Annotated in this window: 49 protein-coding genes and 1 tRNA gene (2 of these 50 cut by a window edge); 37 read left to right on the top strand and 13 right to left on the bottom strand. The window is 64.7% G+C overall.

Annotation, left to right across the window (positions count from 1 at the left end; genetic code table 11):
• Together msrQ and ACEN9O_RS06545 are read left to right on the top strand one after the other, a co-directional pair.
• On the top strand, positions 1–65 hold the 3' portion of the coding sequence (gene msrQ / locus ACEN9O_RS06550; RefSeq protein WP_495616814.1) for a protein-methionine-sulfoxide reductase heme-binding subunit MsrQ. It extends 568 nt beyond the left edge of the window; 65 of the gene's 633 nt are visible here — the last part of the coding sequence; the start codon falls outside the window, past its left edge; it ends in the stop codon at positions 63–65.
• A gap of 182 nt (positions 66–247) precedes the next feature.
• Positions 248–478 carry a hypothetical protein gene (locus tag ACEN9O_RS06545; RefSeq protein WP_495616813.1) on the top strand — a complete coding sequence of 77 codons (231 nt, stop codon included), beginning with the start codon at positions 248–250 and terminating at the stop codon, positions 476–478.
• A gap of 51 nt (positions 479–529) precedes the next feature.
• Here the strand turns inward: ACEN9O_RS06545 and lysA are convergent, their stop codons facing one another.
• Both lysA and lptM read right to left on the bottom strand, forming a co-directional pair.
• Positions 530–1,807, bottom strand: coding sequence for a diaminopimelate decarboxylase (gene lysA, locus ACEN9O_RS06540; protein ID WP_495616812.1), 1,278 nt, complete (start codon positions 1,805–1,807; stop codon positions 530–532).
• Between the two features lie 5 nt (positions 1,808–1,812).
• Positions 1,813–1,995 carry an LPS translocon maturation chaperone LptM gene (gene lptM, locus ACEN9O_RS06535; protein WP_229213344.1) on the bottom strand — a complete coding sequence of 61 codons (183 nt, stop codon included), beginning with the start codon at positions 1,993–1,995 and terminating at the stop codon, positions 1,813–1,815.
• A gap of 39 nt (positions 1,996–2,034) precedes the next feature.
• Here lptM and cyaY point away from each other — a divergent pair, with 39 nt between their 5' ends.
• A complete protein-coding gene (gene cyaY, locus ACEN9O_RS06530) occupies positions 2,035–2,364 on the top strand; it encodes an iron donor protein CyaY (protein WP_495616811.1) in 330 nt (109 codons plus the stop codon).
• Between the two features lie 37 nt (positions 2,365–2,401).
• On the opposite strand, the gene ACEN9O_RS06525 is transcribed toward cyaY, so the two are convergent.
• Positions 2,402–4,756 carry a penicillin-binding protein 1A gene (locus ACEN9O_RS06525; RefSeq protein ID WP_495616810.1) on the bottom strand — a complete coding sequence of 785 codons (2,355 nt, stop codon included), beginning with the start codon at positions 4,754–4,756 and terminating at the stop codon, positions 2,402–2,404.
• A 339-nt stretch (positions 4,757–5,095) separates the two neighbouring features.
• Between ACEN9O_RS06525 and ACEN9O_RS06520 the strand changes: the two genes are divergently transcribed.
• The 9 genes from ACEN9O_RS06520 to ACEN9O_RS06480 all read left to right on the top strand — a co-directional run bounded on the left by ACEN9O_RS06520 (position 5,096) and on the right by ACEN9O_RS06480 (position 15,719).
• A complete protein-coding gene (locus ACEN9O_RS06520) occupies positions 5,096–6,172 on the top strand; it encodes a pilus assembly protein PilM (protein WP_495616809.1) in 1,077 nt (358 codons plus the stop codon).
• Positions 6,172–6,816, top strand: a complete 645-nt coding sequence (locus ACEN9O_RS06515) for a PilN domain-containing protein (RefSeq protein ID WP_495616808.1) — start codon at positions 6,172–6,174, stop codon at positions 6,814–6,816. Before ACEN9O_RS06520 ends, ACEN9O_RS06515 begins: the two co-directional genes overlap by 1 nt.
• A 2-nt stretch (positions 6,817–6,818) precedes the next feature.
• Positions 6,819–7,487 carry a type IV pilus inner membrane component PilO gene (locus ACEN9O_RS06510; protein WP_495616807.1) on the top strand — a complete coding sequence of 223 codons (669 nt, stop codon included), beginning with the start codon at positions 6,819–6,821 and terminating at the stop codon, positions 7,485–7,487.
• Entirely contained in the window at positions 7,484–8,029 is a 546-nt protein-coding gene (locus tag ACEN9O_RS06505; protein WP_495616806.1) for a pilus assembly protein PilP, read from the top strand. Before ACEN9O_RS06510 ends, ACEN9O_RS06505 begins: the two co-directional genes overlap by 4 nt.
• A complete protein-coding gene (locus ACEN9O_RS06500; RefSeq protein ID WP_495616805.1) occupies positions 8,026–10,212 on the top strand; it encodes a type IV pilus secretin PilQ in 2,187 nt (728 codons plus the stop codon). Before ACEN9O_RS06505 ends, ACEN9O_RS06500 begins: the two co-directional genes overlap by 4 nt.
• Before the next feature lie 74 nt (positions 10,213–10,286).
• A complete protein-coding gene (locus ACEN9O_RS06495; protein WP_495616804.1) occupies positions 10,287–12,476 on the top strand; it encodes a beta strand repeat-containing protein in 2,190 nt (729 codons plus the stop codon).
• Positions 12,477–12,481: 5 nt separating this feature from the next.
• A complete protein-coding gene (aroKB, locus tag ACEN9O_RS06490) occupies positions 12,482–14,125 on the top strand; it encodes a bifunctional shikimate kinase/3-dehydroquinate synthase AroKB (RefSeq protein WP_495616803.1) in 1,644 nt (547 codons plus the stop codon).
• Positions 14,126–14,137: 12 nt separating this feature from the next.
• Positions 14,138–15,274, top strand: coding sequence for a deoxyguanosinetriphosphate triphosphohydrolase (locus tag ACEN9O_RS06485; RefSeq protein ID WP_495616802.1), 1,137 nt, complete (start codon positions 14,138–14,140; stop codon positions 15,272–15,274).
• Positions 15,275–15,329: 55 nt separating this feature from the next.
• The gene (locus ACEN9O_RS06480; RefSeq protein ID WP_495616801.1) at positions 15,330–15,719 is read left to right on the top strand and encodes a hypothetical protein; all 390 of its coding nucleotides are present in this window, start codon (positions 15,330–15,332) and stop codon (positions 15,717–15,719) included.
• On the opposite strand, the gene mutY is transcribed toward ACEN9O_RS06480, so the two are convergent.
• Genes mutY through mutM form a run of 3 tightly spaced genes read right to left on the bottom strand, consistent with a single transcriptional unit; the run spans position 15,716 to position 19,634 of the window.
• A complete protein-coding gene (gene mutY, locus ACEN9O_RS06475; RefSeq protein WP_495616800.1) occupies positions 15,716–16,846 on the bottom strand; it encodes an A/G-specific adenine glycosylase in 1,131 nt (376 codons plus the stop codon). The two genes, ACEN9O_RS06480 and mutY, sit on opposite strands and share 4 nt — an antisense overlap.
• A 14-nt stretch (positions 16,847–16,860) precedes the next feature.
• Complete coding sequence (locus tag ACEN9O_RS06470) at positions 16,861–18,789, bottom strand: dynamin family protein (RefSeq protein WP_495618433.1); 1,929 nt, start codon at positions 18,787–18,789, stop codon at positions 16,861–16,863.
• 11 nt (positions 18,790–18,800) lie between these two features.
• A complete protein-coding gene (gene mutM / locus ACEN9O_RS06465) occupies positions 18,801–19,634 on the bottom strand; it encodes a bifunctional DNA-formamidopyrimidine glycosylase/DNA-(apurinic or apyrimidinic site) lyase (RefSeq protein ID WP_495616799.1) in 834 nt (277 codons plus the stop codon).
• 146 nt (positions 19,635–19,780) lie between these two features.
• Between mutM and ACEN9O_RS06460 the strand changes: the two genes are divergently transcribed.
• From ACEN9O_RS06460 to ACEN9O_RS06425, 8 genes are all read left to right on the top strand, one after another.
• Positions 19,781–21,562: a tetratricopeptide repeat protein gene (locus ACEN9O_RS06460; RefSeq protein ID WP_495616798.1), complete on the top strand. Its 1,782-nt coding sequence runs from the start codon at positions 19,781–19,783 to the stop codon at positions 21,560–21,562.
• 10 nt (positions 21,563–21,572) lie between these two features.
• On the top strand, positions 21,573–22,196 hold the full coding sequence (locus ACEN9O_RS06455) for an outer membrane lipoprotein LolB (protein WP_495616797.1): 624 nt from the start codon (positions 21,573–21,575) through the stop codon (positions 22,194–22,196).
• Between the two features lie 8 nt (positions 22,197–22,204).
• Positions 22,205–23,083, top strand: coding sequence for a 4-(cytidine 5'-diphospho)-2-C-methyl-D-erythritol kinase (gene ispE, locus ACEN9O_RS06450; protein WP_495616796.1), 879 nt, complete (start codon positions 22,205–22,207; stop codon positions 23,081–23,083).
• Positions 23,084–23,159: 76 nt separating this feature from the next.
• Positions 23,160–23,236 (top strand) — tRNA-Gln (locus tag ACEN9O_RS06445).
• Positions 23,237–23,400: 164 nt separating this feature from the next.
• A complete protein-coding gene (locus ACEN9O_RS06440) occupies positions 23,401–24,351 on the top strand; it encodes a ribose-phosphate pyrophosphokinase (RefSeq protein WP_026334886.1) in 951 nt (316 codons plus the stop codon).
• A 162-nt stretch (positions 24,352–24,513) separates the two neighbouring features.
• Positions 24,514–25,149 (top strand): 50S ribosomal protein L25/general stress protein Ctc, encoded by a 636-nt coding sequence (locus ACEN9O_RS06435; RefSeq protein ID WP_495616795.1) that lies wholly within the window; start codon positions 24,514–24,516, stop codon positions 25,147–25,149.
• 189 nt (positions 25,150–25,338) lie between these two features.
• Positions 25,339–25,920 carry an aminoacyl-tRNA hydrolase gene (gene pth, locus ACEN9O_RS06430; RefSeq protein ID WP_495616794.1) on the top strand — a complete coding sequence of 194 codons (582 nt, stop codon included), beginning with the start codon at positions 25,339–25,341 and terminating at the stop codon, positions 25,918–25,920.
• 50 nt (positions 25,921–25,970) lie between these two features.
• The gene (locus tag ACEN9O_RS06425; protein WP_495616793.1) at positions 25,971–27,281 is read left to right on the top strand and encodes an amidohydrolase; all 1,311 of its coding nucleotides are present in this window, start codon (positions 25,971–25,973) and stop codon (positions 27,279–27,281) included.
• On the opposite strand, the gene ACEN9O_RS06420 is transcribed toward ACEN9O_RS06425, so the two are convergent.
• The 3 genes from ACEN9O_RS06420 to ACEN9O_RS06410 all read right to left on the bottom strand — a co-directional run bounded on the left by ACEN9O_RS06420 (position 27,244) and on the right by ACEN9O_RS06410 (position 33,926).
• Positions 27,244–28,644 (bottom strand): DUF3999 family protein, encoded by a 1,401-nt coding sequence (locus tag ACEN9O_RS06420; RefSeq protein ID WP_495616792.1) that lies wholly within the window; start codon positions 28,642–28,644, stop codon positions 27,244–27,246. The genes ACEN9O_RS06425 and ACEN9O_RS06420 overlap by 38 nt on opposite strands.
• Complete coding sequence (locus ACEN9O_RS06415; protein WP_495616791.1) at positions 28,641–31,943, bottom strand: DUF2339 domain-containing protein; 3,303 nt, start codon at positions 31,941–31,943, stop codon at positions 28,641–28,643. Before ACEN9O_RS06415 ends, ACEN9O_RS06420 begins: the two co-directional genes overlap by 4 nt.
• Positions 31,944–32,102: 159 nt before the next feature.
• A complete protein-coding gene (locus ACEN9O_RS06410) occupies positions 32,103–33,926 on the bottom strand; it encodes a DUF885 domain-containing protein (RefSeq protein WP_495616790.1) in 1,824 nt (607 codons plus the stop codon).
• Positions 33,927–34,114: 188 nt separating this feature from the next.
• Between ACEN9O_RS06410 and ACEN9O_RS06405 the strand changes: the two genes are divergently transcribed.
• Positions 34,115–35,386, top strand: a complete 1,272-nt coding sequence (locus tag ACEN9O_RS06405; protein WP_495618432.1) for an MFS transporter — start codon at positions 34,115–34,117, stop codon at positions 35,384–35,386.
• Between the two features lies 1 nt (position 35,387).
• Here ACEN9O_RS06405 and ACEN9O_RS06400 read toward each other — a convergent pair whose 3' ends face one another.
• On the bottom strand, positions 35,388–36,512 hold the full coding sequence (locus ACEN9O_RS06400) for an acyltransferase family protein (RefSeq protein ID WP_495616789.1): 1,125 nt from the start codon (positions 36,510–36,512) through the stop codon (positions 35,388–35,390).
• Positions 36,512–37,549: a hypothetical protein gene (locus ACEN9O_RS06395; RefSeq protein WP_495616788.1), complete on the bottom strand. Its 1,038-nt coding sequence runs from the start codon at positions 37,547–37,549 to the stop codon at positions 36,512–36,514. Before ACEN9O_RS06395 ends, ACEN9O_RS06400 begins: the two co-directional genes overlap by 1 nt.
• A 214-nt stretch (positions 37,550–37,763) precedes the next feature.
• Between ACEN9O_RS06395 and ychF the strand changes: the two genes are divergently transcribed.
• The 5 genes from ychF (at position 37,764) to ACEN9O_RS06370 (ending at position 42,903) form a co-directional block, all read left to right on the top strand.
• A complete protein-coding gene (gene ychF, locus ACEN9O_RS06390; protein ID WP_495616787.1) occupies positions 37,764–38,855 on the top strand; it encodes a redox-regulated ATPase YchF in 1,092 nt (363 codons plus the stop codon).
• A gap of 142 nt (positions 38,856–38,997) precedes the next feature.
• Positions 38,998–39,507 carry a YybH family protein gene (locus ACEN9O_RS06385; protein ID WP_495616786.1) on the top strand — a complete coding sequence of 170 codons (510 nt, stop codon included), beginning with the start codon at positions 38,998–39,000 and terminating at the stop codon, positions 39,505–39,507.
• 140 nt (positions 39,508–39,647) lie between these two features.
• Positions 39,648–40,376 carry a Crp/Fnr family transcriptional regulator gene (locus tag ACEN9O_RS06380; protein WP_495616785.1) on the top strand — a complete coding sequence of 243 codons (729 nt, stop codon included), beginning with the start codon at positions 39,648–39,650 and terminating at the stop codon, positions 40,374–40,376.
• Entirely contained in the window at positions 40,373–42,094 is a 1,722-nt protein-coding gene (locus ACEN9O_RS06375) for a hybrid sensor histidine kinase/response regulator (RefSeq protein WP_495616784.1), read from the top strand. Before ACEN9O_RS06380 ends, ACEN9O_RS06375 begins: the two co-directional genes overlap by 4 nt.
• Positions 42,091–42,903, top strand: coding sequence for a response regulator (locus tag ACEN9O_RS06370; protein ID WP_495616783.1), 813 nt, complete (start codon positions 42,091–42,093; stop codon positions 42,901–42,903). The genes ACEN9O_RS06375 and ACEN9O_RS06370 overlap by 4 nt, the downstream gene beginning before the upstream one ends.
• Before the next feature lie 3 nt (positions 42,904–42,906).
• On the opposite strand, the gene ACEN9O_RS06365 is transcribed toward ACEN9O_RS06370, so the two are convergent.
• The gene (locus ACEN9O_RS06365; protein WP_495616782.1) at positions 42,907–44,727 is read right to left on the bottom strand and encodes a M48 family metalloprotease; all 1,821 of its coding nucleotides are present in this window, start codon (positions 44,725–44,727) and stop codon (positions 42,907–42,909) included.
• 221 nt (positions 44,728–44,948) lie between these two features.
• Between ACEN9O_RS06365 and ACEN9O_RS06360 the strand changes: the two genes are divergently transcribed.
• The 3 genes from ACEN9O_RS06360 to ACEN9O_RS06350 all read left to right on the top strand — a co-directional run bounded on the left by ACEN9O_RS06360 (position 44,949) and on the right by ACEN9O_RS06350 (position 48,752).
• Positions 44,949–46,550 carry an NYN domain-containing protein gene (locus ACEN9O_RS06360; RefSeq protein WP_495616781.1) on the top strand — a complete coding sequence of 534 codons (1,602 nt, stop codon included), beginning with the start codon at positions 44,949–44,951 and terminating at the stop codon, positions 46,548–46,550.
• 91 nt (positions 46,551–46,641) lie between these two features.
• The gene (locus ACEN9O_RS06355; protein ID WP_495616780.1) at positions 46,642–47,493 is read left to right on the top strand and encodes an MOSC domain-containing protein; all 852 of its coding nucleotides are present in this window, start codon (positions 46,642–46,644) and stop codon (positions 47,491–47,493) included.
• Between the two features lie 80 nt (positions 47,494–47,573).
• On the top strand, positions 47,574–48,752 hold the full coding sequence (locus ACEN9O_RS06350) for a GGDEF domain-containing protein (protein ID WP_495616779.1): 1,179 nt from the start codon (positions 47,574–47,576) through the stop codon (positions 48,750–48,752).
• A gap of 117 nt (positions 48,753–48,869) precedes the next feature.
• On the opposite strand, the gene ACEN9O_RS06345 is transcribed toward ACEN9O_RS06350, so the two are convergent.
• The gene (locus tag ACEN9O_RS06345) at positions 48,870–50,852 is read right to left on the bottom strand and encodes a monovalent cation:proton antiporter family protein (RefSeq protein WP_495616778.1); all 1,983 of its coding nucleotides are present in this window, start codon (positions 50,850–50,852) and stop codon (positions 48,870–48,872) included.
• 127 nt (positions 50,853–50,979) lie between these two features.
• Here ACEN9O_RS06345 and ACEN9O_RS06340 point away from each other — a divergent pair, with 127 nt between their 5' ends.
• The 8 genes from ACEN9O_RS06340 to ACEN9O_RS06305 form a co-directional block, all read left to right on the top strand.
• Complete coding sequence (locus tag ACEN9O_RS06340) at positions 50,980–51,978, top strand: KpsF/GutQ family sugar-phosphate isomerase (RefSeq protein ID WP_495616777.1); 999 nt, start codon at positions 50,980–50,982, stop codon at positions 51,976–51,978.
• Positions 51,978–52,508: a KdsC family phosphatase gene (locus ACEN9O_RS06335; protein WP_495616776.1), complete on the top strand. Its 531-nt coding sequence runs from the start codon at positions 51,978–51,980 to the stop codon at positions 52,506–52,508. Before ACEN9O_RS06340 ends, ACEN9O_RS06335 begins: the two co-directional genes overlap by 1 nt.
• A 12-nt stretch (positions 52,509–52,520) precedes the next feature.
• Complete coding sequence (gene lptC, locus ACEN9O_RS06330) at positions 52,521–53,114, top strand: LPS export ABC transporter periplasmic protein LptC (RefSeq protein WP_495616775.1); 594 nt, start codon at positions 52,521–52,523, stop codon at positions 53,112–53,114.
• Between the two features lie 28 nt (positions 53,115–53,142).
• Complete coding sequence (gene lptA, locus ACEN9O_RS06325; protein ID WP_495616774.1) at positions 53,143–53,730, top strand: lipopolysaccharide transport periplasmic protein LptA; 588 nt, start codon at positions 53,143–53,145, stop codon at positions 53,728–53,730.
• A gap of 2 nt (positions 53,731–53,732) precedes the next feature.
• Entirely contained in the window at positions 53,733–54,485 is a 753-nt protein-coding gene (lptB, locus tag ACEN9O_RS06320; RefSeq protein ID WP_332853315.1) for an LPS export ABC transporter ATP-binding protein, read from the top strand.
• A gap of 5 nt (positions 54,486–54,490) precedes the next feature.
• Positions 54,491–55,969 (top strand): RNA polymerase factor sigma-54, encoded by a 1,479-nt coding sequence (locus tag ACEN9O_RS06315; protein ID WP_495616773.1) that lies wholly within the window; start codon positions 54,491–54,493, stop codon positions 55,967–55,969.
• A 77-nt stretch (positions 55,970–56,046) separates the two neighbouring features.
• On the top strand, positions 56,047–56,406 hold the full coding sequence (gene hpf / locus ACEN9O_RS06310; RefSeq protein ID WP_026334892.1) for a ribosome hibernation-promoting factor, HPF/YfiA family: 360 nt from the start codon (positions 56,047–56,049) through the stop codon (positions 56,404–56,406).
• Between the two features lie 92 nt (positions 56,407–56,498).
• A protein-coding gene (locus ACEN9O_RS06305) for an enoyl-CoA hydratase/isomerase family protein (protein ID WP_495616772.1) crosses the window boundary here: on the top strand, positions 56,499–56,706 show its 5' portion. The gene runs 878 nt beyond the window's last position; 208 of the gene's 1,086 nt are visible here — the first part of the coding sequence; it begins with the start codon at positions 56,499–56,501; the stop codon falls past the right edge of the window.

Here is a 56,706-nt window from a genome sequence, read left to right as displayed (position 1 = left end):
TGCTGGTGCGGGTCTACTGGGCGCGCGCCAAGGCGATGACGGCGACGGCCGCGACGGCACGCTAGCGCCCCTTTGAGCGCGCCCAACAGCGGCGCGCTCCGCCTCGCTACACTGGACCGATGGCCAGCGAGGACGACACCGCATACAAATTTTGCCGCTGTTAAGTCGCTGGGGTGCGCGTCGTTTGCAGTGCCTTGCGCGTAAGCGTATTATCGAATTTGATCGCATAGTCATGGAGGGGCAGGCTATGGCTGTTCCTGATATCAAGAGCTTTGCCGATGCATGGCGATATGAAGCCGAACTCTATATGCGTCGCGAACTGTTGAAGAAGCTGCTGGTTAAGCGCTTTGGCACGCTGTCGCGGAAACTGAATAAGCGCATTGAATGGGCTGAAATGGACGATCTGGACCGTTGGTTCGATCGCATTTTCGACGCCAGAAGTATTCAGGAAATATTTGCCGAAACCCAGCCCGCATGAAAAAAGCCGCCGGCGGTGAGGCGGGCGGCTTTTGCTTGCAGGCTGTTCGGCTTACTTGATCAGCGATTCCAGCGCGTACAGGTCGGCCGGGTTCTCGCGCTTGCGCACCACATGGCACACCTCGCCGTCGACGATGATCTCCGCCGCGCGGCCGCGCGTGTTGTAGTTGGACGCCATCGTCATGCCGTAGGCGCCCGCGCTGTGCATCACCAGCAGGTCACCGGCTTCCACCGCCAGCTCGCGGTCGCGCGCCAGCCAGTCGCCCGATTCGCAGATCGGCCCCACCACGTCATAGGTCAGCGCGCCGGCCTTGCCCTGCACCACAGGCTGCATGTCCATCCACGCCTGGTACAGCGCCGGACGCGCCATGTCGTTCATCGCCGCATCGACCACGCAGAAATTCTTCTCCTCGCCGTGCTTGATGAACTCCACCTTGGTCAGCAGCACGCCGGTGTCGCCGACGATGGAGCGGCCCGGCTCGAAGATCACCTTGATCGGCTTGCCGTCGTAGCGCGCCGCGCGCCAGGCGTCGATCCTGGCGAACAGACGGCCCAGGTAGTCGCCCACCGGCACCGGCGCCGCCTCACCCGCCTCGCCGTAGTTGATGCCGATGCCGCCGCCGATGTCCAGATGATGCAGCACGATGCCTTCGTCGCCCAGCTTGTCGATCAGCTCGATCAGGCGGTCCAGCGCCTCCAGCAGCGGCGCGTCGTCCAGCAGCTGCGAGCCGATGTGGCAGTCGATGCCGGCCACTTCCAGGTGCGGCAGCCTGGCTGCCGCGCGGTAGGTGTCGAGCGCGTCGTCGAAGGCCACGCCGAACTTGTTGGCCTTCAGGCCGGTGGCGATGTAGGGGTGGGTCTTGGCGTCGACGTTGGGGTTGACGCGCAGCGATACGCGCGCGGTCTTGCCCATGGCGCCGGCCACTTCGTTCAGGCGGTGCAGCTCGGGAATCGATTCAACGTTGAAGCACAGGATGTCATGCGACAGCGCCAGGCGCATTTCGTCGACGCTCTTGCCGACGCCGGAGAAGATCACCTTGCGCGGATCGCCGCCGGCCGCCAGCACGCGCAGCAGCTCGCCGCCGGAGACGATGTCGAAGCCGGCGCCCTGGCGTGCCAGTAGGTCGAGGATGGCCAGGTTGGAATTGGCCTTCATGGCGTAGCAGACCAGCGCGTCGCGGCCGGCGCAGGCGTCGGCGTAGGAGGCGAAGTTGGCCAGCAGCTGCGCCTTGGAGTACACATAGGTCGGGGTGCCGAACTGCCTGGCGATGGCGGCAAGCGAGGCGCCCTCGGCGTGCAGCACGCCATTTACATAAGAAAATTGCGACATAAGAATTATTGTTGAGGTGCTGGAGTGGATGGAACCGGGGCAGCTTCAGTGCTCTTGGCAGGCTTGGCCGGTGGAGCCTTGGGCAGGTACAGCGGGCCGGGTTGGCCGCAGCCGCTCAACAAGACGGTCAGGCACAGGGCGGTTGTGCCGCAAACTGTGCCGATAAATAAACGGAAAGTGGACTTCACGATAAAATCACGGATTGACTATAGATACTGGAGTGTAGCATGGGCGAATCAGAATTCCTGGCACAGGCCGAGGCCACCCTTACCGCCATCGAGGCCGCGCTGGACCGTCTGAACGACGAGGACATGGTCGACGTCGAGTGCAGCCGCAGCGGCAATGTGCTGGAAATCGAGTTTATCGACAATGGTTCCAAGATCATCGTCAACAGCCAGGCCGCGATGCAGGAGCTGTGGGTGGCGTCCCGCTCGGGCGGCTACCACTACAAGCAGAAGGACGGCAAGTGGCTCAACACCCGCGACGGCTCCGAGCTGTTTTCCGCGCTGTCGGAGATGGTCAGCACGCAGGGTGGCAGTCCGGTCGTACTGGGCTGATAAGAAGATAAAAAAAGGGGCCGAGGCCCCTTTAACTTTAGAACAACTCGTTTTTCACTGCGTCCTTGGCTTTTTCCTCGGCCGGCGTGCCGTGCGAGGCGCCGTCGATGTTGTGCACGCCGGTGCCCGGCGGATTCTCCGCGTAGTAGTACTCGTCGCCCACCAGCATCACGCCTTCCGGCACGGCCCGTTCCTCGATCGGGATATTCTTCAGCGCCTTCTGCATGTAGCCGATCCAGATCGGCAGCGCCAGGCCGCCGCCGGTCTCCTTGTTGCCCAGGTTCTTGGGCTGGTCGTAGCCGATCCAGGCGATGCCCACCAGGTGCGGCTGGTAGCCGGCGAACCAGGCGTCGATCGAATCGTTGGTGGTGCCGGTCTTGCCCGACAGGTCGGGACGCTTGAGCACCAGCGCCTTGGTCGCCGTGCCGTAGCGCACCACGTCCTTCAGCATGCTGTCCATCAGGAAGGCGTTGCGCTCGTCGATGACGCGGTTCTTCTCGTCGCCGGCCTTGTCCGGATTGGCCTGCGACAGGATCTTGCCGTCCGCGTCCGTCACCTTGGAGATCAGGTAGGGGCTGACCTTGTAGCCGCCGTTGGCGAACACCGCGTAGGCGCCGGCCATCTGCAGCGGCGTGACGTTGCCCGCGCCCAGCGCCAGCGTCAGGTAGGGCGGGTTCTTGTCGGCGTCAAAGCCGAAGCGGGTGGTGTATTCCTGGCCGTACTTGGCGCCGATCTTGTGCAGAATGCGGATCGAGATCATGTTCTTGGACTTGGTCAGGCCGCGCCGCATCGTCATCGGGCCCTCGTATTTGCCGTCGTAGTTCTTCGGCTCCCAGGCCTGGCCGCCGGTCTGGCCGGCGTCGAACGAGATCGGGGCGTCGTTGATGATGGTGGCCGGCGACAGGCCGCGCTCCAGCGAGGCCGAATAGATGAAGGGCTTGAACGACGAGCCCGGCTGGCGCCAGGCCTGGGTCACGTGGTTGAACTTGCTGCGGTTGTAGTCGAAGCCGCCCACCATGGCCTTGATGGCGCCGTCGTGGGTGTCGGCCGCAACAAAGGCCGATTCGATCTCCGGCAGCTGCGTCACTTGCCAGTCCTTACCCTCCTGCATGACGCGGATCACCGCGCCGCGGCGGATGCGCTTGTTCGGCGCGGCCTTGTCGGACAGCCACGAGCGGCCCATCTCCAGCCCGGCGCCGGTGATCTTGATTTCCTCGCCGGTGGCGGTGACGGCGGTGATCAGCTGCGGCGTGGCGGACAGCACCATGGCGGCCACGATGTCGTCGCTGTCGGGATGGTCGGCCAGCTCGGTCTCGACGGCGTCTTCCGCCTCTTCCTTGTTCTGCGGGATGTCGATATACGCTTCCGGGCCGCGATAGGCGTGGCGCTTCTCGTAGTCCATCACGCCCTTGCGCAGCGCCAGGTAGGCGGCGTCCTGGTCGGCCTTGGTGATGGTGGTGAACACGTTCAGGCCGCGGGTGTAGGTGTCCTCCTTGAACTGCTCGTACACCAGCTGGCGCGCCATCTCGGCCACGTACTCGGCGTGCACGCCGAACTCGCTGCTGTCGGTCTTGACCTTCAGTTCCTCGGCCTTGGCGGCCTCGAACTGCTTGTCGGTGATGTAGCCGAGCTCATGCATGCGTTGCAGGATGTACTGCTGGCGGGTGCGCGCGCGCTTCGGGTTGACCACCGGGTTGTAGGCCGACGGCGCCTTCGGCAGGCCGGCCAGCATGGCCGCCTCGGCCACGCTAATGTCTTTCAGGTTTTTGCCGAAATAGATTTGTGCGGCCGACGAAAAACCGTAGGCGCGCTGGCCCAGGTAGATCTGGTTCATGTAGACCTCGAGGATCTGGTCCTTGCTGAGGTTTTTCTCGATCTTCCAGGCCAGCAGCACCTCGTAGGCCTTGCGCTTGAGCGTCTGTTCGCTCGACAGGAAGAAGTTGCGGGCGACCTGCTGGGTGATGGTGGAGGCGCCCTGCTTGGCGCCGCCGGTGGCGTTGTGCACGGCCGCGCGCAGGATGCCGGTGTAGTCGACGCCGCCGTGCTCGTAGAAGCGGTCGTCCTCGATGGCCAGCACGGCTTTCTTCATGACGTCGGGGATGTCCTTGATGCGCACCAGGTTGCGGCGCTCCTCGCCGAACTCGCCGATCAGCACGTTATCGGCCGAGAATATGCGCAGCGGCATTTTCGGCCGGTAGTCGGTCAGCGTGTCGAGCTCGGGCAGGTTGGGGTAGGCCATCGCCAGGCCGAACACCACCAGCAGCAGTCCGACCAGCCCCAGTCCAACGACGGACAGGCCGGCCAGCAGGAAGAAACGTGAGGCGGGTTTGCCTTTGGTGGAGGCGTTGGACGGAGTCGATGGTGGAGGTGCCGAATTGGAAGAAGAGGCCATGCAGTTCGATCTTTCTATGATGTATGCGGGCCATTATAAGCGAGGGGCCAGGGCCACGGCGCGCGCTGCCAGATGACAGGAATATTTCCCCGTAGGTAACAAAACAACTGAGTTGTTTTTGAGGCTACAGCAGGCAAAAAAAGTGTGGCGAAACCCTCACACCAAGCCAATTGTGCACAATAGAAATACCTTTACACTTATATAGGCAGGATTTAATGTACGGTCTTATATAAGCAGTCTAAACGCTGGTTTTCAAACGAGTTCCTAAATGCAAACTGTTCGAATGTTGATTCGGCGGCAAAGAAACGCAGGCGCCAGCCATGGCACCGGGGGGCTCGTATGATAGATCTCAAGGTCTTGCTGGGGCAGGGTAACGCGCCGCTGGTGGGCATCGACATCAGCACCTCCAGCGTGCGCCTGGTCGAGCTGGCGCAGGGCGGCAAGGGCGAATACCGGCTGGAGCGCTACGCCGCCGAACCGCTGCCGCGCGGCGCCGTGGTGGACGGCAATATCGAAAACCTGGACCAGGTGGTCGATGCCGTGCGCCGGGTCTGGAAGAAAAGCGGCACCCGCACCAAGCTGGTGGCGCTGGGCATGCCGCCAGCTTCCGTGATCACCAAGAAAATCATCCTGCCGGCCGGCATGTCGGAAGACCAGCTGGAAGTGCAGGTCGAATCCGAGGCCAGCCAGTACATCCCGTTCGCGCTTGACGAGGTCAGCCTGGACTTCGACGTCATCGGCCCGGCCGCCAATTCGCCGGAGGACATCGAGGTGATGCTGGCCGCCTCGCGCCGCGAAAAGGTCGAGGACCGCGTCGCCATCGCCGAGGCGTCCGGCCTCAAGGCCACCGTGATGGACATCGAATCCTACGCCGCCCGCGCCGCGCTGGACCGCGTGACGGCCCAGCTGCCCGAGGCGGGCGCCGGCCAGGTGGTGGCGCTGTTCCAGATCGGCGCCCAGGTCACCCACATCTCGGTGATGCTGGACGGCGTCACCGTGTACGAGCGCGAGCAGCCATTCGGCGGCAACGCCCTGACCCAGGACATCGTGCGCGCCTACGGCATGAGCTTTGACGAGGCCGAGACCCGCAAGAAATCCGGCGACCTGCCCGACAACTACCACGCCGAGCTGCTGTCGCCGTTCCTGGAAAGCGCGGCGCTGGAAGTGACTCGGGCGATCCAGTTCTTCTACACCTCCACGCCGTACACGCGGGTCGACCAGCTGTTCCTGGCCGGCGGCTGCGCGCTGCTGCCAGGCCTGCTGGAACTGGTGGCCAGCCGCACCAAGATCTCCAGCGCCGTGATCTCGCCGTTCAAGGGCATGCAGCTGGGCGCCTCGGTGCGCGAATCGCAGCTGCGCAGCGACGCCCCGGCCTACCTGGTCGCCTGCGGCCTGGCCCTGCGGAGGTTCGGCTGATGATTAAAATTAACCTGCTGCCGCACCGCGAGGAAAAGCGCAAACAGAAAAAGGCGGCCTTCTACGCGCTGCTGGCGCTGGGCGCCATCGTCGGCGTCGGCGTGGTGCTGCTGGTGGGCGGCTACAACGCCCGCGAAATCTCCATCCAGAACGAGCGCAACCACGTCATCAAGGAAGCCATTTCCGGCCTCGACAAGAAGATCGCCGAGATCGCCACACTGAAGCAGGAAATCGAAGCGCTGAAGGCGCGCCAGCAGGCCGTGGAGGATTTGCAGGGCGACCGCAACCAGCCGGTCTACCTGCTCGATGAACTGGTCAAGCAGATCCCGGCCGGCGTCTACCTCAAGGGCTTCAAGCAGGAAGGCCAGAAGATCTCGATCGGCGGTTACGCGCAGTCGCAGGAGCGGGTCTCCGAACTGCTGGGCAACCTGGCCGGCGTCTCGCCGTGGCTGGAGCGGCCGGAGCTGATCGATGTGAAGTCGACCGGACTGGGCCAGGGCAAGACCGCCAAGAAGGTGGTGGAATTCAACCTGTCGGTCAACATCAAGCGTCCGCGCGACAAGGACGCTGCCGCCACCGGCGCCAAGGGCAAGGGCGCGCAGCCCGGCGACGCCGCGCCGGCCAAGAGCCAGGAGCGGGGATAACCATGGCCAAGCTGAATCTCAATCTGATGGGCGCGCAACTGGCCGACCAGTTCCGCAACCTCGGCGGCCGCCATCCGGGCCAGTGGCCGCTGGCGCCGCGCGTGCTGTGCAGCGTCGGCGTGATGGCGGCGGTGGCGGTGGCCGGCTATTTCGGCTACTGGAGCTCGCAGTTCGACGAACAGGAGGCCGGCGCCCAGGCCGAGCTCAAGCTGCGCAGCGAGTACCAGGTCAAGACCGCGCAGGCGGTCAACCTGGAAGCGCTGCGGGCGCAGAAAATGCAGGTCGACCAGTACGTCGAGCGCCTGCAGAAGCAGCTGCCGAGCAAGGCCGAGATGGATGCGCTGCTCAAGGACATCGGCCGCGCCGGCACCGGCAGCGGCCTGCAGTTCGAGTCCTTCACGCCGGCGCCGGTGGTGGTCAAGGATTACTACGCCGAGCTGCCGATCAACATCAAGGTCACCGGCAGCTACCACGACATCGGCGCCTTTGCCGGCAACATGGCCAACCTGTCGCGCATCGTCACGCTCAACAACATGAGCCTGAACACCGGCAAGGACGGCGTGCTGACCCTGGAGGCGGTGGTCAAGACCTTCCGCTACCTCGACCCCGAGGAGGTCAGCGCCCAGCGCAAGGCCGCCGCCGACAAGAAAAAGGCGGCGAAAAAATCATGAGAACCCTGATACCCGCGATGCTGCTGGCTCCCGTGCTGGCGCTGCTGTCCGGCTGCGGCGACAGCGACGTGCAGGAAGTGCGCGCCTGGATGAAGCAGGTCGACTCCCAGGCCAAGGTGGCGGTGCCGCCGCTGGCCGAGCCCAAGACCTTCATTCCCTTCGCCTACGCCCAGGCCGATGCGATCGATCCCTTCAATCCCAACAAGCTGCTGGCCGAGCTGGCCAAGGCCTCGGCCAAGGGCAACAACGGCATCCGGCCGGATCTGGAACGGCGCAAGGAATTGCTGGAGAGCTTCCCGCTCGACACCGTCAAGATGGTCGGCACGGTGCAGCAGAAAGGCGTGCTGTACGGGTTGCTGCAGGTCGACCGCAATCTGCACCATGTCGTGGTGGGCCAGCATGTGGGGCAGAATTTCGGCCTGATCACCGCCATCAGCGACAACAGCGTGAGCGTCAAGGAAATCGTACAGGATGCGGGCGGCGATTGGGTCGAACGCATGTCCAAGTTGGAACTGCAGGAAAGCAAGGAGAACACCAAATGACCGCTCACATCACGCCCCGGCGCGCCCTGGCCGTCGCCAGCTGGATGCCGGTGCTCGCTTTTGCCTTCGCCATGCAACTGGCCGGCGTGGTCCGCGCCCAGGGCGCGCCGGAGGCGCCGCCGGCCAACGCCATCGAAGCGATCACCGCCAACCAGCAGGGTTCCAACGTGATCGTCAAGATCGCGCTCAAGCACGCGCCCGAGAAACTGCCGATCGGCTTTGCCATCACCAATCCGCCGCGCATCGCGCTGGACTTCGGTGCCACCTCCAACGCCACCGGCAAGACCGTGCAGGAGATGAGCCTGGGCGACCTGCGCGGCATCAACGTGGTGCAGGCCGGCGAACGCTCGCGCCTGGTGTTCAACCTGAAGCGCAGCCTGAACTACGCCACCGCCATCGACGGCAACGCCGTGATCCTGACCATCGACGGCTCCGGCGGCCTGGCCCAGGCGGTCGACGCCCGGGGCTTGCCGGTCGCCGCCGCGCAGCCGGCCGCGCCGGCCGGACGCCAGCTCCTGCGCGACATGGACTTCCGCCGCGGCGCCAACGGCGAAGGCCGGGTCGTGGTCGACCTGCCCAACAGCCAGGTGGCGGTCGACGTGCGCCAGACCCCGACCGGGGTGGTGGTCGACTTCCTCAAGACCGGCGTGCCGGAAAGCCTGCGGCGCCGGCTCGACGTCAGCGACTTCGGCACCCCGGTGGCGCTGGTCACCACCGTGCCGCAGGGCGACAACACGCGCATGACGATCGAGGCGCGCGGCCTGTGGGAACAGACCGTCTACCAGAGCGATACCCAGCTGGTGATCGACGTCAAGCCGATCAAGGAAGACCCGAACAAGCTGACCCAGGGCACCCAGGGCTACCGCGGCGAGAAGCTGTCCTTCAACTTCCAGAACGTCGAAGTGCGCGCGGCCCTGCAGGCGATCGCCGACATTTCCGGCCTGAACATCATCACCAGCGACAGCGTCAGCGGCAACCTGACCCTGCGCCTGAAGGAGGTGCCGTGGGACCAGGCGCTGGACGTGGTGTTGCAGGCCAAGGGCCTGGACATGCGCAAGAACGGCTCGGTGCTGTGGATCGCGCCCAAGGAGGAACTGCTGACCAAGGAAAAGCTGGAGCTGGAGCAGCGCGCCCAGATCGCCGACCTTGAGCCCTTGAAATCCGAGATCTTCCAGCTGAACTACCAGAAGGCCGACGCCTTCAAGACCGTGTTCGGGCTGGAGGGCGGCGACACCAAGAACCGCATCCTGTCCAAGCGCGGCAGCGCCATCATCGAGCCGCGCACCAACCAGCTGTTCGTCACCGACATCGCCTCCAAGCTGGACGACATCCGCAAGCTGATCGCCAAGACCGACATCGCCTCCAAGCAGGTGCTGATCGAGGCCCGCATCGTCGAGGCCAGCGACACCTTCACCCGCAACCTCGGCGCCAAGCTGGGCTTTGCCGACCTGCGCACCCAGCGCGGCGGCGACTCCGGCTACCAGATCGGCACCAGCAACACCCGGGTCGCGGTCGGCGGCAACATCAACGGCGTGGGCGAGGTGACCGGCCAGATCAAGGCCAGCGACGCCAGCTACAGCAACAGCCAGTTCATCAACCTGCCTGCCGGCGCCATCGGCGGCGCCCAGGCCGGCAACCTGGCGGTCAGCCTGTTCTCGTCGGCCGCCAACCGCTTCCTCAACCTGGAACTGTCCGCGATCGAGGCGGACGGCACCGGCAAGATCATCTCCAGCCCGCGCGTGATCACGGCCGACAAGGCGATCGCGCTGATCGAGCAGGGCATCGAGCTGCCCTACCAGGTGGCCACCAGCAGCGGCGCCACCTCGATCATGTTCCGCAAGGCCAACCTGCGGCTGGAGGTGACGCCACAGATCACGCCGGACGGCAACGTCGTCATCGACGTCGACGTCAACAAGGACAGCGTCGGCCAGGAAACCCGCGCCGGCTTCGCCATCGACACCAAGCACGTCAAGACCCAGGTCATGGTCGAGAACGGCGGCACAGTGGTGCTGGGCGGGATCTACCAGCAGACCGAGCGCAACACCACCGACAAGGTGCCGCTGCTGGGCGATGTGCCGGTGCTTGGCTATCTGTTCCGCAGCAACAGCCGCACCAACGACAAGACGGAATTGCTGGTCTTTATCACGCCGAAGATCGTCGCCGAGCGACTGTCGACGCGCTAGGCCGCGGCAACGCAAGCTCACGCATCAAGCTCACGCATCACGCTCCATTTTACGAACACTGAGGAATTCGCATCATGAAAAAAATCACCGGATGGCTGGCCCTGCTGGCATGCGCCAGTGTCTTGTCCGCCTGTGGCGGCGGCGGCGGTTCGGCCGGCGCCAACGGCAACGGCGTGACGCCGTCCAAGGCGGCCAGCGTGGTGCTGACCGCCAGCGCGAACACCATCGCCTCGTCCGGCCTGGACGGCACCGAGGTGACGCTGACGGCCATCGTCAAGGACGCCGGCGGCAATGCGCTGCAGGGTGAGACGGTCAACTTCACCGCCAGCTCCGGCACCATCAGCAGCACCAACCGCATCACCAGCAACTCCGGCCAGGTGGTGGAAAAGCTCAGCGTCAAGGGCGACTCCACTCCCCGCACCATCACCATCACCGCCAGCGCCAACGGCGGCGCGGTCAAGTCCGGCGAGATCAAGATCGACGTGGTCAGCGCCGTGCCCAGCCTGACGTTGACCACCTCGTCCGGCACGCTGGCCTCGGTCGGCACGCCCGGCAATGAAGTCGATGTGATCGTGCTGGTGCGCGACTCCAACAACGCCGCGATGGCCGGCGTGACGGTCGACCTCAAGGCCAACTCGGGCACCCTGTCGGTGACCAACCGGGTCTCCAACTCCCTGGGCGTGGTGACCGAGAAGCTCGGCACCGGCGGCGATCCCACCTCGCGCGAGATCAAGGTCACCGCCAGCGCGCCGGGCGCGACGCCAGTGACCACCGTGGTCAACGTGGCCGGCAACAAGCTGACCATCAACGCCCAGCCGACCATCAATGTCGGCTCCAGCGCCGACGTCACCCTCAAGCTGGTCGATTCGGCCGGCAACGGCCTGAGCGGCAAAGCCGTGACCTTTGGCTCCAACTCCAACTCGCTGACCGTCAAGGGCGGCGGCGCGGCCATCACCAATTCGGCCGGCCAGCTGGTGCTGACCTACGCGGCGTCCGGCGGCACGGCCGACCAGATCACCGTGCGCGCCGGCGGCGAAATGGCCACGGTCGGCATCGTCATCAATTCCTCGACCTTCGCGATCAAGGTGCTCGACCTCAGCGGCAAGGTGGAAACCGTGGCCGACATCGGTGGCTGCCAGCAGGTCGCCGTGACCGGCGGCCCGGATGGCAACGTCACGATCAACACCTCGCGCGGCGATGTGTACAGCGATTCCAAATGCACCACCAAGCTCGGCGGATCGCTGCCATTGAGTGGCGGCGCCGCCACCGCCTATGTCAACGCCAGCGGCCCTGGCGTGGCCACGCTGACGGCCACCTCCGGCCTGCTCAACACCCAGACCGACCTGGAGTTTGTCGCGCCGCTGACCGATGTCGCCACCATCTCGGTGCAGGCCGATCCGGCCGTGATCGGCGTCAACCCGCTCGGTATCACGTCCCAGCAGACCACACTGCGCGCCGTGGTGCGTGACGGCACCGCGCTCAACAACGTGGTCAAGAACGCCACCGTGGCCTTCACCATCGTGGCCGATCCGAGCGGCGGCACCCTGACCCAGCCCAACGTGGTGACCACCGGCGCCGATGGCGCGGCCACCGTCAGCTTCGTGGCCGGCAGCAACCCGTCCGCGCTCAATGGCGTGCAGGTGCAGGCCAAGCTGGTGGGCGGTTCCAGGGCCAGCGCCATCGCCAGCCTGACGGTAGCGCAGAAATCGCTGTTCATCAGCGCCGGCACGGGCAATACCGTGATCATTCCGCCCAACACCACCACGCTGTACCAGCTCGACTACTCCATCCTGGTGACCGACGCCGCCGGCAACGCGGTGCCGGGCGTGAAGCTGACCGCGTCGGTGCTGCCGTTGAGCTACTTCAAGGGCGCCATGTACTTCCCTGAGCCGCAGGGCCCATGGCAGCCGGCCACCCACCTGGGCTGCGCCAACGAGGATCTCAATGGCAACGGCATCCTGGACGCCGGCGAGGATGTCAACGGCGACAACGCGCTCACCCCGGGCATCCCCGTCACCGTCACGACCAACGTCACCACCGACGCCAAGGGCCAGGCCCTGGTCTCGCTGACCTACGCCAAGGACAACGCCTATTGGCTCGATCTGAACCTGACGGTGCGCGGCCAGGCAAACGGCACCGAGTCTTCCTACACGGCTCTGGTACACTTGCCGGGCGCCGGGCTCGATTACGCGACGAAAACAGTGCAGCCACCGGGTGTCACCAGCCCGTACGGCACCTCAACCTCGTGTAGCAACTCTAAATAACGTTCATGCCTAATGTGTTTCTAGTCGGCCTGATGGGGGCAGGAAAAACCACCATCGGCCGCATCCTGGCCCGCAAGCTGGGTTTGCGTTTCATCGATTCCGACCACGAGATCGAGGCCCGTACCGGCGCCTCGATCCCGTGGATTTTTGAAATTGAGGGCGAACAGAGCTTCCGCCGGCGGGAGGCGGACGTGATCCGCGAGCTGACCGCCCAGCCCGAGCTGGTGCTGGCCACCGGCGGCGGCGCCATCCTGAACCCGGACAACCGCGCCTACCTGAAGTCGCGCGGCACCGTGATCTACCTGCGCGCCACCGTCAACAGCATCCTGCAGCGCACCGCGCACGACAAGAACCGGCCGCTGCTGCAAACCGCCGATCCGCGCAAAAAGCTCGAGGAATTGATGGCGGTGCGTGATCCTTTGTACATGGAAATTGCCGATATCATCATCGATACCGGCCGACCTAACGTACAATCGATGGTTCAATCCATCCTGACCCAGCTGGAGACCCGGGCTTGCGAAGCCTCGCCCAACTGCGTCACACAAGCCGAACCAACGATGAACGAAGAATCCACCATCCTGTTAAACGTCGAGCTGGGCGAGCGCAGCTATCCCATCTCGATCGGCCCGGCGCTGCTGCAAGACAGCGCGCTGCTGGCCCGTCACGTGCACGGCGACAAGGTCGCCGTCGTCACCAACACCACCATCGCGCCGCTGTACCTGGAGCGCGTCGAGGCCGGCTTGCGCCAGGCCGGCAAGCAGGTCACGACCATCGTGCTGCCGGACGGCGAGGAGCACAAGAACTGGTCCAGCCTGATGCTGATCTTCGACGCGCTGCTGGCCGCCAAGGCCGACCGCAAGACCACGCTGGTCGCCCTGGGCGGCGGCGTCATCGGCGACCTGACCGGCTACGCGGCCGCCAGCTATATGCGCGGCGTCGACTTCATCCAGGTGCCGACCACCTTGCTGTCGCAGGTCGATTCCTCGGTGGGCGGCAAGACCGGCATCAACCACCCGCTGGGCAAGAACATGATAGGCGCCTTCCACCAGCCGCGCGCGGTGATCGCCGACACCTCGACCCTGGAAACCCTGCCGGCGCGCGAGCTGTCGGCCGGCCTGGCCGAGGTGATCAAGCACGGCGCCATCATCGACGCCGCCTTCTTTGACTGGATCGAGGCCAACATCGGCAAGCTGATGGCGCGCGACAAGGGCGCGCTGGCCTACGCCATCGCCCGTTCGTGCGAGATCAAGGCCGACGTGGTGCGCCAGGACGAACGCGAAGGCGGCCTGCGCGCCATCCTGAATTTCGGCCACACCTTCGGCCACGCCATCGAGAACGGCCTGGGCTACGGCGAATGGCTGCACGGCGAGGCCGTCGGCTGCGGCATGGTGATGGCGGCCGACCTGTCGCACCGCATGGGCCTGGTCGACGAGGCCACCGTGGCGCGCATGCGCGCGCTGGTGACGGCGGCCGGCCTGCCGGTCAAGGCGCCCGACCTGGGCGTCGAGCGCTGGCTGGAGCTGATGGAAGTGGACAAGAAGAACGAGGGCGGCGCCATCAAGTTCATCCTGATCAAACCGCTGGGCGCGCCAAGCATCACCAACGCGCCCCGGGAGCTGCTGCTGGCCACGCTGGCGGCCTGCGTTTAAGCGGAGGCCGCCATGCTGCCCGACGAATTCCTTGCCCCGTACGCGGCCCATTCGGCGGGCGGGGTGGGGCGCCGCTTTGAAGAGACGGCGCACGCCTCGCGCAGCCAGTTCCAGCGCGACCGCGACCGCATCATCCATTCCTCGGCCTTCCGCCGGCTGGAATACAAGACCCAGGTGTTCCTTAACCACGAGGGCGACCTGTTCCGCACCCGGCTGACGCACAGCCTGGAGGTGGCGCAGGTCGGCCGTTCGCTGGCGCGCAACCTGCGCCTGAACGAGGACCTGGTGGAAGCCATCTCGCTGGCGCACGACCTGGGCCACACGCCGTTCGGCCACGTCGGCCAGGACGTGCTCAACGAATGCATGAAGGACCACGGCGGCTTCGAGCACAACCTGCAAAGCCTGCGTGTGGTCGACGAGCTGGAAGAACACTACGGCGCCTACAACGGCCTGAACCTGATGTTCGAAACCCGCGAAGGCATCCTCAAGCACTGCTCGCTGAACAATGCGCGCCTGCTGGGGCCGGTGGCGCAGCGCTTCATCGACCGCACCCAGCCGTCGCTGGAGGCGCAGCTGACCAACCTCGCCGACGAGATCGCCTACAACAGCCACGATATCGACGACGGCCTGCGTTCCGGCCTGATCACCATTGAGCAGCTGGAGCAGGTGGACTTCTTTGCGCGGCTGTGGCGCGATGTGCAGGTGACGTTCCCGGGCCTGTCGGGCCGGCGCGCGATCTACGAGACCTTGCGCCGCCTGATCACCGCGCTGGCCGACGACCTGATCGTCACCTCCAGCGCCTTGCTGGCCGACGCCGCGCCCAAGAGTCTGGACGAGGTGCGGGCCGCGCCGCCGCTGATCCGCTTTTCCGATCCGATGCGCAAGGACGCGACCGAGCTCAAGCGCTTCCTGCGCGAGAATCTCTACCGTCACTACAAGGTCAACCGCATGCGGGTGAAGGCCAGCCGCATCGTGCGCGAGCTGTACCAGGCCTTCATGGCCGAGCCGGTGCTGCTGCCGCCGGACTACCAGGAGCTATCGGGCGACGTCGGCAAGCAGGCGCGCAAGATCGCCGACTACATCGCCGGCATGACCGACCGCTACGCCATTCGCGAACACCGCCGGCTGTTCTCGCTTGAGGAGCTTTGAGACGGCTCAATCGTGCGGTCTTGAGCAACAACGGTGATCGGCGCATGATCGCTCGATGGACGAGCAAATCACCCAACTGGATCGGCGATTGACCTCTGTGGAGGTTGAGGTCGCTTCGCTCGTGGCGGAAGGCGCGGCTGCGCGTTCGCAGTATGCCACGAAGGAAGACTTGGCCAAGCTGGATGCACGAGTTGCCATCATCCAGGCCAATTACGTGACCAAAGAAGACCTTGCCGCGCTCGACTACAAGCTCAGCGCGCGAATTGGCGTGTCGGAAGCCAAGATCAGCGGCGACATCGCCGCCCTGGACTGCAAACAAAGCGCGGACATAGCGTCGCTGAGGTTGCAGTTGGCCGAACTGGGACTGCGCCTGGTGCGATGGCTGATCGCCACCGTCATTACGACTTCCGGCGTGGTGGTGGCGGCCGTTAAACTCTGGCCTTAGAACATCCTTTGCTGCGCGGCTTTGCTGTCGCCTACCAACTCCAATAGCAGTTTCTTGATCGGCGCGGGTAGCGGGGCGTCGGGGATTTTGGCGGTGTCGTACCAGACGTGGCCGGACTCGGCAGCCATCGCCAGCCGCCTCGCCAAAGTCACGCGGTAGGGCGCGATGTGCAGCTTGTAGTGCGTGAACACATGCGTCACCGTCGATAGCCGCTCGTGCGATTCCATCTCGCCGAATTTGCCGACCGCCAGCATCAGCGCATCGTCATCGGCTGCCTCCACCTCATCGTCCTCGGCCAGCAGATGGCCATTCAGCTCGGGCAGCGATAACAAACCGCCCCATATTCCGCTTGGCGGACGCTGTTCCAGCAGCACCTGGCCGCCGTCGATAATCGCCAGCATCACCGCGTGCTTTTCCGGGCTGGCCTTCTTCGGCTTGCGCACCGGCAGATCCTTGGTGCGGTTGGTGGCATAGGCCACGCAGCGCGGCTGCATCGGGCACCGTTCGCACGCAGGACTGCTGCGCGTGCACAGCGTCGCGCCCATGTCCATCAAGCCCTGCGTGTACGATTCGATGCCTTGCTCCGGCAGCAGCGCCTCAGCACGACGCCACATCGCCTCCTCGGTCTTGCGCTCGCCGGGATAGCTGTCGATGCCGAACACGCGCGCGAACACGCGCTTGACGTTGCCGTCCATGATGGCCGCCCGCGTGCCGCTGGAAAACGCCGAGATCGCCGCCGCCGTCGAGCGGCCTATGCCGGGTAGGTCCGCCAGCAGCAAGGGATCGGAAGGGAACACGCCGTCATACTCCGCCACCACGCGTTGCGCGCACTTGTGCAGGTTGCGCGCCCGCGTGTAGTAGCCCAGGCCGCTCCACTGCGCCATCACATCCTCGACCGGCGCCGCGGCCAAATCGCGCAGGGTAGGGAAGCGCTCCAGGAAGCGCGCGTAGTAGCCCAGCACCGCCGACACCTGCGTCTGCTGCAACATGATTTCCGACAGCCAGATCAGATACGCATCGCGCGTGTTCTGCCACGGCAGCACATGGCGTCCATGTACTTTCTGCCAGCCGATCAGATCGGCCGAGAAACTGGGATCTGCAAAATTCTCACCTGCTACAACCTTCATTCTGTTCCTATGCTTTAAGCGGCGGCGTCCAGCGCCACGAATTCCGCGTTGATGGCGATGCTGATCTGGCCCGCCAGTTCATTCAGCCGCGCCTTCTGCTCTTCCAGCTCCTGCTGGCTGCCTTCGAACGCGTCGATTTTCTGTTCCAGGCTGTCGGTCGCATCGTGGATGCGCTGGATCGACGCCAGCCGGTGTTTCAACTGATCCTTATGCTGACGGATCTGCGCCTCCAGCGGCGCCATGATCACCTTCAGCCACGCCTCCGCGTCGTTGTTGGCGGCGCGGAAGCAGCCGCGCACGCGCGAGGCGATGGTGTCGAAGAACTTCTCCATCAACACCACGCGGCTGGTGGTCAGCAAGGTCGCCGTGCCGAACTGCTTGTAGTAGATCGCCTCGATGGACGCGATCTCCTCGCGGTAATGCTCCAGCGAGAACGGCATCGGCAGCGCCAGGGTCAGACCGTGCTCGCTGGAGAAGCGGCGGTACATCACGCCCATCATCTCGCTGATCTCCACCGTCTTGTGCTCGGCCGCGTCGAGGCTGGCGCGGATGCGTTCGAAGTAATTGCGCACCGCTTCGCGCACGCCGGTGAAGAAGCGGCTGCGCTGCATCTCCTGGCGTACCAGTTCGATATCGTCGCGCACGATGTCCATGCCCATGCACGTGTACAGCTCGGTGGACAAGCGCGTGAACACGGCGCGCGTGGCCTGCAGCTTGAACAGGCTGGCGTCGAACTCCTTCTTCTCCACGTCGATGCGGCGCATCATGTGGGCGACCACGCTCTGGTTCTTGCCGCGCAGGCTCTTCAACTCGTGCAGCTGCTCGACGATGCCGCGGCTGCGCGCGTTCACCATCCCCAGTTGCGCCGTGCTCAGCGCCTGCAGTTCCTCGCTCAGCTGCTTGCGCACGATTTCCTTCTTGGCCGGGATCAGCTCGTTGAACAGCGCGCCTTCCAGCGTCTGCAGGCGGCTGCGCTCCAGCAGCGCCTGGTCCTGCGTGATCTTGGCCACCAGCGCCTTCTGCGCCGACACCGGAAACACCTGGCGCGGCTCCAGCGCCAGCACGTGCGCCACGTTGGCTTGCTGGCGCTCGATCTCGACGTTGATCTCGGCCTCGCTGCGCAGCTCGTCCCACATGCTGTCGATCTTGTTGAGCACCACCAGCCGGCCGGCGCCGGCGCCGATGTGGTTGCGCCAGACTTCGATATCGCTCTTGGTCACGCCGGTGTCGGCCGCCAGGATAAACAGCACCGCGTGCGCGTTCGGGATCAGGTTCAGCGTCAGCTCCGGCTCGGTGCCGATGGCGTTCAGGCCCGGCGTGTCGAGAATTACCAGGCCTTGCTTCAGCAGCGGATGCGGGAAGTTGATGATCGCGTGGCGCCACAGCGAAATCTCGACCATGCCGGCCTCGTCCAGCGTGACCGGCATGTCGGGATCGTCCTCGTCATACAGGCCGTAGCGTTTGGCTTCCTCCACCGGCACATGGCGCGTCATGCTGACCTGCTTGAAGACCTCGTGCATGTCGGCGCCCGCGTCCAGGTTCAGCGGCAGCACGGTCCAGGCGGCGGGCTGGTCGCGGTAGTCGCTGGTGGACAGGTTCTCGGCCCGCGTCTCGATGGGCAGCAGCCGGATCGACGGCGCGAAGCTGGCGTCGTACATCAGTTCGGTCGGGCACATGGTGGTGCGGCCGGCGGCGGACGGCAGGATGCGCTGGCCGTAGTCGGCAAAGAAAATGGCGTTGATCAGCTCCGATTTGCCGCGCGAGAATTCGGCGACAAAGGCCACCGACAATTTATCGTCGGCCAGCCGCGCCAGCGTGCGCACGATGCGCTGGTCGGTGGCGGCGTCGGTCAGGGACGCCTCAGCCACCCACGATTGATAATTTTTCAACGCGGTGACGACGCCTTGCCGCCACGCGCTGTATTGCTCGAAATCCCTGACCATCATGTCTGCCCTTATTTTTGGCAATTCACGCAGTAGAACGTGGACCGCTGTCCCTGCTTGATCTGTCGTATCGGCGCCGCGCACACCTTGCAGGGTACGCCTGCACGATCATAGACGAAATAGGTCTGCTGGAAATACCCCGATTGTCCGTTGACGCTAATAAAATCGCGCAGCGTGCTGCCGCCCTGGACGATGGCTTCGGCCAGGATTTCGCGCACGGCCTGCGCCAGCTTCTCGTAGCGCGCCAGGCTGATGCGCTTGGCCGGCGTCTTCGGGTTGATGCCGGCGCGGAACAAGCTTTCCGACGCATAAATATTGCCAACGCCGACAACGATATCGCCCGCCAGCAGCACCTGCTTGACGGGCGCGCTGCGCTGCCGGGTTTGATCGTACAGCAATTTGCCGGTGAAGCCCGCTTCGAGCGGCTCCACGCCCAGTTCGCGCAGCAGCACGTGGTGCTCCAGCAAGCCGTCGGCGGCGTCGTGCCACAGTACAGCGCCGAAGCGGCGCGGGTCCTTCATGCGCAGCACGCGCAGGCCGTCCGGGGTTTCGACCACGAGATCAAAATGATCATGTTTTTCCGGTTCGATATCGGATGGCATGATGCGCAGGTGGCCCGACATGCCGAGGTGGATGATCAGCGTGCCATGGTCGAAATGCACCAGCAGGTATTTGCCGCGGCGGCCGGTGCGCAGCACCTGGTGGCCGGCCAGCAGCTGCGGCAGCTGCGCCGGGAACGGCCAGCGCAAGCCTTCGCGGCGCAGCACCACCTGATGCACGGTGCGGCCCTCGATATGCGGCGCGACGCCGCGCCGGGTCACTTCTACTTCTGGTAATTCTGGCATCTGGTTCGCAAACAGTCGAAATAATGGGGGCGCCAACTCTGGCTGCGGCGGAATATTTGGTTACACTAGTCAAAAGACGCAATCGCTGTGTTGAGCGTAAAATCCGATAGCATCTGTACCTTTTTCCGACTTGCCAGGATCTTCCCTTGAAAAACGCTTTCGCCATTGTAACCCTCTTTGCCTTGCTGTCCGCGTGCGCTGTTGCGCCGCAAAAAGAGGCCGAGTCCACCGCCGCGGCGCCTGCCGATGTGGCTGCGGAGAGCCCTGAGCCGGTCGCCATGGCGGCGGCGCCGGCCGGGGAAGCGTTGCCCAACGTCGAGCTGACCGGCGACATGCTGTTCCGCATCACCAAGGCCGAGCTGGAATTCAAGCAGGGACAGTGGCAGGGCGCCTACATCACCATGCTGGCGCTGGCGCAGCAGACGCGCGATCCGCGCCTGGCGCGCCGCGCCGCCGAAATGGCGCTGACCGCCAAGCAGGGCCCGGAAGCGCTGTCGGCCATCCGGTTGTGGCGCGGCCTGGCGCCGGACTCGGACGAGGCCATCCAGTACTTCCTCGGCTTCGCCGTCGTCAACGACGACCTGAGCGAGGCGGAGCAGATCTTTGTCGCACGCCTGAAGGCCGCGCCGGTGCAGACGCGTCCGCTGGCCATGTTCCAGATGCAGCAATTCCTGCTGCGCGCCAAGGACAAGGCCGCCGCCTTCGCGCTGGAAGACCGCGTGCTGGCGCCCTACGGCGGCCAGCTGGAAAGCCATCTGATCCTGGCCCAGGGCGCCTTCGCGCTGGGCGACAACGACCGCGCCCGCAGCGAGGCCGAACAGGCGCTGCGCATCAAGCCCGATTCCGAGCTGGCCATCCTGACCACGGCGCAAGTGGCCGGCGACATCGACGGCGCGCTGAAGGTGCTGTCGACCTTCCTGGACCAGTATCCGAAATCGCGTGAAGTGCGCGCCGCCTACGCCCGCATCCTGGCCGACGCCAAGCAGACCGACGCTGCGCGCAAGCAGTTCCTGATCCTGCTGAAAGACCAGCCGGACAATATGGCCACGCTGTACGCGCTGGGCGTGATGGCGATGCAGTCCAATGACATCCCGAACGCGGAAAAATACTTCACCGACTTCGTCAAGGTCCTGGCCGATCATCCGAGCGACGAGCGCGACCCGTCCAAGGTGCTGATGATACTGTCGCAGATCGCCGAGCAGCGCAACGACTTCGACGCCGCCTACAACTGGCTGGACAAGGTCGACGGCGCCGATGAAAAAATCTACCTGGCCGCGCGCATGAAGATGGCGCAGCTGACGGCCCGCAAAGGCAATATCGACGAGGCCCGCAAGCAGCTGGCCGAGCTGAAGCCGACCGAGGCCGTCGACCAGGCGCAGGTCTTCCAGGCCGACGCGCAGATCCTGCGCGACGCCGGCGACAACCGTGCCGCCTACGCGGTGCTGGAAAACGCCGTCAAGCGCTATCCGGACAATCCCGACCTGCTGTACGACTTCGCGCTGATCGCCGAGAAGCTGGGCCAGGTGGAGCTGATGGAAAAGGCGCTGCGCCAGGTGATGATCGCCGCGCCCGACAACCAGCACGCCTACAACGCGCTGGGCTACTCGCTGGCCGAGCGCAACGAGCGCCTGCCGGAAGCGTACTCGCTGATCGACAAGGCCATGAAGATGGCGCCGGGCGATCCCTTCATCATGGACAGCATGGGCTGGGTGCAGTACCGCATGGGCAACCTGAACGAAGCGGAAACCTTGCTGCGCCGCGCCTATGCCTTGCGCGGCGATCCTGAAATCGCGGTGCACCTGGGCGAGGTGTTGTTCGTCAAGGGCGACAAGACCGGCGCCCAGCAGATGTGGCAGGAAGCGCAAACCAAAGATCCGAAAAACGACGCGCTGAAAAGCACGCTCGCCCGTTTGAACCAAAGCCTGTAAGCGATACCTGATGACCTTATTCAACCTCCGCCGCCGCGCGCCAGCCGCCATGCTGGCCGCCGCGCTGGCGGCTTCCGTGCTGGCCGGCTGCGCCACCACCTCCGCACCGCGTTCGGCCGCCGTGGTCGCGCCTTACCGCGACAGCATCGAACTGGGCGGCGGCATCGCCATCAACTACATCAAGGACGGCAAGCGCGAATCGGCGACCCTCAGTTTCACCTGGCATCAGACCAAGGCCGCCACCGAAGTCACCCTGATCTCGCCTACCCGCCAGATCCTCGCCATCATCAGCGTCGAGCCGGGTTTGGCCACGTTGAAGCAAAGCGGCAAGGAGCCGCGCACCGCGCCCGACCTCGACAGCCTGACCACGCAAATGCTGGGCTGGACGCTGCCGGTGTCCGGCCTGCGCGAATGGCTGCAAGGCTACGCCACCGACGCCAGCGGCAAGCGCTTCGTTGCCTCGCCGGCCAACGACACGGTGGTCACGCGCGACGGCTGGAAAGTCGAATACGCCACGTGGCAAGACGACAAGGCCGCCGTGCCGCAACCGAAACGCATCGACCTCACGCGTCTGGGCGCAGGGCAGGTGGATGAGCTGACGATACGCATCGCCATCCGTCCTGGCACGGAATAAACAGCACCATGAACTCTCTGAAGAATTGCCCGGCTCCGGCCAAGCTCAACCTTTTCCTGCACGTGAACGGCCGCCGCGCCGACGGCTACCATTTGCTGCAGACCGTATTCCAGCTGATCGACCACGGCGACACGCTGCATTTCGAACTGCGCGACGACCATCAGATCCGCCGCGTGACCGACCTGCCCGGCGTGCCGGAAGAGAGCGACCTGATCATCCGCGCCGCGCGGCTGCTGCAGGCCGAGGTGCTGCGCCGCACTGGCGCGCTGCCGCGCGGCGTGGACATCGCCATCGACAAGATCCTGCCCATGGGCGGCGGCCTGGGGGGCGGCTCGTCCGACGCGGCCACCACGCTGATGGCATTGAACCATTTGTGGCAGGCCGGTCTAAGCAAGGAAGAGTTGATGGCGCTGGGCCTGCCGCTGGGCGCGGACATCCCCTTTTTTATCTTCGGCCAGACCGCCTTTGCCGAAGGCGTAGGGGAGGCCATGCAGCCGGTTAAAGCGCCGGATTGTTGGTATGTCGTCATCGAACCGGGCGTCGCGGTACCCACCGCTGCAATTTTTTGCTCAGAACATTTGACAAGGGATACTCCGGTCGTCATAATAACGGACTTTTCCAGCTACCTCGAAAATCGAATCGGTTTAAAAGGGTTTGGAAAGAACGACTTGCAGCAAGTGGCAACGAAGTTATTCCCGCCGGTGGCAGAGGCGATAGAATGGCTCAGCGCTTACGGTGATGCCAGGATGACTGGCTCCGGTGCTTGTGTGTTCAGTGCGGTAGCAACCGAGGCAGAAGCGGATGCGGTACTTGCAAAAGTGCCGGCGAAGTGGAAGGCCTGGAAAGCAAAAGCGCTGGATCGCCACCCAATCATCGAAAAGTTGTGAGGCGGTAAAAAAATTTGGCTTAGCGTGAAAATGGCTGTAAAATACCGGCCATGTAACGACAAGCAGTCAGTTGCGTAGGGGAATCGCCAAGCTGGTTAAGGCACTGGATTTTGATTCCAGCATACCAAGGTTCGAATCCTTGTTCCCCTGCCATTCGTTTGTATCTGGACCCGTCGAGGCGCAAGCTGTCTCCGGCCAGATAGAGCAAAGATGGCATCGCCCCAGCGCGAACCATTCACTAAGTTCTAAGTACAGCGTCACGCGGCTTCCGCTGGCGACTTTTCAAAAATTTTCATCGACTATCTCTGGGACTCCCAATGGCTTTCGAAAACCTGATGGTTTTTACCGGCAACGCTAATCCTGCATTGGCAGAAGGAGTCGCTAAAAATCTCGGCATCCCTCTCGGCAAGGCAAACGTTTCGAAATTCTCGGACGGCGAAGTGATGGTTGAGATTAACGAAAACGTCCGCGGTAAAGACGTCTTCGTTCTGCAATCGACTTGTGCTCCAACCAACGACAGCCTGATGGAGTTGATCCTGATGGTCGACGCCCTGAAACGCGCGTCCGCTGGCCGTATCACCGCAGCCATTCCTTACTTCGGCTATGCCCGTCAAGACCGCCGTCCGCGTTCGGCGCGTGTTGCGATCTCGGCCAAAGTGGTCGCCAACATGCTGGAAGAAGCGGGCGTCGAGCGCGTCCTGATCATGGATCTGCACGCAGACCAGATCCAGGGCTTCTTCGATATCCCGGTTGACAATATTTACGCTTCGCCAATTCTGCTGGGCGACCTGCAGAAGAAGAACTACCAGGATCTGCTGGTGGTATCGCCGGACGTCGGCGGTGTGGTACGTGCGCGCGCCCTGGCAAAACGCCTGGGCTGCGACCTGGCCATCATCGACAAGCGTCGTCCGAAGGCCAACGTGTCGGAAGTGATGAACATCATCGGTGAAGTTGAAGGCCGCAACTGCGTGATCATGGATGACATGGTCGACACCGCAGGTACCCTGGTCAAGGCTGCCGAAGTGCTGAAAGAGCGCGGCGCGAAGAAAGTCATCGCGTATTGCACGCACCCAGTGCTGTCCGGCCCGGCAATCGAACGCATCACCAATTCGTCGCTGGACGAGCTGGTCGTGACCGACACGATACCGCTGTCCGACGCGGCCAAGGCTTGCGGCAAGATCCGTCAGCTGACCTGCGCACCGCTGCTGGCAGAAACGTTCAAACGCATCATCAAGGGCGATTCCGTGATCTCCCTGTTTATCGACTGAGATAAACGATTTAGTCAGTTTTAACGGCGCGACAAGCGAAAGATGCTTGTCGCGCCGTTGTACTTCCCGGTTTCATGAGCGCAGTCAGCTCATTTTCGAAGCACCCTGGTCGCGGGGGCTTCATAACACGGGGCGCGAGCCCTGTTATTTTTGGAGTTACACATGAAAGTTGTTGCATTCAAACGCGAATTGCAAGGTTCCGGAGCGAGCCGCCGCCTGCGCAATTCGGGCCAAACCCCAGGCATCATCTACGGCGGTACCGAAGCGCCAGTGACCATCTCGCTGGACCACAACGCGCTGTACCACGCGCTGAAAAAAGAAGCCTTCCACTCGTCGATCCTGGATCTGGAAATCGACGGCAAGACCCAGCAAGTGCTGCTGCGCGACTTCCAAGTCCACGCATACAAGCAACTGGTTCTGCACGCTGACTTCCAGCGCGTTGATGCTACGAAAAAAGTGCACATGAAAGTGGCTCTGCACTTCGCTAACGCTGACGTGTCCCCAGCAGTCAAACTGCACGGCGCCACCATCAGCCACGTTGCCAACGAAATCGAAGTTTCGTGCCTGCCAAAAGACCTGCCAGAGTTCATCACCGTTGACCTGTCGAACATCGACGTCGGCCACTCGCTGCACATCGCTGACCTGGTTCTGCCAGCTGGCGTGACCGCAGTGACCCACGGCTCGAACCTGACCATCGCTACCGCTTCGGTACCAGCTGGTCACGTTGCTGCTGAAGCCGCTGCTACCGCTGAAGCCCCAGCTGCCGATGCCAAGCCAGCCGCCAAGGCCAAGAAGTAATCACTGACGCCGCCTTCGGGCGGTTGAAGGGAAAGCCCGCCGGCCTGCGCCAGGCGGGTTTTTTTTATGCTTGAGCGTTGACCCCGCGACCCGGATGCCGGGGTCGGACCCCAGGCGGGGTCCGACCCCTTCGGGCCGCCTTGCGGGTTTTGTTTGCGCGATAATCACGTTTATTTGACTGAACACCTCATGTCCATACGTCTCATCGTCGGCCTCGGCAATCCCGGCCCCGAATACGAACAAACCCGTCACAACGCCGGTTTCTGGCTGGTGGACAATCTCGCCAATGACATCGGTGCGCGCCTGCAGCGCGAGACCAAGTACAACGCGCTGATGGCCAAGGGCTCGGTGGCCGGCCAGGAAGTCTATCTGCTGGAACCGCAGACGTATATGAACCGCTCCGGCCAGTCGGTGGGCGGGCTGTGCCGCTTCTTCAAGATCCAGCCGGACGAAGTGCTGGTCGTGCACGACGAGCTGGACCTGATGCCGGGCGCCGCGCGCCTGAAGAAGGGCGGCTCCTCGGGCGGCCACAACGGCCTGAAGGACATCACCGCCGCGCTCGGCACGCAGGATTACTGGCGGCTGCGCCTGGGCATCGGCCACCCGCGCACGCTCAGCTTGCAGCAGCAGGTGGCGGACTTCGTGCTGCACCGTCCGCGCCGCGAAGACCAGGAGCTGATCGAGCAAGCCATCGACAAATCGCTGCTGGTGATGCCGCTCATCGTCGAAGGCAAGTTCGACGCGGCCACGATGAAGTTGCATACAGCCTGATCCGCCGGTGGTATGCTGGTCCGGTTATCCCCAGACCAAGGAAACCACCGATGAAGCTGCTCCCGCTTGCCGCATTATTGATCGTCCAGGCCGCCCAAGGCCAGATCCGGGACGCCTCCGCCGTCTCCAGCCAGATCAACGGCATGTATCCCAAGCTCGACGCGATCTACAAGGATCTGCACGCGCATCCCGAAATCGCCTTCCAGGAAGAACGCACGGCCGCCAAGCTGGCCGCCGAGATGCGCGCGATCGGCTTCGAGGTGACGGAGAAGGTCGGCAAGACCGGCGTGGTGGCCATCTACAAGAACGGCGCCGGTCCGACGGTGCTGGTGCGTACCGAGCTGGACGGCCTGCCGATGGAGGAGAAATCCGGCTACGCCTATTCCAGCAAGGCCCACGCGCTGTTGGACGGCAAGGACACCATGGTGGCCCACAGCTGCGGCCACGACGTCCACATGACCGCCTGGCTGGGTGCGGCGCGCGCGCTGGTGGCGCTCAAGTCGCAGTGGAAGGGCACGCTGATGTTCATCGGCCAGCCGGCCGAGGAAACCGTCAGCGGCGCCAAGGCCATGCTGGACGACGGCCTGTTCAAGCGCTTCCCGAAACCTGACTACGCCTTCGCGCTCCACTCCTGGCCGCTGGCCTACGGCACTATCGGCTACAACAGCGGTCCGGTGTCGTCGAACTCCGACGCCATCGAGATCACCTTCAAGGGCCGCGGCGGCCACGGCTCGGCGCCGGACAAGGCGCTCGACCCGATCGCCATCGCCGCCCGCTTCGTGGTCGATGTGCAGACCGTGATCAGCCGCGAAAAAGATCCCAAGGAATTCGGCGTCGTCACCATCGGCGCGATCAACGGCGGCACGGTCGGCAACATCATCCCCGACACGGTGCGCGTGCGCGGCACGATACGTTCCTACAGCCCGGAAGTGCGGGCGAAACTGCTGGCCGGCGTGCGCCGCGTCGCCAACGCCTCGGCCGCGATGGCCGACGCACCGGCGCCCGACGTCGACCTGATCGCCGGTGGCGCCGCCATCGACAACAGCGACGCGCTGGTCAAGCGCACCGAAGGTGTGTTGAAGAAAGCCTTCGGCGACGCCAACGTCTCGCGCATGCCGGCGATGACGGCCAGCGAAGACTTCTCGGCCTACGTCAACGAAGGCGTGCCGGGCATGTTCTTCTTCACCGGCGTCTACGATCCCAAGGTGGTGGCCGAAGCGGCCAGGCCGGGCGGCAAGCCGGTGGCCTTCAACCACTCGCCGTATTACGCGCCGGTGCCGGAGCCGTCGATCAAGACCGCTGCCGAGGCGATGACCCTGGCCGTCATGAACGTGATGGGCGCAGCAAGCGCCAAACCATAAACGCCAGCACGGCCACGCCCAGCAGCAACACGCTCCACAGTACCACCAGGCGCTGTTGGGCGGCGTTGGCCGCTGTCAGCGCCGCGCTGGCGTCCTGTGCGCCGCTGCCTTGCTGCTGCACCGCCGGACCTGCGCTGACGGTTTCCAGTTTCTGTAATTCCGCATCGGAGAAGCCGGGGGCGACCTGGTTCAACTCGCGCACCACCGGCGTGGCGTGCTCGCGGCCGACCGCCAGCGTGTAGGGCGCGTTGCCGCTGGCGAGGAAGATCAGCGTGGCCGGCTGCCAGCTCAATCTCAAAGCGGGCCTTGCCGTTGTTGGCGCCGTGGTCCGCAGCACCCATTGCGTCGCGTGCACCGGCGGCACCTCGATGTCGCCGGAACTGCGCACCTGCCCGTCTTGCGCGATGCGATAGAAGGTCGCGCTGATCAGGGGATCGAAACGCCAGGCCGGACCTGCTGCCGCCTGCCGTGCAGGCAGTTCGCGATAGCTGCCCAGCGTGCCGGACAGCACGATGTTCGGCTCGCTGAATTGCAGCCCGGCCTTGCCCGGCGCGACGGCGGGCGGCACGGCGTAGACCAGGTCTTGCGCCTGCCTGCCAGCCGCCGCTGGCAGTACCAGTTGCTCGACGGGCTGCGCGACATCCGCCTGTACCACCTGCTCGGCCGTGATGGCGGCAAACTGGATGGGCGTGCCACTGCGCCAGTTCAGCCGGGCATAGCGGAAGCTGTGCGCGTCGAACTCCAGCCGGTCGTTGGACAACGTCTGCGCCTCCTGGTTGACCAGCCAGCTCAGCTCGGCGGCGCCGACGGTATCCCAGTGCTTCATGTCGCTGCTGGTCTCCAGCCAGACTTGCGCGCTGTACTCGCGCTGGCCGGACGGCAGCGTGAAGCGCAGCGCGCTGACCGGCGTGGCGGCCGCGTCCTTGCCGAGGTCGAGCACCAGCCCCGCCAGGTGCGATGGCTGCGCTGCCTTGTCGCGCGCATCGTTCGGACGGACCTTGACGGACAGCAGGCGTCCGTCGGCGGCCGTGCTGACATCCAGATCCAGCTGCCCGGCCGACGCGGCCGTGCTCATCAGCGGGAAGATGGCAGCCGGCAGGTCGCGCCGGCTGGTGCGCGTCGCCGGCGCCGGCGTGCGCAGCGCGAACGGCTGCAGAGCGCCGCTGGCGTCGAACACCCGCAGGTCGTCCAGCAGCGGCGAACGCGCGTGCAGGTAGGCATCCTTGGGCAGCCGCAGTTGCAGCACGCCTTGTCTGGCGCCGGCGGTCAGCGGCATCAGGTGGGTGTAGTCCTGCGGCGCATCGCTGGCCGCCGCCGATGCGATGGCCGATGCGGCCGCCGCCGCGATCAATAGCGTTTTCATTTATTTTCCGTTTCCGAAGGGTAGGGCGCCAGATAACCGATGCCGACCATGAGCGCGCCCACGCCGACAAAGGAAACGATGCGCTCGATGCCGCCCACGTTGGACAAGTCGACCAGGAACAGCTTGGCGACCACCATGGCCAGCAGCACCGCGCCGCCTATCCATACGGCCCGCAGCGCGCGTTTGGCGGCGTAGCGCATCATCAGCAGCGCCGTGACGCTCCACACCAGCGACAGCATCGCCTGCACGAACTGCGAGGCGAACATGGCGTCGAATTCGTACGGCACTTTCATGTAGTTCGAGACGGTGCGCAGCAGCGCCAGGTTGAGCCAGCCATAGCCAGCCAGCGCAGCCAGCAGCGGCAGCGGCGCCACCCAGTTCGGCGGCCAGGAGGCTAGCAGCTGGTGGCGCAGCGTGTCGCCGTCGATGTCACGCAGCAGACGGTAGCAGCCGTAGGCCATCAGCATGGCGAAGCAGGTCGTCAGGTCCAGCGGGTTTAGTAACGGCACATAGGGCAGTGGCGCCATGGCGCCGTCCTGCGTCAGGTTCCAGACGGCGACCAGCAACAGCGCCCAGCCGCAGGCCAGCGGTATCAGGCGCCGCCGGTACCACGCGGCCAGCGGCGCGACCGGCCAGCCGCCGGCGCGGCTGCGCTGCATCAGCCAGCCGATCGCGGCCATCATCAGCCAGGCGGGAATGAAGCGCGCCCAGCTGGCGCTGGTCTGCCAGCCGGCGTCGGCCAACAGCTGTGCCTCGGCGCTGTCGGCGCCGTGCAGCCAGCGCGTGATCCAGATCGCCGCCACCGGCCAGATCATCAACCACAAGCCGCCGCTGCGCACGCTGTGCAGCAGTTGCAGCGGCAGCTTGCGCAGCGTCCAGCCGCTGGCCGGCCAGGCGCGCAACAGCCATTCGCCCGTCAGCCACAGCGCGGCGTAGGCCAGCCATGCGGACGCGACGGGCAGACGGTTGTCGATATACAGGACGCCCAGCATGTTCGCGCTGGCAACCGCCAGTGCGACCCAGGCCGGCGCCGCCAGCGCGCGCAGGGCGCGCCATTGCAGGCGGCGCGCCAGCAGGACGATGGCCACGGTGCTGACGGCGATCAGCATGCCGTAGATGCTGGGGCCGAGGATGTCGTCGCTGGTCCAGGCGCCGGTCGTCAGGATCTGGTAGCGGATCGACAGCCAGCCCGCCAGGTCGGGCAGGATCAGGGCCAGCCACCACAGGCCGGCCCACAGCATCGCCAGGCGCGACAGGCCGTAGCTGTTGGTGCCGGCTTCCTGTCCGTCGTGCCGCATCAGCGCCCAGCTGCTGAACAGGGCGCCGGCGCAGATCATGGCCGCGCCCAGTATCGGCCGGTCGAACAGGTCCGGTGTGGCGGAGATCCAGTTCCATTGCGTCAGCGCCAGGACGGCCAGCATCACGCCAGCGATGGCTTGTGCGATCAAGGCCAGTCCGCTGGCCAGCGGCCACGCCATCTTGCGGGCGATGAAGTACAGCGTCACCGCCGCCACCAGCGCGCTGACGACCAGCAGGTTGGCCTGGCTGGCGCCGTCGGTGCGCAGGAAGATTTCGGTCCAGGCGCCGGCAATCAGCCAGACCGATGCGAACGCGAGGAACAGCGCCGCCAGTGCGGCAAACAATTTCGTGCCGCTGTCTTGCTGGGCGCGGAAGCGCGTCGCCATCAGGAAGGCGGTGATGGACAGCAGGAGGAAGCCCAGCCACAGGTTGGATTCCATCGCGCGCACCGCCGACAGCCCGCTGACCGTGCCGAAGAACGACAGCCACGCGCCGGCCTGCACCAGCAGGCCGAACATCCACGCCAGCGTTTGCTTCTGGCGCAGCCCGATCCAGACGATGCCCGCGCCTTCCAGCGCCCACGCGGCGGAAGTCCAGCGGCCGTCAAGCGCGAACGGTATCGCCAGCGTGCCGAACACGATGCCCAGCGCGAGGAAGGCGTCGGCCAGCAGCGCCACCTTGTCGCGCCGGCGCAGCAGGGTCGCCAGGCCGATGTAGAACAGCCCCAGCGCCAGCGCCGAGTAGGCCACGCCGAACGGAAAGCCGCGCACCAGGCTGAACTGCAGGCCGAAGCCCAGCATCGGCGTACCGAACACCAGCGTGCCGTCGACATAGTTCTGCAGCTTGACCGATTGCCGGCGCGCATACGCCAGTGGGATCGAAACGTAGAAGGCAAAGAACAGCAGCAGGAAGCATTGCACCGACAGATAGTTTTCCGGCGTGTAGCGCAGCACGCCCCAGGCGGTGCCGATGGCGAAGGTAAACGCGAAGCCCAGCAGGTTCAGCGGACGCCACGAGCGCAGCATGGCCAGCGCGAATACGCCGGCGTTGAGCAGCGCGTAGTACGAGAACAGGCCGATGTGGCTGCCGCCGCCGGTGGACGCCAGGATGGGCGCGGCAAAGCCGCCGACGATGCCGAAGATGGCCAGCCACATGGCGTCCTGCAGCACCGCCAGCAGGCAGGTGAAGACGGTCAGCACGAACAGCAGCGCGAAGGCCAGTGAGCCGGGGATCAGCTGATACAGGCGGAACGCGCCGAAGGTCACCAGCATCAGCACGGCCAGCGCCGCGCCCTGCACGGGCAGGCTGATGGCGGGGCGGCTGAGGCGTATGCGCCAGGCCCAGGCCAGCAGCGCGATGTCGGCCAGCACGATGCCGGCCAGGCGGAACTCGATCGGCACCGTCACGCGGGCGGCCGTGTACTTGAGCAGGAAGCTGACGCCGATGAACAGGATCAGCAGGCCGAGCTTGGCGACCAGGTTGCCGCCGAATAGCCAGGCTTTGGCGGCCACCAGCCATCGCGGTGGCGTGGGCTCAGCTCGTTGCGCTGGCGGTGTTGGTCCGGGCCGCGGCACGGGCTGCGCTGGTTGCGGCGCGGGGGCGGCGGGAATATGGCCGGGTGCTGCGGCGACGGGCGCCTGTACTGGCGCCGGCGCGGCCGCTTGTGCGGGAGGCTGCGCGGCCGTCGCTGCTGCCGACGGTGCCGCTGCCGGCGCAACCACCGGCGCGGGCTGCGCGGGACGCGGCACAAGGATTGTGGTCGGTGCCGGCCCGTAGGTTGGCGGCGGAGCCGGCGCGCGTGCGGGCTGTGCCGCTTGCGGCGGTGTCTGCGGTGATGGTTGCGTCGTTGCGGCGCGCTGCATCGCCGTTTGCGTCGCGCGCAGCGCGTCCACTTCCCGCTGCAATTCCGCGGCGATCTTGCGCGCCTGCTTCGCCTCCGTGCGCGCGCGCCAGGCGACGCTCAGCGTGAAGACGCCGAAGATAAACAAAAGGAATTCCATGGGATGCTCGCTGATGGCAATGTCGCAAAATAGCACATTTGCAACATTGCCTCAATCAGAACCCTCAAGTGGGGGTCAAGTCTGACATTCGGACACGGCCTCTTCCGTAACGGCCGTTACGGAAGAGGCCGTGTCCGAATGTCAGACTTGACCCCAATTTTATTTGGCGGCAATCCAGTGGTCGACGCGGGCTTCGAGGATGGGCAGCGGCAGCGTGCCGTCGCCGATCACGACTTCGTGGAATTTCTGGTAGCTGAACTTGTCGCCCAGCGCCTGCTGCGCGCGCGCCCGCAGTTCCAGAATCTTCAGCGAGCCGATCTTGTAGCTCAGCGCCTGCGCCGGCCAGACCATGTAGCGCTCGATCTGGTTCTTGGCGCGCGCTTCGCTCCAGCCCAGCGTGTCGGCCAGGTAGGCGATGGCCTGCTCGCGGCTCCAGCCCTTGGCGTGGATGCCGGTGTCGACCACCAGCCGCGCGGCGCGCAGCATTTCCGCGTTCAGGTGGCCGTAGTAGGCCACCGGATCTTCGTACAGACCCATCTCGCGCCCCAGCGTTTCCGAGTACAGCGCCCAGCCTTCGGTGTAGGCCGCGCTGTTCGGATTCTCGGTGCTGAATTTGCGGAAGTCCGGCAAGTCCAGTTCCTTCAGCAGGGCCGCGTGCAGGTGATGGCCGGGCACGCCTTCGTGCAGGAACAGGCTGACCATGTCGACCCGGCTGTATTTCTTCGGATCGTTGACCACTGGCCAGAACACGCCCGGGTGCGAACCGTCGGCCGCCGGTGGCGTGTAGTGGTCGGACGCGGTGGCGCGCGTCAGCTCCGGTTCCAGGTGCAGCTCCAGCTTGGCCTTTGGGATCAGGCTGAAGTAGGTCGGCAGCTTGGCTTGCACGGTCGCGTAGATCTCGCGGTAGGCGTCTAGCACCTGTTCGTCGGTGGTGAAGATCTTGAATTTTTCCTGCGCGCTCACCCATTGCGGCAATTGTTTTTCCGGACCGTCGTAGCCCAGCTTGGGGCCCAGCGCGGCCAGCTGCTGCTGGATGCGTGCCACTTCCTTCAGGCCCAGCGCGTGCACCGAATCCGGTGTCAGCGGCAGGTTGGTGCTGTCCTTGATGCGCGCCGCGTACCAGGCGGCGCCGTTCGGCAGCGCGCTCCAGCCGCTGCTGGCGCGGCTGGCCGGCAGGTATTCATTTTCCAGGAAGCTGACCAGGCGGTTCAGCGCCGGCGCGATCTTGCTGTCCACCGTGTGCAGGTAGGCGGCCGTCAGTTTGCGCTGGTCGGCGTCGGAGAAGCCGGCCGGGAAGCGCGTCACCGGCGAGTAGTAGATGCTGGTCTCCGGCGTCGCGCTGCGCAGGTTCTGGAACTGCGGCAGCATCGCCACCGTGATTGCCTTCGGCTGCACGATGCCGTTGCGTATGCCCAGCTTCATGTTGGCGATGGCCTGGTCTATCCATGCCGGCAGCTGGTTCAGGCGGCTCAGGTAGGCCTGGTATTGCTTGACCGTGCCCAGCGGCTGCGAGCCGTTGCCGTCGGCGTAGTTGGCCAGCGTGCTGGGCACGTTGTCGAACTGGTTCAGCGGCAGCAGGTGTTCCGGGAAGGACTCCAGCTGCATGGCGTTGTTGAGTTCGTAGGACAGCAGGTCATAGGTCAGCTGGTCCTGCAGGCCGAGCTGGTCGCGGCGCACTGCCATCAGCTGCTTCTGCATCTGGCGGTACAGCGTGAACTGCTGCGCGCGCACCTTGGGCGAGATGCTCAGGCCGAGCTGGTCGTCGTAGCGGCCGTCGCCGTTGGCGGTGGCGAACAGCAGCGGATCGAACTTGCAGCGCGCCGTGTGGAAGGCCGCCGCCAGTTTCGCCAGCTGCTTCTGGGGCTGCCCGGCCTGCTGCGTCTGCGCCGGTTTGACGGCCGCCATGGCGGGCGGCGCTCCCATCATCAAGGCGGCAATCAGGGCGGAGGTGGTCAGCGCGGCAAGCGGGCGGGCAGATGGCATAGGTGTCCTCGAGGTGGAGATGGATTTTCGACCAGCAGTCTAGCATTTGTCGATCCGGTTTACTCGTCGCCGGAAAAATTGCGTATTCTATGGTTGCCGCGAACCGGCAGTCCATAAAAATGCAAACAATAGCGAGAACAACCATGCAGATAAAAGATAACGCAGCAGCCATCGCCACTAGCCCCGGCATGGACCCAGGCGTCACACCCGCGCGCCCGCTTACCCGCCAGGATTACAAGACCCTGTCGCTGGCCGCCTTGGGCGGCGCCCTGGAGTTCTACGATTTCGTTATTTTTGTTTTCTTCACCGGCGTGATCGGCAAGCTGTTCTTCCCGCCTTCAATGCCGGGATGGTTGAGCATGCTGCAAACCTTCGGCATCTTCGCCGCCGGTTATGTGGTGCGTCCTTTGGGCGGCATCATCATGGCCCACTTCGGCGATCTGCTGGGCCGGAAAAGAATGTTCACCATGTCCATCCTGCTGATGGCGGTGCCGACGTTGCTGATGGGCGCGCTGCCCACCTACGCCAGCATCGGCCTAGCCGCGCCCCTGCTGCTGTTGCTGCTGCGCGTGCTGCAAGGCGCGGCGGTGGGCGGCGAGGTGCCGGGCGCGTGGGTGTTTGTGTCCGAGCACGTGCCGGCGCGCCATATCGGCTATGCCTGCGGCACGCTGACGGCCGGCCTGACCTTCGGCATTCTGTTGGGCTCGGTGGTCGCCACCGGCATCAACACCGCCTTCACGCCGGACCAGGTGGCCGATGGTGCGTGGCGCCTGCCGTTCCTGCTGGGCGGCATCTTCGGCCTGGGGGCGATGTACCTGCGCCGCTGGCTGCATGAGACGCCGGTGTTCGCCGAGCTTCAGCAGCGCAAGGCGCTGGCTGCGGAAATGCCGCTCAAGACCGTGCTGCGCAACCATCGCGGCGCGGTGGCGGTGTCGATGCTGCTGACGTGGATGCTGTCGGCCGGCATCGTGGTGGTGATCCTGATGACGCCGACGCTGCTGCAAAAAATCTATGGCTTCGATCCGCACACTTCGCTGGTGGCCAATACCCTGGCCACGTTTTGCCTGGCGGTAGGCTGCGTGGTGGCGGGCGTGCTGGCCGACCGCGTCGGTTCGCGCGCCACCCTGGTCGGCGGCGCCTTGCTGCTGGCGATCAGCACGTATGTGTTCTACACCACGCTGCACGCGCGGCCCGATCTGCTGCTGCCCTTGTATGCGCTGGTGGGCTTCAGCGTCGGCGTGGTGGGCGCCGTGCCTCGCGTGCTGGTCAAGGCGTTCCCGGCGCAGGTGCGGTTCTCCGGCCTGTCGTTCTCGTATAACCTGGCGTACGCCATTTTCGGCGGCCTGACGCCGGTCGTGGTCGCGCTGCTGTTGAAGAACAATCCGCTGGCGCCGGCTTACTACGTCATCGCCGTGAGCGTGCTCGGCATGGTTACCGCGCTGTTCGTGAAAGAGCGTTGAGTCAGGTGGCGACGAAGCGGTCGCGCAGCAGCAGGAACGGTTTTTCCAGCGCGACGTGCAGCAGCCACGCGGCAGCCCAGGACATGGCGCCGTAGACCACCAGGAACAGCAGGCTGCCCGCCTGCTGCATACCGTCAGGCAGGGCCTGGCACAGTTTTGTGGCAGGCCCGATCAACGGGTAGTGCACCAGGTACAGCGCATACGACAACTTGGCGATGTAGCGCAGCGGACGCGCGGAGCCGAAGGACGGCTGCCAGCAATTGACAGCCAGGCCGCAACGCACCAGCAGCGCAAACAGGATTGAAGACAGCGCGATGATGCCGCAAACCGTTGGCCAACTTCCTTGGGCCAGCCAGTCCCGGTAGGTGAGCACTGCCAGCGGCAGCATCGCCAGCGCCAGGAACAGCGTACGCGGCGCGCGCCACGTGCTGGACGCGCCATGCTGGACGGCGACCAGCACGCCGGCCAGTATGCCCAGCACGGCATGATGAAACGGCGCGCGCATCGCCCAGAAGAAGGCCGGGTAGTCGCCCGGCGCGATGCCCAGCGCGCTGGCCTGCATGGACCAGCACAGCCCTGCCATGACCGCCGCCAGCACGATGCAGGCGGACCATGCGCCCATCCGCGTCAGCAGGAACAGCAGCAATGGCGCGCTCAGGTAAAACTTTTCCTCCACCGCCAGCGACCACAGCGTGACCATGACGTCCGAACCCAGGTAATCCTGCATGAACAGCAGGTGCGTGGCGAAGGACAGGCTGGAGAATGCCGCGCCCTGCGTCCACGGTGCCGCCAGCCAGCACAGCAGGATCACGCCCCAGTACAGCGGCAGCGTGCGGAAGGCGCGGCGGCGGTAGAAGTCCATCACCGCCGCCCGCGTGAACGGCGCGGCGTTCGGCCCGGTGAAGTGGCTGCCGATGAGGAAACCGCTCAGCACAAAGAACAGGTCGACGCCGATCCAGCCATTGGCCGACAGCACCGCCAGCGGACCGCCGGGCACGACGCCGAACGTGGTCTGCGACGCCACCGCCCAATGCCGCGCCAGCACCAGCAGGATCGCCATGGCGCGCAGCGCATCGAGGACGGGGTAGCGCCCCGGCTTGCCGGCCAGCCCGCTGCGCGCCATCATCAGACGATCTTCAGCGCGCTCTGGACCTCGCGCTTGCGCAGCTTCCAGATGATCGAATCAACGATGTAGTGATGGAAATTGATGCCCTGGTAAGCGATCACGACCAGCGGCACCAGCGTGTAGTTGGCGAAGTAGGCGTTGGACATATCGATGGAGCGGTACACCACGCCGGTCAGCGCCAGGCAGGCCATCAGGTACAGCGGCCAGCGGCCCTCCTGGCTGAGCCAGGACAGCGCCCGCTGCTCAGGATTGACGCCGCCCTTGAACTGGTTGGAGTTGAACAGCCACACAAAGGCGATGTACTGCGCGTTGTGCCACACGTTGATGACCAGCCAGCCGGTGGTGATGTCGTGGATCGCGACATAGGACACCACATAGATCAGGTAGTGCGAGCACAGGTAGGCGAAGTGCAGCCGGCCCAGCGTGCCGGCGCGCAGCGCACGCACCTGCGCCGCCAGCCACCACGCCAGGCAGGCGCCGGCCGCCGTCAGCGCGGCCAGGGCCAGCGAAGGCGGCACCGGCAGCTTCCACACTTCCATGGACAGGAAGGTCGAGTCCGGGCGCGCGCTCATCATCATGAAGGCGGCGGCCGGCACCAGGTAAAAGGTGAGGCGGTTGAACACCGGATTGCCGGCCTGGACGCTGCGCGTCTTCATGCCATAGGCCTTGTTGATGCCTTCGCTTTGCCGCGTGTAGTGATACCACTGCCAGTGCATGTACAGCGTGGCGACCGCCGCCAGGCCGCCCCAGGCGATCAGCAGGTAGACGCCGGCGAACACCGCCACCGGCAGGGGCAGCAGCAGCGCCCAGTGCTGGCGGGCCGACTTCAGGTCGAACAGCAGGCGGGTGTAGGTGGAAATGACATGGTGATAACCCAGCAAGGCCAGGTCCAGCGAAATAATCAGCACGAAGTATTGGGGGAAGCCGAGCGCCAGCGCGCCCACGGCCAGCGCGAGCAGGGGAATGCCCAGCACGAACAGGCGGTCGAATCGTCTGCTGCGCATATAGATCGGGGCAGTCTCGGCAAAAGCGGGCATGGCGTGGACTCCGGCGGGTGGCACAGTTTGTATGATAGTGCTTCGCAGCAATAAGTCCACTAATCCTTTGCACAGTGTTTTTTGGAAGAGTCGGTGCGAGGGAGGTACAATTGACCCTTGAACGCTTTAAAAAGCACGAATATCCAGAAAACGCCCCTTGCTGGCCGTTTTTCACCAGCCGCTTGCCGGCGAAATTGATAATTAAAGGTTTTTCATGAGTCTCCAATGCGGCATCGTCGGCCTGCCTAACGTCGGCAAGTCCACCCTCTTCAACGCCCTGACCAAGGCCGGCATCCCGGCCGAGAACTATCCGTTCTGCACCATCGAGCCCAACGTCGGCGTGGTTGAAGTGCCGGATCCGCGGATGGCTGGCCTGGCCGAGATCGTCAAGCCGGAACGCATGGTCAACGCCATCGTCGAGTTCGTCGACATCGCCGGCCTGGTGGCGGGCGCGTCGCAGGGCGAAGGCCTGGGCAACCAGTTCCTGTCGCACATCCGCGAAACCGACGCCATCGTCAACGTGGTGCGCTGCTTCGAAGATGACAACGTGATCCACGTGGCCGGCAAGGTCAGCCCGCTGGACGATATCGAAGTGATCCAGACCGAGCTGGCGCTGGCCGACCTGGGCACCGTGGAAAAAGCCATCCACCGCGAAAACAAGAAAGCCCGTTCCGGCGACAAGGACGCCGCCAAGCTGCTCGCCATCATGGAGCGCATCGTGCCGCACCTGAACGAAGCCAAGCCGGTGCGCGCGATGGGCCTGGACGCCGACGAGATGGCGCTGATCAAGCCGCTGTGCCTGATCACCGCCAAGCCGGCCATGTACGTGGCCAACGTCTCCGACACCGGCTTCAAGGACAACCCGCTGCTGGACCAGCTGGCCGCCTACGCCGCCACCCAGAACGCGCCCATCGTCGCCATCTGCGCCTCGATCGAAGCGGAAATCGCCGACCTGGACGACGCCGACAAGAGCGCCTTCCTGGCCGACATGGGCATGGAAGAGCCGGGCCTGGACCGTCTGATCCGCGCCGCCTACAAGCTGCTGGGCCTGCAAACCTACTTCACCGCCGGTGTGAAGGAAGTGCGCGCCTGGACCATCCACGTGGGCGACACCGCGCCGCAAGCGGCCGGCGTGATCCACACCGACTTCGAGCGCGGCTTCATCCGCGCGCAAACCATCGCGTATGACGACTTCATCCAGTACAAGGGTGAGAGCGGCGCCAAGGAAGCGGGCAAGATGCGCGCCGAGGGCAAGGAATATGTGGTCAAGGATGGCGATGTGTTGAACTTCCTGTTCAACGTCTAACCCCCCCTCTGCTTTGAAGAAGCCCTGTATTTACAGGGCTTCTTTGTTTTTGGCGTGGCTTATTTAATCGTCCTTGACTAACGCGGGATCATGGCTAGACTATCAACGTGACATAATTTACAACGATGGTCGGGGAGCTTTGATGCGATTTCCACTTCAGCTTGCGTTACTCGTGCCCCTGATGGCGATGAGCCTGTCGTCCGTTCAAGCGGCCCCTTCAGAAGACGAGCTGGCGATCCAGCAAGTCGAAAATCGCTGGCAGGACGCCTGGAACCGCCACGACATGGCGGCGCTTTCCAGCCTCTTCACCGACGATGCTGATTTTGTTCAGGTCAATGGCCGCAGATGGATAGGACCGGCTGAGATCAAGAAAAACCATGCGCTGGTCCATGAAATGATGTTCAAGGACAGCGTGTGGAGCAATCTGAAATCGGATATACGCTTTCTCAAGCCGGACGTGGCCATTGTCCATCAAATGTGGGCGCTGCGCGGTGACAAGAACCCCGATGGCACGCCGCGCACGCCTCGCGAGGGTTTGTTTACCCAGGTCTTCGTCAAGCGCGACGGTCGTTGGCTGATCACCGCCGCCCACAATACGAATATCGCTGTTGTCCCCGGAAGTCCGGTCGCCGGCTCCGCGCCGCCAAAATAAAAACACCGCGGCATTGCTGATTGCGGTCCGGTGATCTTTAACACCGGGCGCTTGCGTTGATGTGTGTTACTCTGTCTGACGGTCATCGTTTGCCGTCCCCGCCCCCCGCCTAGTTGACGACTGGAACAAGGAATGTTTCCATGCGTCTCAACAACCCCAACCAGAACCATCTGCTGGCCGCCCTGCTAGACGCCGAGTTCGACCGTCTGTCGCCGCACCTGGAACCGATCATGATGCGGCTGGGCGATGTGCTGTATGAATCGGGCGGCAAGCTCGATCACGTGTATTTCCCGACCTCAGCCATCGTGTCGCTGCACTATGTGCTGGAGAACGGCAGTTCGTCCGAGATCGCCGGCGTCGGCAACGAGGGCATCCTCGGCATTTCGCTGTTCATGGGTGGCAACACTACACCCAGCCGCGCCGTGGTCCAGACCGCCGGTCACGGCTACCGCCTCAAATCGCAGGTCCTGCTCGACGAGTTCAACCGAGCCGGCCCTGTCATGCGCCTGCTGCTGCGCTACACCCAGGCGCTGATCACCCAGATGTCGCAGACGGCGATCTGCAACCGTCATCACACGGTGGAGCAGCAGCTGTGCCGCTGGCTGCTGCTGACGCTGGATCGTCTGCCGACCAGCGAGCTGACCATGACCCAGGAACTGATCGCCAGCATGCTGGGCGTGCGGCGCGAAGGGGTGACGGTGGCGGCCGGACGCCTGCAGGCCAGGGGCTTTATCAGCAACCGGCGGGGTCATATTTCGGTCCTGGACCGGATCGGCCTCGAAGGCGACACCTGTGAATGCTATGAAGTCGTCAAGAAAGAATTCGCGCGCCTGATGTCAGACGTACGTCAACGCCAGGAGCTGAAATGAAAACCAATCGACTGTCAGAAGGCCCGCTGCTCAAGGCGGACGCGCTGCAACTGGCGATCCACAACAGCGCCAATTTCTCCAGCATCGCCACCGATGCGCAGGGCGTGATCCAGATCTTCAACGTCGGCGCCGAGCGCATGCTGGGCTATAGCGCGGCGGAGGTGGTCAACCAGATCACGCCGGCCGGCATCTCCGATGCGCAGGAAGTGATCGCCCGCGCCGAGGCGCTCAGCGCGGAACTGGGCACGACCATCCGGCCGGGCTTCGACGCGCTGGTGTTCAAAGCCTCGCGCGGCATCGAGGACATCTACGAGCTGACCTACATCCGCAAGGACGGCAGCCGTTTCCCCGCCATCGTCTCGGTCAGCGCACTGCGCGACGCCGAGGAAAAAATCATCGGCTATCTGCTGATGGGCACCGATAACACGGCTCGCAAGGAAGTGGAGCGCGAGCAGGCCTTGCTGGACAAGCGCCTGCGCGAGCAGCAGTTGGCGCTGCAGGAAACCAACGCGGAACTGGAAGCGGCGCGCGCGGTGGCAGATAAAGCCAACCGCGCCAAGTCGGATTTCCTGTCGGGCATGAGCCACGAGTTGCGCACGCCGCTCAACGCGGTGCTGGGCTTCGCGCAGTTGCTGGCGTCGGACAAACCGCCACCCAGCGCCTCGCAGCAGCGCTCGCTGGACCAGATCCTCAAGGGCGGCTGGTATCTGCTGCAATTGATTAACGAGATCCTCGACCTGGCCATGATCGAATCGGGCAAGGTGACGATGTCGCAGGAGTCGATGGGCCTGTCCGAGGTGTTGCGCGATTGCCAGGCGCTGGTCGGGCCGCAGGCGGAAAAGCGCGGCATCCGCCTGTTCTTCGCCTCGCTGAGCGAACCGTTCTTCGTGCACGCGGATCGCACCCGCGTCAAACAGGTGATGATCAACCTGCTGTCCAACGCCATCAAGTACAACCGCCACGGCGGCAAGATCACTGTCGAATGCTCGGCCGGCAGTACCAGCGAGGACATGGTGCGCATCAGCGTGACCGATACCGGCGCCGGCCTGAGCGGCGACCAGATCGGTCAGCTGTTCCAGCCGTTCAACCGCCTGGGCCAGGAAGACGGCGCGGAAGAGGGCACCGGCATCGGCCTGGTGGTGACAAAACAGCTGACGGAGTTGATGGGCGGCGCCATCGGCGTGCACAGCGAAATCGGCGTCGGCACGACGTTCTGGATCGAGCTGGCCGCCAGCAGCGAGCCGGTGCTCGAGATCGCCGCCTTCGACGCGCCGCTGTCGCGCGCCGCCCGCAGCGGCGTGGCGCTGAAGACCTTGCTGTACATCGAGGACAATCCCGCCAATCTGACGCTGGTGGAGCAGCTGGTGCAGCGTCGCAGCGATCTCAAGCTGCTGACCGCCATCGACGGCCCGACCGGCATGCAGCTGGCGCGGGCCTACCAGCCCGACGTGATTTTGATGGACATCAACCTGCCCGGCGTGAGCGGCTTCGGCTGCCTCAAGATCTTGCAGGACGACACCAACACGGCGCGCATTCCGGTGATGGCGCTGTCGGCCAACGCCATGCCGCGCGATATCGCCAAGGGCTTGGAGGCGGGATTCCTGCGCTACCTGACCAAACCGATCAATGTCGTCGAATTCATGGCGGCCCTGGATTTCGCGCTGGAGTACGCTGCCGAGCGCAGCGGCCAAGGCACTACGCAGGAGAGCGCATCATGACTAACTCATCAGAAATACTCAACGCCGAGATCCTGATCGTCGACGATCAGGAAGCCAACGTCATGCTGCTGCAGCAGATGCTGGCCAACGCCGGCTACACCCGGGTGAGCAGCACGATGGACCCGTTCGCCGTCTGCGGCCTGCACCAGCAACATCATTACGACCTGATCCTGCTGGACCTGCAAATGCCCCACATGGATGGCTTTGCGGTGCTGGAGGCGCTCAAGGAAATCGAGCCGGACGGCTATGTGCCGGTGCTGGTGGTGACGGCGCAGCCGAATCACAAGATGCGCGCGCTGCAGGCCGGCGCCAAGGATTTCGTCAGCAAGCCATTCGAACTGATTGAGGTCGAGACACGCATCCACAACATGCTGGAAGTGCGGCTGCTGCACCGCATGCTGCAGCGCTACAACCAGCAGCTGGAATACACGGTGCTGGAGCGCACCGCGCAATTGCGCGCCAGCGAGGCCCGCTTCCAGCGCTTTGCCGAACTGTCGACCGACTGGTACTGGGAGCAGGATGCCGACGGCCAGCTCACCATCTGGTCCGGCCCGGTGGCCGACATGGTGGGCATCGGCAGCGGCGACGCCGGCGGCTGGGACGTGGCCGAGCACGCGCTGCTGCAATCGAACATCGCCGAGCGCAAGGCCTTCCTGGACTTCGTCTACAGCCGGACGATAGACGGCGCGCGCCAATACCTGCAAGTGAGCGGCGAGCCCATGTTCGACGAGACCGGCCGCTTCATCGGCTATCGCGGCGTCGGCCGCGACGTGACGGCGATGGCCGGCATGTTTGCCAAAACAGAATAAATCCTAGGCCGCCGAGCGCGAGACCTTATGGCGGTGCCAGTAGTGCCCCAGCACCGCCTTCACGCGCTCGCGTTCGCGGCGGATGCCCTTCAGCTTGACCTTGTCGTCGCTGCCCAGGTTGCGCTTGATGGTCAGCACGTCGCCGCCGATGCCATCCGTGTACTTCAGGTCGCCGATGGCGTCCCAGGCGACGAACTGTTCATCCTGCGGCAAGGTCAGGCCGTCGTAGCCGACCAGGAAGCGCCGGCCGCCGCTCAGCTCGAACACTTGCTGCGGGAAGTGGCGCAGCACCACGGCGCGCTCTTCGTCGTTGTGCGGGTGGTAGCGGTAGGCCAGGTCGCGTTCGTGCTCGCTGGCGAAGCGGCCCTCGTAGGCGTCCCACAAGCGTGCTTCGATCTCCTCCGCGCCGGCGATGTCGGCGATCCAGCTGCGCGCTACCGGCGCCACCACGATCGCGCCGAAGTCCTGCGGCGCGATCATGCAGCCGGCGTTGTCCATGCGTTCGTCCAGCCTGGGATGGCTGTCGAAAGGATGGGGCATGTCGGTATCGGCCATGTCGCCGGCGAAGTCGTCGGAATGCGCGAACGCCTCCAGCCCCTGCGCGACGTGGGCGGCGATGCCCAGCGTTGCGCCGTGCTGGGCGTTGCGTTCGAACAGTTCGCGCTCGATGCGGCCGCGATAGTTGCTGTAGGCGCTGACCTTGATCAGCGCCCGCACCAGCGCCTCGCCGGATACCAGGTCGCGCGCGGCGCGGTCGGCCACGAACTCGCGCTCGCGGCTGTCGCGCTTCAGGGCCAGCTCGTAAATGAAGCGGTACAGGCTCAGCAGATAGAACGCGATCACGGTCAGTCCCGCCGCGCCCATCATCGCGCGGTAGTAGTCGAACTGCGCCAGCTTGGGGCCGAGCGCCGCGCTGCTGCTGGTGTCGCCGCCGCGCAGGTGGGCCAGCTCGTGCGTCAGCACCGCATCGGCCTCGTCCTGTGCCATCACGCGCAGCAGCGGCAGGCTGACGAACAGCGTGCGTCCCGTCAGCTGGTGTCCGTTCACCGACAGCGCGGCCTCCGTGACGAAGAAATTATTGTCGATGCCGGCCACGATCTGCTCCGGCGGCGCCGTGCCCAGCATAGTGGCCAGCGCGCGCACGCGGGCCCACAGCGCCGGCGCGGCGGCCGCCGGCAGCAGTTCGCCGTCGATGCCGGTCCGCTCCGGCACGCGCTGGAACATATGTTTGAGTGCGGCGAACACGGCGCCCGCCGCCAGCACGGCGACGATGGCGACCAGCTTGATCGAATAGAAGTGCATGAAATACGCGGTCAGCCAGAACGACATCCACACCAGCAGCGCGCTTTGCAGGGTCACCTCCAGCGCGCTGGCCAGCGCCATGAGGCGCCAGCCCAGCACCAGGCTGGCATACTGTGCCGCGCGGTTGTAGAAGGCCACCAGTCCCAGTCCGGCTGCCGTCAGCAGCAGCGCCGCGCCGGCGATCAGCAGGCCAACGGCGGTCAGCTGCGCCCAGTAGAATTGCCATTCCTCCGACAGCGGTTCGCACACGCCGTTGCGATAGTCGGCCCGTTCCGGCGCCGTGTCGCCGCAGACGGAGGAGGGCGGATGCGCGCGGTAGTAGGTCAGCAGCGCGCCCTTGTCCAGCCCGGCGTCGCCCGACTGGGCGATTTTCTGCTGCACGGCGTCGAGGAAGCTGGCGTCCTGCGCGCCCAGCACGTAGTGGGCGAAGGCCAGCACCATCAGCGGCACGGCGAACAGGGCGAGCGCCGCCCGACCCAGGGCCTTGAGCAGGTCGCGCTTGATAATGTCCAGGGATCGCATGGCGGCTCCGTCTCTGTTGAAAGTGAATCGGTCATGTTAGCGCACCGGCATGGTTGTGAAATACGCACATTGTCACGCTGGGCCGGTGCCTTCCGCGCCGCCGGGTGTCGCGTTCGTCGCACGCGCCGCTTTGTTGGGTATAATCGCCGGATTGCCCGATCGCCGGACCGCAATGTCTGCCTTCCGCGCCCGTCTCACCCCTCACTAGAAAAATACTCTTCATGGCTTCTTCCAACGATAACGTCAGCATGGCGCTGTTCTGCGATTTTGAAAACGTGGCGCTCGGTGTGCGCGACGCCAATTACGACAAGTTCGACATCAAGCCGGTGCTGGAACGTCTGCTGCTCAAGGGCAGCATCGTGGTCAAGAAAGCGTATTGCGACTGGGACCGCTACAAGGGCTTCAAGGCGCCGATGCACGAGGCGAACTTCGAGCTGATCGAAATCCCGCACGTGCGCCAGTCCGGCAAGAACTCGGCCGACATCCGCATGGTCGTCGACGCGCTGGACTTGTGCTACACCAAGTCGCACGTCGACACCTTCGTCATCATCTCCGGCGATTCCGATTTTTCGCCGCTGGTGTCCAAGCTGCGCGAGAACGCCAAGAAGGTGATCGGCGTCGGCGTCAAGCAGTCGACCTCCGATCTGCTGGTGGCCAACTGCGACGAATTCATCTTCTACGACGACCTGGTGCGCGAAAGCCGCCGCGCCAAGCGTGAATCGAGCAGCGAGGCCAAGCCGGCCGTCAAGCGCTCGCCGGAAGAGGAACGCATGCGCCGCGAAGAGATGGACAAGCGCCGCAACCAGGCGGTGGAAATCGCCGCCAATACCTTCGAGGCGCTGGTCTCCGAGCGCGGCGACAGCGGCAAGATCTGGGCCTCGGTGCTGAAAGAGGCGATCAAGCGCCGCAAGCCGGACTTCAGCGAGTCCTACTATGGCTTCCGCACCTTCGGCAACCTGATCGAGGAATGCAAGGCGCGCGGCTTGCTGGAATTCGGCCGTGACGAGAAGTCCGGCGCCTACGTCTACCGTGGCACCGGCGTGCCGACGCCGGGCCTGACGCTGGGCGAACCGTCGGCCGACGGCGCCCCGGCCGAGGCGCAGGACGGCGGCAAGCAGGAGTCGCGCCGCAGCCGTGGCCGTGGCCGCACTGCCGCCGAGCGCTTCGCCGAACGCCAGGCCGAGCGCCTGGCGCAGCAGGCCCGCGGCGCGCAAGCGCATGGCAACCAGGATGAGGCGGAGCCGGAGGTGCATGCCTACGTCGAGCCGGAGCAATTGGCCGGCCAGCCGGACGCGCCCGAGGTGGTGGAAGCGCCGGCAGCCGACGCCGAGCGCGGCCGTGGACGTGGTCGCGGCAATCGCGGTGGCCGCAAGCAGGGCGAACGCCAGGGCCAGCAGGACGCCGTGGCGCTTGCCGAAGCAGCGCTGATGCCGGAGGCTGTCGTCGAAACACCGGTAGCAGTCAGCGAGCCGGTTGTCGCCGACGAGGCGCCGGCCAAGAAGAAAAGCGGGCCGAAACCGCCGGCGCGCAAGTTGAAGGAAGCCGCCAAGACCAAGACCGAGGCAGCGGCGGCCAAGGGCGGCAAGAACGCCAGGAATGCGCGCGGCGGCAAGGGCGCGGCAGCGGCCGACGGCGAGCAGGCGGCAGTGCCCGCTCCAGCTGCGGCGCCGGTCGAAGTGGCCGCGCCGGTTGCAGTGGTCGAGTCCGACGCTGCGCCAGCCGCCAAGCCGGCCAAGGCCAAGGCGGCCGCCAAGCCGGCCCGCAAGCCGGCCGCGCCGCGCGCACCGCGTCCCGCCAAGACCGCGGCCACGGCCGAGGAGTAATCCCGGATCGGCAACGGCGGGCCGTCAGCGGCCCGCTGTCGCTGCTCGTATAATGGCAAGGTTTTCATCTGCCTAACGACTGGTGCCGAGCATGCCTATCCTCTCCGAAATCACGCTGTACCCGATCAAATCCTGCGGCGGTATTTCCTTGCAGGAAGCCACGCTGACCGTCACCGGCCTGATGAGCGAGCAGATCTACGACCGCGAATGGATGGTGGTCGACGGCGCCGGCGTCAGCCTGACCCAGCGCGAACACCCGCGCATGGCGCTGATCACCCCCAGTCTCAAGGGCAGCAAGCTGGAATTGCGCGCGCCCGGCATGCTGTGCCTGGAAATCCCGCTCGACCTGCCGGACCCCTATCTGGCGCCCACCCTCACCACCCAGGTCTGGGACGACACCGTGCTGGCCTACGATTGCGACGACCTGACCGCCGAGTGGTTCACCAAGGCGATCGGCGTGCCGTGCCGGCTGGCGCGCTTCCACGCCAAGGCCGAGCGCGCCGTCAGCCAGACGTGGACCAGCGGCGTCGCCGCCACCACCATGTTCTCGGACGGCTATCCGATGCTGGTGGCCGGCGCCGCCTCGCTGGACGACCTGAACGACAAGCTGCGCCGCGCCGGCCGCGACGCCATTCCGATGAACCGCTTCCGTCCCAACCTGGTCGTGTCCGGCATCGAAGCCTTCGAGGAGGATTACGTGGAAACGTTCCAGCTGGGCGATGCTTTGCTGAAACCGGTCAAACCCTGCTCGCGTTGCCCTATGCCGTCGGTCGACCAGGCCACCGGCACGTTCGGTCCCGATCCACTCGACCTCATGCAAGGCTACCGCGCCAAGCCGGAGTTGGATGGGGCGTTGTGTTTCGGCATGAATAGCATCCTGATCGCCGGAGAGGGCCAGCGCGTGCGGCTTGGCCAGGAAATCGTGGTGACGTTGGCGTTTTAACGCAGTCAGCCATTCCCAAGCGCTAAAACTTGGCGTAATGTGGCATCTGGCATGAAACTAGCTGATGAGTAAGGGCATATATGACGCAAACTGCAACAGGCAAGTTCTCGCCGCAGACTGACCACGCCGCGCGCGCGGCGGATCTGGCGGCCGAAAACCAGGCCCTGCGTGCGCGCATGGCTTACCTGCTGGAGCAGGCCGAGCGCAACCATTCCATCATGACCCGCCACCAGGCCTTCGACCTGGACATCGTCAGCGCCGCCAATTTTCCCGAACTGATAGGCACCATCTTCCGCGTGCTGCCGGTGATCTCCGAGCTCGACAGCGTGACCCTGACGCTGATCGACGAGGACGCCGACATCCGCACCGTCATGGCCAAGCTGGACGTGGTGTTTGAGGATTTCCCCGAACTGATCTTCGTCGAGACGCTTGACGGCCTGGGCTTCGACCTCGGCCAGCGCAACGCCTACACGCCGACGCCCAAGCCGCTGCTGGGCATGTACGACGCGCGGCGCCATGCGACGCCGTTCCCACAGGCGCCGGCCGGGCTGCAAAGCGTGGCGCTGGTGCCGCTGCTGCGCAACAAGCGCATCATCGGCAGCCTCAACCTGGGCAGCTGCGACCCGACCCGCTTCACGCCCAGCCTGGGCACGGATTTCATCGAGCACATGGCGTCCATCATCGCCATCTGCCTGGAAAACGTCATCAGTAACGAAATGCTCAAGTACATCGGGCTGACCGATTCGCTGACCGGCGTCTACAACCGGCGCTACATCGACCGGCGTTTGCTGGAAGAGATCGCGCGGGCGCGGCGCCAGCAGTATCCGATCTCGTTCATGTACATCGACATCGACCACTTCAAGCGCGTCAACGACACGGTTGGCCACGGCGGCGGCGACGACGTGCTGCGCGAGGTGGCTACCCGCATCAAGAACGAGCTGCGCACCTCGGATGCGCTGGCGCGCTTCGGCGGCGAGGAGTTCGTCGTGCTGCTGATCGACGCCAACCTGGACAGCGCCGCCTTCGTGGCCGAGCGCATCCGCGCCAGCGTGGCCGGCAGCATGATCGCGCTGTCGCAGGAATTGCAGTTGTCGGTGACGGTGTCGATCGGCGTGGCCTGCCTGAATCCTGGCGAGGCCGAGGGCGATCCGGCGGCCGTCGCGCGCGCCTGGGTGGCGCATGCCGACAGCCTGCTGTACGTGGCCAAGGAAACCGGCCGCAACCGCGTAGTCAGCCGCGAGCCGGTCGAGCAGGCCTGATACTGCGAGCCGTCATGCCCGCGAAAGCGGGCATCCATAGGACGCTTGCCTCGGACATTCAGCATGGATTCCCGCTTTCGCGGGAATGACGGGAATGCTTTCGCGGGAATGACCGAGCTAGCGCAGCAGGCGCTGCTCGGCGCGGTTGACGGCTTCGGCCGTGCCGCGCAGCACCACCACATCGCCCGCTTCCAGCACCAGCTCCGGCGCTACCTCCAGCCGGCCCTTGCCGCGCCGGATGCTGCTCACCTCGGCCCCCGCGCCGGCCACGTCGATCTCGCCCAATGACTTGCCCACGCTGACCGCGCTGCCGCTCAGCGTGACCGAATGCAGCCGCTCCAGGTCGGCATCCTCGCCGGCGTCGCTGGCGCCGTGGAAGTAGCCGCGCAGCGAGGCGTAGCGCTCCTCGCGCGCGGTCTGCACCCGGTGCACCACGCGCCGCAACGGCACGCCCAGCATCACCAGCGCGTGCGAGGCCAGCATCAGGCTGCCCTCCATCAGCTCCGGCACCACCTCCGCCGCGCCGGCCGCCTTCAACCGGTCGAGGTCGGTGTCGTCGTGGGAACGCACGATCACCGGCAGGGCCGGCGCCAGCTCGTGCACCAGGTGCAGCACCTTCAGCGCCGACGGCGTGCTGGCGTAGGTGATCACCACCGCGCTGGCGCGGTAGATGCCGGCCGCCACCAGGCTCTCGCGCCGCGCGGCATCGCCGTAGGAGACGTGGCGGCCGGCGGTCTGCGCTTCCTGCACCCGCTCCGGATCCAGGTCCAGCGCGTGGTAGTCGATGCTCTCCTCGGTCAGCAGGGTGGCCAGGCCCTGGCCGCTGCGGCCGAAGCCGCACACGATCACGTGCTTGTTGGTGGACATGGTGCGGCTGGCGATCTTGGTCAGCGCCAGCGATTGCATCATCCATTCGTTGCTGGACACCTTCATGACGATCTGGTCCGACTTGGAGATGATGAACGGCGCCACCAGCATCGACAGCACCATCGACGCCAGCACCACCTGGATGATGAACGGGTCCATCAGGTGGCTGCCGCCCGCCAGGTTGAGCAGCACGAAGCCGAACTCGCCCGCCTGCGCCAGCGCCAGGCCGGTGCGCATCGAGACGCCGTCCGAGGCGCCGAACAGCTTGGCCAGGCCGGCGATCAGCGCGAACTTGAGCAGCACCGGCCCGGCCAGCAGCACCAGCACCAGCCACCAGTGCGCCATCACCAGCCGCACGTTGAGCAGCATGCCGATGGTGATGAAGAACAGTCCCAGCAGCACGTCGCGGAAGGGCTTGATGTCCTCTTCCACCTGGTGCTTGTACTCGGTTTCGGAAATCAGCATGCCGGCCACGAAGGCGCCCAGCGCGAGCGACAGGCCGGCGCGCTCGGTGATCCAGGCCGCGCCCAAGGTGATCAACAGCAGGTTCAGCATGAACAGTTCCTGCGAGCGCCGCTTGACCACGACGGTGAACCAGCCGCGCACCAGCTTCTGGCCGAAGAACAGCAGCAGCGCCAGCACGATCACGGCCTTGACGCCGGCCCAGGCCAGCGTCTCGACCAGCGCGTCCGGCCGCTGGCCCAGCGAGGGAATCAAAATCAGCAGCGGCACCACGGCCAGATCCTGGAACAGCAGGATGCCGATGATCTTGCGGCCGTGCTCGCTCTCGAGCTCCAGCCGCTCCGTCAGCATTTTTGACACGATGGCGGTCGACGACATGGCCAGCGCGCCGCCCAGCGCGAACGAGGCCTGCCAGCCGATATGGATGTCCGGCGGCAGCTGGGTGGCGATGGCCCAGCCGAACAGCATGGTGGCGACGATGGTCAGCCCCACCTGCGCCATGCCCAGCCCGAACACGATGCCGCGCATGGCCATCAGCTTGGGCAGGGAGAATTCCAGCCCGATGGAGAACATCAGGAACACCACGCCGAATTCGGCCAGCGAGTGGAAGGCCTCGCTGGACTCGGCCAGGCCCAGCGCGTGGGGGCCGATCAGGATGCCGACCGCCAGGTAGCCCAGCATCGGCGGCAGGTGCATCATGCGGAAGGCGACCACGCCCAGCACCGCGCTCCCCAGCAACAACAATGTTAATTCCAAGGGTGAAAACGTCATATCAACATCGCCGGTAAATAAAATTTCGTTGTTTGTGGGCCGACACGGGCGTTATGTTGTGACTGGCAAGTTTTTTGCTTTCTCAATTCGGCTATACTTGGGCATGAGTGTAACCCATGAAAAAACAATGCTGAAAGCTTTTGACGCAAATATGGCCGCGCATGCGTTGCGGCTGGCCCGCGACACCCTGCAAAACGAGGCCGAGGCGATCGCCGCCCTGAACGCCCGCCTGGAGACCGACGACAGCGTGGTCCAGGCCATCGCCCTGCTGCTGAACTGCAAGGGCCGCGTGGTCGTGTCCGGCATCGGCAAGTCCGGCCACATCGGCCGCAAGATCGCCGCCACCCTGGCCTCGACCGGCACCCCGGCCTTGTTCGTGCATCCGGCCGAGGCGGCCCACGGCGACCTCGGCATGGTCACCGCCGACGATGCCTTCATCGCCATTTCCTACTCCGGCGAGAGCGCCGAGCTGATGACCATCCTGCCGGTGGTCAAGCGCATGGGCAGCAAGGTCATCGCCATGACCGGCAAGCCGGGCTCCAGCCTGGCCGACATCGCCGACGTGCACCTGAACGTGGCCGTGGCCAAGGAAGCTTGCCCGATGAACCTGGCGCCGACCACCTCGACCACCGTCACGCTGGCGCTGGGCGACGCCATCGCGGTCGCGCTGCTGGACCTGCGCGGCTTCAAGGAAGAAGATTTCGCCCGCTCGCATCCGGGCGGCGCGCTGGGCCGCCGCCTGCTGACCCACGTGCGCGACGTCATGCGCAGCGGCGACGCCGTGCCGAAAGTCACCGCCGACGTCAAGCTGACCGACGCGCTGCTGGAAATCACGCAGAAGGGCATGGGCATGACCGCCGTGGTCGACGCCGACGACAAGCCGATCGGCGTGTTCACCGACGGCGACCTGCGCCGCATGATCGAGAAGGTCCAGGACTTCACCAAGGTCGTGATCCGCGACGTCATGCACGCCAACCCGCGCAGCATCTCGCCGGAAAAACTGGCGGTCGACGCCGTGACCGTGATGGAGCAGTTCCGCATCAACCAGATGCTGGTGACCGACGCCGACGGCAAGCTGGTCGGCGCGCTGCACATCCACGACCTGACCCGCGCCAAGGTGATCTGATGGCCGACCTGACCTATGTGGAACGCGCCGCGCGCGTCAAGCTGATGATCTTCGACGTCGACGGCGTGCTGACCGACGGCAGCCTGCACTACGGCGCCGACGGCGAGGCCCTGAAGACCTTCAACGTGCACGACGGCCTGGGCATCAAGCTGCTGCAGGAATCCGGCGTGCAGACCGCCATCATCAGCGCGCGTACCTCGCCGCAGGTGATCAAGCGCGCGGCCGACCTCGGCATCGGCTTCCTGCACCAGGGCGGCCACGACAAGCTGACCCCGTTCAAGGCGCTGCTGGAAAAGACCGGCCTCACCGCCGAGCAGGTCGGCTTCATCGGCGACGACGTGGTCGATTTGCCGATCCTGACGCGCGTCGGTTTCGCCGTCGCCGTGCCGAACGGCCGCGCCGAGGTGCTGGAGCGCGCCCACCACACCACGGCAGCCGCCGGCGGCCGCGGCGCGGTGCGCGAAGTGTGCGAGCTGCTGCTGCACGCGCAGGGCACGTATGAGCGCGTGATGGCGCAGTTCCTGGTGTGACGGGGAGCCTGCATGCATAAGAGAACAGCCCATCGCTGGCAGCTGACCGCCGTCATGACGGTCGGCGTGTTGGTCGCCGTCGGCAGCTTCTGGCTGGTGCAGGTGGTCAACCAGGCCGGCCAGGAGGCGCAGGTGGACCAGCACCGCAACGAGCCGGACTACATCATCGACCGTTTCAGCATGGTGCGCATGAACAAGACCGGCCAGCCGGCCTACATAATCTCCGGCGAGAAGCTGACCCACCGGCCGATCGACGACGCCTCCGTCATCGACAAGCCGTATGTGCACAGCCTGTCCGGCGACCAGCCGCCGATGAATATGCATGCCGATACCGCCCTGGTCGATCAGGGCAATACGCGTGTCAAACTCAGTGGTAATGTGAGCGTGGTGCGCCAGGCGGCGCCGCAGGCGCAGGCGATGCGCATGACCACGCCGACCCTGACCGTGTATCCGGACGAAGAACGGATGGAAACCATCGCCCCGGTGGCGCTGGAAATGGGCAAGGCCACCGCCACCGGCGTCGGCATGAAGGCCAATAACGCCACGCGCGAAGTGCAGATGGGCGGACGCGGGCAGCTGGTGCTGCCGCCGCGCGACGCCCGTTGAAGAACCAATGATGATGAACGGAATGACGATGAAAAAATTGATACTCTCGGCCACGATGTTGCTGCTGGCGGTCGCCACCGCCCATGCGGAAAAGGCCGATGCCAGCAAGCCGACCACGATTCAGTATGACGATCTGCAAATCGACGACGTCAAGCAGGTCAAGACGCTGATCGGTAATGTCGTGCTGACGCGCGGCACCCTGCTGATGAAGTCGCCGAAGGCGGTGGTGACCACCGATCCCGAAGGCTATAACTTCGTCGTGCTGACCAGCACGCCGGGCACGCCGGCCACCTTCCGCCAGAAGCGCGACGGCGCCGGCGACCAGTGGGTCGAGGGCGAGGCCGAGCGCATCGAATACAGCGACAAGACCGACCTGGTCAAGCTGTTCTCCAAGGCCAAGGTGCGCCGCCTCGAAGGCGGCCGCCTGAGCGACGAGGTCGACGGCGAATTCATTTCCTACGACAGCCGCAAGGAACAGTTCGCGGTGAAGAACACCGCCACCGGCGAAAGCAAGCCGGGCGCGGGCCGCGGCACGATGGTGATCCAGCCAACCATTCGTCCGGCCGCGCCGGCCGCCACGCCGGCCGCCTCGACGCCGCCGGCCACGGAGAAGTAAGCATGGAATCATCCTGCGGTAGCACCCTGATCGTGCGCGGCCTGCAAAAGACCTACGGCAAGCGCCAGGTCGTGCATGACGTGTCCCTGCAAGTCGAATGCGGCGAAGTGGTGGGCCTGCTGGGCCCCAACGGCGCCGGCAAGACCACCTCGTTCTACATGATCGTCGGCTTGGTGCCGTCGGACGCCGGCAGCATCGACATCAGCGGCACCGACATCTCCTCGCTGCCGATCCACCGCCGCGCCTCGCTCGGCCTGTCCTACCTGCCGCAGGAAGCGTCGGTGTTCCGCAAGCTGACGGTGGAAGAAAATATCCGCGCCGTCCTCGAAATACAAAAAGTGGACGGCAAGCCTTTATCCAAGGCTGCCATTGATGAACGGCTCAATACCCTGCTGGCCGATTTGCAGATCGAAAAGCTGCGCGAGAACCAGGCGCTGTCGCTGTCCGGCGGCGAGCGCCGCCGCGTGGAGATCGCGCGCGCACTGGCGACCAACCCGCGCTTCGTGCTGCTCGACGAACCATTCGCCGGGGTCGACCCGATTGCCGTGATTGAGATCCAGCGCATCGTGCGCTTCCTCAAGGAACGCGGCATCGGCGTCCTCATTACCGATCACAATGTGCGCGAGACGCTGGGCATCTGCGACCGCGCATATATCATCAACCAGGGCACGGTATTGGCTTCAGGCCGGCCAGACGACATCATCGCCAACGAATCGGTGCGTCGCGTGTATCTGGGCGAACACTTCCGTATGTAAAACCCATGAAACAGTCTTTGCAACTGCGCACGTCGCAGCACCTCGCGCTGACGCCTCAGCTGCAGCAGTCGATCCGGCTGCTGCAACTGTCGACGCTGGAGCTGCATCAGGAACTGGAACAGCTGCTGACCGATAATCCGCTGCTGGAGCGTCTTGACGACCCGCTGGACCGCTCGTTGCGGCTGCTGTCGGACGGCGCCATCAGCCAGCAAGCCCCGGTCGGCGATGCGCCGCCCGAGGGCCCGCCCAACGCCCAGGAGGCGCCGGCCGCCGACGCCGACAACTACGACGGCCCGGCCGCCGACACCGAGAGCACCAGCAGCGACGCCGACGTCGACTGGAGCGACGCCGGCCGCAGCAAGGCGCCCGACGACGAGGACTCGCGTCCGCAACTGGAGGCCAGCCACTGCACGCTGCGCGAGCACCTGATGGAGCAGATGCGCGTGACGGTGCTGGAGATGCGCGACCGCGCGCTGGTCGAGCTGATCATCGACGCGCTGGACGAGAACGGCTACCTCGAGGAATCGCTGGAGGACATCCTGGCGCGCCTGCCGGAAGAGCTGGAACTGGAGATCGACGAATTGCAGACTGCCTTGTCGCTGCTGCAGAGCTTTGATCCGATGGGCGTGGGCGCGCGCAACGCCTCCGAATGCCTGGCGCTGCAAATCAAGCGCTTGCCGGGCATACCGATGGTCACGCGGCGCATGGCGCTGGCCATCGTGGAAAATCATCTGACCTGGTTTGCCCAGCGCGATTTCAACAAGCTCAAGAAGGCGCTGGTGTGCGATGACGAGGATTTGCGCGAGGCGCAAGCCGTGATCCGCCAGTGCAATCCGCATCCGGGTTCGGCGTTCGCGTCGGACGTCTCGGACTACGTGGTGCCGGACGTGATCGTCAAGAAGGCGCGCAACGGCTGGCAGGTCAGCCTGAACAACGATGTCATGCCGCGCCTGCGCGTGAACGCCATGTACGCCAACCTGCTCAAGCAGGGAAAAGGCGAGGGCGCGATGGGCGCGCAGCTGCAGGAAGCCAAGTGGCTGATCAAAAATATGCGCCAGCGTTTCGACACGATCCTGCGCGTCGCCCAAGCGATAGTAGAACGACAAAAGAACTTTTTCTCGCATGGCGCGGTTGCCATGCGCCCCCTTGTGCTTCGTGAAATTGCTGATACACTGGGACTACACGAGAGCACTATTTCTCGCGTAACAACTCAAAAATATATGCTGACCCCGCATGGCATGTTTGAGTTGAAATATTTCTTTGGTAGCCATGTCGCCACCGAAGCGGGGGGGGAAGCAAGTTCGACGGCGATACGCGCACTCATCGTGCAATTGACAGGAGCAGAAGACCCGAAAAATCCTTTATCCGACAGTAAGATTGCGGACATGCTGGGAGAACAAGGCATGGTGATTGCGCGACGCACTGTTGCCAAATATCGCGAAGCGTTGAAAATCCCGCCAGTCAGTCTCCGCAAGTCTTTGTAGTTACTTGGTTCCTGCGCGCCCGGCAGTAATGGGCCCCGCACTAACCGTAAGAAGCGACATTATCTTTAGGAGTGTGTATGAATCTCACCATCAGTGGACATCATCTCGAAGTGACCTCGGCCATCCGTGAATACGTGCAGAACAAGCTCGAACGCGTCACCCGCCACTTTGATCAAGTGATTGATATTGCTGTCATTCTGACTGTAGATAACCTTAAAGAGAAAGAGAAACGCCAGAAGGCTGAAATCAACCTGCGCATGTCGGGTAAAACCGTGTACGTGGAAAGCCTGTCGCAGGACCTGTACGCCGCCATCGACACCTTGATCGACAAGCTGGATCGGCAGGTCATGAAGTACAAAGCCAAGGTGCAAGAGCACGGCCACGATGCGATCAAGCATCTCCCGGATAGCTACGAACCCGCTGCCGCCGCCCTATAACAACGGCCCCGGCACCATCCAACTAAGGGCGCAGAGGCGCCCTTTTTTGCGCCCGCAGTAGAATAGGGTTTTTCCTTTACCCTGATCACCTCATGAGCGAATACGTCCACACCAGCGTCAGCAACGGAACCGGCTTCATCACGCTGGATCGGCCCAAGGCCTTGAACTCCTTATCGCTGGCGATGGTGCGCGCGATCACGCAGGCGCTGCTGGCATGGCGCGACGACAGCGACGTCGCCGCCGTGGTCATTCGCAGCAGCAGCGAAAAGGCCTTCTGCGCCGGCGGCGACATCCGCTTCT

This window comes from Duganella sp. Dugasp78, from assembly GCF_059491455.1.
This window is presented reverse-complemented; position numbering and strand designations above follow the sequence as displayed.

What these genes read in the sequence shown, in the direction of transcription:
- ACEN9O_RS06545 (WP_495616813.1), top strand. Translation starts at nt 248, where the DNA reads ATGGCTGTTCCTGATATCAAGAGCTTTGCCGATGCATGGCGATATGAA.
- lysA (WP_495616812.1), bottom strand. Translation starts at nt 1,807, where the DNA reads ATGTCGCAATTTTCTTATGTAAATGGCGTGCTGCACGCCGAGGGCGCC.
- cyaY (WP_495616811.1), top strand. Translation starts at nt 2,035, where the DNA reads ATGGGCGAATCAGAATTCCTGGCACAGGCCGAGGCCACCCTTACCGCC.
- ACEN9O_RS06525 (WP_495616810.1), bottom strand. Translation starts at nt 4,756, where the DNA reads ATGGCCTCTTCTTCCAATTCGGCACCTCCACCATCGACTCCGTCCAAC.
- ACEN9O_RS06520 (WP_495616809.1), top strand. Translation starts at nt 5,096, where the DNA reads ATGATAGATCTCAAGGTCTTGCTGGGGCAGGGTAACGCGCCGCTGGTG.
- ACEN9O_RS06515 (WP_495616808.1), top strand. Translation starts at nt 6,172, where the DNA reads ATGATTAAAATTAACCTGCTGCCGCACCGCGAGGAAAAGCGCAAACAG.
- ACEN9O_RS06510 (WP_495616807.1), top strand. Translation starts at nt 6,819, where the DNA reads ATGGCCAAGCTGAATCTCAATCTGATGGGCGCGCAACTGGCCGACCAG.
- ACEN9O_RS06505 (WP_495616806.1), top strand. Translation starts at nt 7,484, where the DNA reads ATGAGAACCCTGATACCCGCGATGCTGCTGGCTCCCGTGCTGGCGCTG.
- ACEN9O_RS06500 (WP_495616805.1), top strand. Translation starts at nt 8,026, where the DNA reads ATGACCGCTCACATCACGCCCCGGCGCGCCCTGGCCGTCGCCAGCTGG.
- ACEN9O_RS06495 (WP_495616804.1), top strand. Translation starts at nt 10,287, where the DNA reads ATGAAAAAAATCACCGGATGGCTGGCCCTGCTGGCATGCGCCAGTGTC.
- aroKB (WP_495616803.1), top strand. Translation starts at nt 12,482, where the DNA reads ATGCCTAATGTGTTTCTAGTCGGCCTGATGGGGGCAGGAAAAACCACC.
- ACEN9O_RS06485 (WP_495616802.1), top strand. Translation starts at nt 14,138, where the DNA reads ATGCTGCCCGACGAATTCCTTGCCCCGTACGCGGCCCATTCGGCGGGC.
- ACEN9O_RS06480 (WP_495616801.1), top strand. Translation starts at nt 15,330, where the DNA reads ATGGACGAGCAAATCACCCAACTGGATCGGCGATTGACCTCTGTGGAG.
- mutY (WP_495616800.1), bottom strand. Translation starts at nt 16,846, where the DNA reads ATGAAGGTTGTAGCAGGTGAGAATTTTGCAGATCCCAGTTTCTCGGCC.
- ACEN9O_RS06470 (WP_495618433.1), bottom strand. Translation starts at nt 18,789, where the DNA reads ATGGTCAGGGATTTCGAGCAATACAGCGCGTGGCGGCAAGGCGTCGTC.
- mutM (WP_495616799.1), bottom strand. Translation starts at nt 19,634, where the DNA reads ATGCCAGAATTACCAGAAGTAGAAGTGACCCGGCGCGGCGTCGCGCCG.
- ACEN9O_RS06455 (WP_495616797.1), top strand. Translation starts at nt 21,573, where the DNA reads ATGACCTTATTCAACCTCCGCCGCCGCGCGCCAGCCGCCATGCTGGCC.
- ispE (WP_495616796.1), top strand. Translation starts at nt 22,205, where the DNA reads ATGAACTCTCTGAAGAATTGCCCGGCTCCGGCCAAGCTCAACCTTTTC.
- ACEN9O_RS06440 (WP_026334886.1), top strand. Translation starts at nt 23,401, where the DNA reads ATGGCTTTCGAAAACCTGATGGTTTTTACCGGCAACGCTAATCCTGCA.
- ACEN9O_RS06435 (WP_495616795.1), top strand. Translation starts at nt 24,514, where the DNA reads ATGAAAGTTGTTGCATTCAAACGCGAATTGCAAGGTTCCGGAGCGAGC.
- pth (WP_495616794.1), top strand. Translation starts at nt 25,339, where the DNA reads ATGTCCATACGTCTCATCGTCGGCCTCGGCAATCCCGGCCCCGAATAC.
- ACEN9O_RS06425 (WP_495616793.1), top strand. Translation starts at nt 25,971, where the DNA reads ATGAAGCTGCTCCCGCTTGCCGCATTATTGATCGTCCAGGCCGCCCAA.
- ACEN9O_RS06420 (WP_495616792.1), bottom strand. Translation starts at nt 28,644, where the DNA reads ATGAAAACGCTATTGATCGCGGCGGCGGCCGCATCGGCCATCGCATCG.
- ACEN9O_RS06415 (WP_495616791.1), bottom strand. Translation starts at nt 31,943, where the DNA reads ATGGAATTCCTTTTGTTTATCTTCGGCGTCTTCACGCTGAGCGTCGCC.
- ACEN9O_RS06410 (WP_495616790.1), bottom strand. Translation starts at nt 33,926, where the DNA reads ATGCCATCTGCCCGCCCGCTTGCCGCGCTGACCACCTCCGCCCTGATT.
- ACEN9O_RS06405 (WP_495618432.1), top strand. Translation starts at nt 34,115, where the DNA reads ATGGACCCAGGCGTCACACCCGCGCGCCCGCTTACCCGCCAGGATTAC.
- ACEN9O_RS06400 (WP_495616789.1), bottom strand. Translation starts at nt 36,512, where the DNA reads ATGATGGCGCGCAGCGGGCTGGCCGGCAAGCCGGGGCGCTACCCCGTC.
- ACEN9O_RS06395 (WP_495616788.1), bottom strand. Translation starts at nt 37,549, where the DNA reads ATGCCCGCTTTTGCCGAGACTGCCCCGATCTATATGCGCAGCAGACGA.
- ychF (WP_495616787.1), top strand. Translation starts at nt 37,764, where the DNA reads ATGAGTCTCCAATGCGGCATCGTCGGCCTGCCTAACGTCGGCAAGTCC.
- ACEN9O_RS06385 (WP_495616786.1), top strand. Translation starts at nt 38,998, where the DNA reads ATGCGATTTCCACTTCAGCTTGCGTTACTCGTGCCCCTGATGGCGATG.
- ACEN9O_RS06380 (WP_495616785.1), top strand. Translation starts at nt 39,648, where the DNA reads ATGCGTCTCAACAACCCCAACCAGAACCATCTGCTGGCCGCCCTGCTA.
- ACEN9O_RS06375 (WP_495616784.1), top strand. Translation starts at nt 40,373, where the DNA reads ATGAAAACCAATCGACTGTCAGAAGGCCCGCTGCTCAAGGCGGACGCG.
- ACEN9O_RS06370 (WP_495616783.1), top strand. Translation starts at nt 42,091, where the DNA reads ATGACTAACTCATCAGAAATACTCAACGCCGAGATCCTGATCGTCGAC.
- ACEN9O_RS06365 (WP_495616782.1), bottom strand. Translation starts at nt 44,727, where the DNA reads ATGCGATCCCTGGACATTATCAAGCGCGACCTGCTCAAGGCCCTGGGT.
- ACEN9O_RS06360 (WP_495616781.1), top strand. Translation starts at nt 44,949, where the DNA reads ATGGCTTCTTCCAACGATAACGTCAGCATGGCGCTGTTCTGCGATTTT.
- ACEN9O_RS06355 (WP_495616780.1), top strand. Translation starts at nt 46,642, where the DNA reads ATGCCTATCCTCTCCGAAATCACGCTGTACCCGATCAAATCCTGCGGC.
- ACEN9O_RS06350 (WP_495616779.1), top strand. Translation starts at nt 47,574, where the DNA reads ATGACGCAAACTGCAACAGGCAAGTTCTCGCCGCAGACTGACCACGCC.
- ACEN9O_RS06345 (WP_495616778.1), bottom strand. Translation starts at nt 50,852, where the DNA reads ATGACGTTTTCACCCTTGGAATTAACATTGTTGTTGCTGGGGAGCGCG.
- ACEN9O_RS06340 (WP_495616777.1), top strand. Translation starts at nt 50,980, where the DNA reads ATGCTGAAAGCTTTTGACGCAAATATGGCCGCGCATGCGTTGCGGCTG.
- ACEN9O_RS06335 (WP_495616776.1), top strand. Translation starts at nt 51,978, where the DNA reads ATGGCCGACCTGACCTATGTGGAACGCGCCGCGCGCGTCAAGCTGATG.
- lptC (WP_495616775.1), top strand. Translation starts at nt 52,521, where the DNA reads ATGCATAAGAGAACAGCCCATCGCTGGCAGCTGACCGCCGTCATGACG.
- lptA (WP_495616774.1), top strand. Translation starts at nt 53,143, where the DNA reads ATGAAAAAATTGATACTCTCGGCCACGATGTTGCTGCTGGCGGTCGCC.
- lptB (WP_332853315.1), top strand. Translation starts at nt 53,733, where the DNA reads ATGGAATCATCCTGCGGTAGCACCCTGATCGTGCGCGGCCTGCAAAAG.
- ACEN9O_RS06315 (WP_495616773.1), top strand. Translation starts at nt 54,491, where the DNA reads ATGAAACAGTCTTTGCAACTGCGCACGTCGCAGCACCTCGCGCTGACG.
- hpf (WP_026334892.1), top strand. Translation starts at nt 56,047, where the DNA reads ATGAATCTCACCATCAGTGGACATCATCTCGAAGTGACCTCGGCCATC.